The 55,872-nt window shown below is 68.7% G+C and carries 53 protein-coding genes (2 of these 53 running past the window's edge); 25 read left to right on the top strand and 28 right to left on the bottom strand.

Annotated elements, in window-relative coordinates; all coding sequences use genetic code 11:
- Positions 1–500 carry the 5' portion of a TetR/AcrR family transcriptional regulator gene (locus ACZ5BU_RS05245; RefSeq protein ID WP_465695705.1) on the bottom strand. It extends 49 nt beyond the left edge of the window, so 500 of the gene's 549 nt are visible here — the first part of the coding sequence; it begins with the start codon at positions 498–500; the stop codon falls past the left edge of the window.
- A 127-nt stretch (positions 501–627) separates the two neighbouring features.
- Between ACZ5BU_RS05245 and ACZ5BU_RS05240 the strand changes: the two genes are divergently transcribed.
- Positions 628–1,083 (top strand): nuclear transport factor 2 family protein, encoded by a 456-nt coding sequence (locus tag ACZ5BU_RS05240; RefSeq protein WP_465695703.1) that lies wholly within the window; start codon positions 628–630, stop codon positions 1,081–1,083.
- A gap of 327 nt (positions 1,084–1,410) precedes the next feature.
- Here ACZ5BU_RS05240 and ACZ5BU_RS05235 read toward each other — a convergent pair whose 3' ends face one another.
- Positions 1,411–2,724 (bottom strand): citrate synthase, encoded by a 1,314-nt coding sequence (locus ACZ5BU_RS05235; protein ID WP_465695702.1) that lies wholly within the window; start codon positions 2,722–2,724, stop codon positions 1,411–1,413.
- Between the two features lie 260 nt (positions 2,725–2,984).
- Here ACZ5BU_RS05235 and rplM point away from each other — a divergent pair, with 260 nt between their 5' ends.
- From rplM to glmM, 3 genes are read left to right on the top strand one after another with little or no spacing between them, the layout of a single operon-like run.
- Positions 2,985–3,428: a 50S ribosomal protein L13 gene (gene rplM / locus ACZ5BU_RS05230; RefSeq protein ID WP_131286311.1), complete on the top strand. Its 444-nt coding sequence runs from the start codon at positions 2,985–2,987 to the stop codon at positions 3,426–3,428.
- A 35-nt stretch (positions 3,429–3,463) separates the two neighbouring features.
- Entirely contained in the window at positions 3,464–3,985 is a 522-nt protein-coding gene (gene rpsI / locus ACZ5BU_RS05225; protein ID WP_141854750.1) for a 30S ribosomal protein S9, read from the top strand.
- A gap of 7 nt (positions 3,986–3,992) precedes the next feature.
- The gene (gene glmM / locus ACZ5BU_RS05220; protein WP_465695700.1) at positions 3,993–5,339 is read left to right on the top strand and encodes a phosphoglucosamine mutase; all 1,347 of its coding nucleotides are present in this window, start codon (positions 3,993–3,995) and stop codon (positions 5,337–5,339) included.
- A 37-nt stretch (positions 5,340–5,376) separates the two neighbouring features.
- On the opposite strand, the gene ACZ5BU_RS05215 is transcribed toward glmM, so the two are convergent.
- The 9 genes from ACZ5BU_RS05215 to ACZ5BU_RS05175 all read right to left on the bottom strand — a co-directional run bounded on the left by ACZ5BU_RS05215 (position 5,377) and on the right by ACZ5BU_RS05175 (position 14,496).
- A complete protein-coding gene (locus ACZ5BU_RS05215; RefSeq protein WP_465695699.1) occupies positions 5,377–5,919 on the bottom strand; it encodes a dihydrofolate reductase family protein in 543 nt (180 codons plus the stop codon).
- A gap of 5 nt (positions 5,920–5,924) precedes the next feature.
- Entirely contained in the window at positions 5,925–6,962 is a 1,038-nt protein-coding gene (locus ACZ5BU_RS05210) for an RNA polymerase subunit sigma-70 (protein WP_465695697.1), read from the bottom strand.
- A gap of 68 nt (positions 6,963–7,030) precedes the next feature.
- On the bottom strand, positions 7,031–7,732 hold the full coding sequence (locus tag ACZ5BU_RS05205; RefSeq protein WP_465695696.1) for an alpha/beta fold hydrolase: 702 nt from the start codon (positions 7,730–7,732) through the stop codon (positions 7,031–7,033).
- Between the two features lie 103 nt (positions 7,733–7,835).
- Positions 7,836–8,636: an ABC transporter ATP-binding protein gene (locus tag ACZ5BU_RS05200; protein ID WP_465695695.1), complete on the bottom strand. Its 801-nt coding sequence runs from the start codon at positions 8,634–8,636 to the stop codon at positions 7,836–7,838.
- Positions 8,633–9,505 carry an ABC transporter ATP-binding protein gene (locus ACZ5BU_RS05195; protein WP_465695693.1) on the bottom strand — a complete coding sequence of 291 codons (873 nt, stop codon included), beginning with the start codon at positions 9,503–9,505 and terminating at the stop codon, positions 8,633–8,635. The genes ACZ5BU_RS05200 and ACZ5BU_RS05195 overlap by 4 nt, the downstream gene beginning before the upstream one ends.
- Positions 9,502–10,434, bottom strand: a complete 933-nt coding sequence (locus ACZ5BU_RS05190) for an ABC transporter permease (protein WP_465695692.1) — start codon at positions 10,432–10,434, stop codon at positions 9,502–9,504. The genes ACZ5BU_RS05195 and ACZ5BU_RS05190 overlap by 4 nt, the downstream gene beginning before the upstream one ends.
- A gap of 11 nt (positions 10,435–10,445) precedes the next feature.
- Complete coding sequence (locus tag ACZ5BU_RS05185) at positions 10,446–11,435, bottom strand: ABC transporter permease (protein WP_465695691.1); 990 nt, start codon at positions 11,433–11,435, stop codon at positions 10,446–10,448.
- The gene (locus tag ACZ5BU_RS05180; protein WP_465695689.1) at positions 11,435–13,099 is read right to left on the bottom strand and encodes an ABC transporter substrate-binding protein; all 1,665 of its coding nucleotides are present in this window, start codon (positions 13,097–13,099) and stop codon (positions 11,435–11,437) included. The genes ACZ5BU_RS05185 and ACZ5BU_RS05180 overlap by 1 nt, the downstream gene beginning before the upstream one ends.
- A gap of 188 nt (positions 13,100–13,287) precedes the next feature.
- Positions 13,288–14,496: an ROK family transcriptional regulator gene (locus tag ACZ5BU_RS05175; RefSeq protein WP_465695688.1), complete on the bottom strand. Its 1,209-nt coding sequence runs from the start codon at positions 14,494–14,496 to the stop codon at positions 13,288–13,290.
- Positions 14,497–14,568: 72 nt separating this feature from the next.
- On the opposite strand from ACZ5BU_RS05175, the gene ACZ5BU_RS05170 reads away from it, so the two are divergent.
- The gene (locus tag ACZ5BU_RS05170; protein WP_465695687.1) at positions 14,569–15,483 is read left to right on the top strand and encodes a substrate-binding domain-containing protein; all 915 of its coding nucleotides are present in this window, start codon (positions 14,569–14,571) and stop codon (positions 15,481–15,483) included.
- A gap of 72 nt (positions 15,484–15,555) precedes the next feature.
- Here ACZ5BU_RS05170 and ACZ5BU_RS05165 read toward each other — a convergent pair whose 3' ends face one another.
- From ACZ5BU_RS05165 to ACZ5BU_RS05145, 5 genes are read right to left on the bottom strand one after another with little or no spacing between them, the layout of a single operon-like run.
- Entirely contained in the window at positions 15,556–16,632 is a 1,077-nt protein-coding gene (locus tag ACZ5BU_RS05165) for a Gfo/Idh/MocA family protein (RefSeq protein WP_465695686.1), read from the bottom strand.
- Positions 16,625–17,392: a ThuA domain-containing protein gene (locus tag ACZ5BU_RS05160; protein WP_141854728.1), complete on the bottom strand. Its 768-nt coding sequence runs from the start codon at positions 17,390–17,392 to the stop codon at positions 16,625–16,627. Before ACZ5BU_RS05160 ends, ACZ5BU_RS05165 begins: the two co-directional genes overlap by 8 nt.
- A gap of 19 nt (positions 17,393–17,411) precedes the next feature.
- Positions 17,412–18,212: a carbohydrate ABC transporter permease gene (locus ACZ5BU_RS05155; protein WP_465695684.1), complete on the bottom strand. Its 801-nt coding sequence runs from the start codon at positions 18,210–18,212 to the stop codon at positions 17,412–17,414.
- 9 nt (positions 18,213–18,221) lie between these two features.
- Positions 18,222–19,160, bottom strand: coding sequence for a carbohydrate ABC transporter permease (locus ACZ5BU_RS05150; RefSeq protein WP_465695683.1), 939 nt, complete (start codon positions 19,158–19,160; stop codon positions 18,222–18,224).
- Positions 19,161–19,166: 6 nt separating this feature from the next.
- On the bottom strand, positions 19,167–20,396 hold the full coding sequence (locus ACZ5BU_RS05145; protein ID WP_465695682.1) for an ABC transporter substrate-binding protein: 1,230 nt from the start codon (positions 20,394–20,396) through the stop codon (positions 19,167–19,169).
- Between the two features lie 148 nt (positions 20,397–20,544).
- Here ACZ5BU_RS05145 and ACZ5BU_RS05140 point away from each other — a divergent pair, with 148 nt between their 5' ends.
- Positions 20,545–21,609: a LacI family DNA-binding transcriptional regulator gene (locus ACZ5BU_RS05140; protein ID WP_465695680.1), complete on the top strand. Its 1,065-nt coding sequence runs from the start codon at positions 20,545–20,547 to the stop codon at positions 21,607–21,609.
- On the opposite strand, the gene ilvY is transcribed toward ACZ5BU_RS05140, so the two are convergent.
- Positions 21,533–22,360, bottom strand: coding sequence for an HTH-type transcriptional activator IlvY (ilvY, locus tag ACZ5BU_RS05135; protein WP_465695679.1), 828 nt, complete (start codon positions 22,358–22,360; stop codon positions 21,533–21,535). The two genes, ACZ5BU_RS05140 and ilvY, sit on opposite strands and share 77 nt — an antisense overlap.
- 180 nt (positions 22,361–22,540) lie before the next feature.
- On the opposite strand from ilvY, the gene ACZ5BU_RS05130 reads away from it, so the two are divergent.
- Positions 22,541–23,983: a ketol-acid reductoisomerase gene (locus ACZ5BU_RS05130; RefSeq protein WP_465695678.1), complete on the top strand. Its 1,443-nt coding sequence runs from the start codon at positions 22,541–22,543 to the stop codon at positions 23,981–23,983.
- A gap of 10 nt (positions 23,984–23,993) precedes the next feature.
- Positions 23,994–25,166: a low temperature requirement protein A gene (locus tag ACZ5BU_RS05125; protein ID WP_465695677.1), complete on the top strand. Its 1,173-nt coding sequence runs from the start codon at positions 23,994–23,996 to the stop codon at positions 25,164–25,166.
- On the opposite strand, the gene murQ is transcribed toward ACZ5BU_RS05125, so the two are convergent.
- The 6 genes from murQ to ACZ5BU_RS05095 form a co-directional block, all read right to left on the bottom strand.
- Positions 25,149–26,033 (bottom strand): N-acetylmuramic acid 6-phosphate etherase, encoded by an 885-nt coding sequence (murQ, locus tag ACZ5BU_RS05120; protein ID WP_465695675.1) that lies wholly within the window; start codon positions 26,031–26,033, stop codon positions 25,149–25,151. The genes ACZ5BU_RS05125 and murQ overlap by 18 nt on opposite strands.
- 66 nt (positions 26,034–26,099) lie before the next feature.
- Positions 26,100–26,987, bottom strand: a complete 888-nt coding sequence (locus ACZ5BU_RS05115; RefSeq protein ID WP_465695673.1) for a MurR/RpiR family transcriptional regulator — start codon at positions 26,985–26,987, stop codon at positions 26,100–26,102.
- A 36-nt stretch (positions 26,988–27,023) separates the two neighbouring features.
- The gene (locus tag ACZ5BU_RS05110; protein WP_465695672.1) at positions 27,024–28,700 is read right to left on the bottom strand and encodes a serine hydrolase domain-containing protein; all 1,677 of its coding nucleotides are present in this window, start codon (positions 28,698–28,700) and stop codon (positions 27,024–27,026) included.
- Between the two features lie 59 nt (positions 28,701–28,759).
- Positions 28,760–30,034, bottom strand: a complete 1,275-nt coding sequence (locus tag ACZ5BU_RS05105; RefSeq protein ID WP_465695671.1) for an exo-beta-N-acetylmuramidase NamZ family protein — start codon at positions 30,032–30,034, stop codon at positions 28,760–28,762.
- Positions 30,035–30,044: 10 nt separating this feature from the next.
- Positions 30,045–31,847 (bottom strand): glycoside hydrolase family 3 protein, encoded by a 1,803-nt coding sequence (locus ACZ5BU_RS05100; protein WP_465695670.1) that lies wholly within the window; start codon positions 31,845–31,847, stop codon positions 30,045–30,047.
- Positions 31,848–31,950: 103 nt separating this feature from the next.
- Positions 31,951–32,484 carry a 4'-phosphopantetheinyl transferase family protein gene (locus ACZ5BU_RS05095; RefSeq protein ID WP_465695668.1) on the bottom strand — a complete coding sequence of 178 codons (534 nt, stop codon included), beginning with the start codon at positions 32,482–32,484 and terminating at the stop codon, positions 31,951–31,953.
- A gap of 100 nt (positions 32,485–32,584) precedes the next feature.
- Between ACZ5BU_RS05095 and ACZ5BU_RS05090 the strand changes: the two genes are divergently transcribed.
- Positions 32,585–33,748 carry an MFS transporter gene (locus ACZ5BU_RS05090; RefSeq protein WP_465695667.1) on the top strand — a complete coding sequence of 388 codons (1,164 nt, stop codon included), beginning with the start codon at positions 32,585–32,587 and terminating at the stop codon, positions 33,746–33,748.
- Positions 33,749–33,841: 93 nt separating this feature from the next.
- On the opposite strand, the gene coaA is transcribed toward ACZ5BU_RS05090, so the two are convergent.
- Complete coding sequence (gene coaA, locus ACZ5BU_RS05085) at positions 33,842–34,795, bottom strand: type I pantothenate kinase (RefSeq protein WP_465695666.1); 954 nt, start codon at positions 34,793–34,795, stop codon at positions 33,842–33,844.
- 152 nt (positions 34,796–34,947) lie between these two features.
- On the opposite strand from coaA, the gene ACZ5BU_RS05080 reads away from it, so the two are divergent.
- Together ACZ5BU_RS05080 and ACZ5BU_RS05075 are read left to right on the top strand one after the other, a co-directional pair.
- Positions 34,948–36,786: an alpha-glucuronidase gene (locus ACZ5BU_RS05080; protein ID WP_465695664.1), complete on the top strand. Its 1,839-nt coding sequence runs from the start codon at positions 34,948–34,950 to the stop codon at positions 36,784–36,786.
- 32 nt (positions 36,787–36,818) lie between these two features.
- Positions 36,819–37,826, top strand: a complete 1,008-nt coding sequence (locus ACZ5BU_RS05075; RefSeq protein WP_465695663.1) for a LacI family DNA-binding transcriptional regulator — start codon at positions 36,819–36,821, stop codon at positions 37,824–37,826.
- On the opposite strand, the gene ACZ5BU_RS05070 is transcribed toward ACZ5BU_RS05075, so the two are convergent.
- Entirely contained in the window at positions 37,815–38,603 is a 789-nt protein-coding gene (locus ACZ5BU_RS05070) for a COG4705 family protein (RefSeq protein ID WP_465695662.1), read from the bottom strand. The genes ACZ5BU_RS05075 and ACZ5BU_RS05070 overlap by 12 nt on opposite strands.
- 65 nt (positions 38,604–38,668) lie before the next feature.
- Here ACZ5BU_RS05070 and ACZ5BU_RS05065 point away from each other — a divergent pair, with 65 nt between their 5' ends.
- The 3 genes from ACZ5BU_RS05065 (at position 38,669) to ACZ5BU_RS05055 (ending at position 43,530) form a co-directional block, all read left to right on the top strand.
- Positions 38,669–39,019: a holo-ACP synthase gene (locus ACZ5BU_RS05065; RefSeq protein ID WP_130384581.1), complete on the top strand. Its 351-nt coding sequence runs from the start codon at positions 38,669–38,671 to the stop codon at positions 39,017–39,019.
- A gap of 3 nt (positions 39,020–39,022) precedes the next feature.
- Positions 39,023–40,414, top strand: coding sequence for an NAD(P)H-hydrate dehydratase (locus ACZ5BU_RS05060; protein ID WP_465695660.1), 1,392 nt, complete (start codon positions 39,023–39,025; stop codon positions 40,412–40,414).
- Between the two features lie 176 nt (positions 40,415–40,590).
- A complete protein-coding gene (locus ACZ5BU_RS05055) occupies positions 40,591–43,530 on the top strand; it encodes a PIG-L family deacetylase (protein WP_465695658.1) in 2,940 nt (979 codons plus the stop codon).
- A 6-nt stretch (positions 43,531–43,536) separates the two neighbouring features.
- Here the strand turns inward: ACZ5BU_RS05055 and ACZ5BU_RS05050 are convergent, their stop codons facing one another.
- Complete coding sequence (locus tag ACZ5BU_RS05050; protein WP_465695657.1) at positions 43,537–44,310, bottom strand: META domain-containing protein; 774 nt, start codon at positions 44,308–44,310, stop codon at positions 43,537–43,539.
- A gap of 203 nt (positions 44,311–44,513) precedes the next feature.
- Here ACZ5BU_RS05050 and ACZ5BU_RS05045 point away from each other — a divergent pair, with 203 nt between their 5' ends.
- The 10 genes from ACZ5BU_RS05045 to ACZ5BU_RS05000 are packed head-to-tail and all read left to right on the top strand — an operon-like array spanning position 44,514 to position 52,893.
- Positions 44,514–45,680, top strand: coding sequence for a GH12 family glycosyl hydrolase domain-containing protein (locus ACZ5BU_RS05045; RefSeq protein ID WP_465695655.1), 1,167 nt, complete (start codon positions 44,514–44,516; stop codon positions 45,678–45,680).
- Positions 45,681–45,736: 56 nt separating this feature from the next.
- Positions 45,737–46,378, top strand: coding sequence for an HAD family hydrolase (locus ACZ5BU_RS05040; RefSeq protein WP_465695654.1), 642 nt, complete (start codon positions 45,737–45,739; stop codon positions 46,376–46,378).
- 15 nt (positions 46,379–46,393) lie between these two features.
- A complete protein-coding gene (gene alr, locus ACZ5BU_RS05035; protein ID WP_465695652.1) occupies positions 46,394–47,539 on the top strand; it encodes an alanine racemase in 1,146 nt (381 codons plus the stop codon).
- A 6-nt stretch (positions 47,540–47,545) separates the two neighbouring features.
- Positions 47,546–48,664: an alpha/beta fold hydrolase gene (locus ACZ5BU_RS05030; RefSeq protein WP_465695651.1), complete on the top strand. Its 1,119-nt coding sequence runs from the start codon at positions 47,546–47,548 to the stop codon at positions 48,662–48,664.
- Entirely contained in the window at positions 48,661–49,587 is a 927-nt protein-coding gene (tsaE, locus tag ACZ5BU_RS05025; protein WP_465695649.1) for a tRNA (adenosine(37)-N6)-threonylcarbamoyltransferase complex ATPase subunit type 1 TsaE, read from the top strand. The genes ACZ5BU_RS05030 and tsaE overlap by 4 nt, the downstream gene beginning before the upstream one ends.
- A 1-nt stretch (position 49,588) precedes the next feature.
- Positions 49,589–50,248: a tRNA (adenosine(37)-N6)-threonylcarbamoyltransferase complex dimerization subunit type 1 TsaB gene (gene tsaB, locus ACZ5BU_RS05020; RefSeq protein ID WP_465695647.1), complete on the top strand. Its 660-nt coding sequence runs from the start codon at positions 49,589–49,591 to the stop codon at positions 50,246–50,248.
- Positions 50,245–50,697 carry a GNAT family N-acetyltransferase gene (locus tag ACZ5BU_RS05015; RefSeq protein WP_465695645.1) on the top strand — a complete coding sequence of 151 codons (453 nt, stop codon included), beginning with the start codon at positions 50,245–50,247 and terminating at the stop codon, positions 50,695–50,697. The genes tsaB and ACZ5BU_RS05015 overlap by 4 nt, the downstream gene beginning before the upstream one ends.
- Positions 50,694–51,746 carry a tRNA (adenosine(37)-N6)-threonylcarbamoyltransferase complex transferase subunit TsaD gene (tsaD, locus tag ACZ5BU_RS05010; protein ID WP_465695643.1) on the top strand — a complete coding sequence of 351 codons (1,053 nt, stop codon included), beginning with the start codon at positions 50,694–50,696 and terminating at the stop codon, positions 51,744–51,746. The genes ACZ5BU_RS05015 and tsaD overlap by 4 nt, the downstream gene beginning before the upstream one ends.
- On the top strand, positions 51,743–52,189 hold the full coding sequence (locus ACZ5BU_RS05005; protein ID WP_465695642.1) for a GNAT family N-acetyltransferase: 447 nt from the start codon (positions 51,743–51,745) through the stop codon (positions 52,187–52,189). The genes tsaD and ACZ5BU_RS05005 overlap by 4 nt, the downstream gene beginning before the upstream one ends.
- Positions 52,186–52,893 carry a dienelactone hydrolase family protein gene (locus ACZ5BU_RS05000; RefSeq protein WP_465695641.1) on the top strand — a complete coding sequence of 236 codons (708 nt, stop codon included), beginning with the start codon at positions 52,186–52,188 and terminating at the stop codon, positions 52,891–52,893. Before ACZ5BU_RS05005 ends, ACZ5BU_RS05000 begins: the two co-directional genes overlap by 4 nt.
- A 175-nt stretch (positions 52,894–53,068) precedes the next feature.
- Here the strand turns inward: ACZ5BU_RS05000 and ACZ5BU_RS04995 are convergent, their stop codons facing one another.
- Positions 53,069–53,845: an AraC family transcriptional regulator gene (locus tag ACZ5BU_RS04995; protein WP_465695639.1), complete on the bottom strand. Its 777-nt coding sequence runs from the start codon at positions 53,843–53,845 to the stop codon at positions 53,069–53,071.
- Positions 53,846–53,899: 54 nt separating this feature from the next.
- Here ACZ5BU_RS04995 and ACZ5BU_RS04990 point away from each other — a divergent pair, with 54 nt between their 5' ends.
- Positions 53,900–54,856, top strand: a complete 957-nt coding sequence (locus ACZ5BU_RS04990) for a zinc-binding dehydrogenase (protein WP_465695637.1) — start codon at positions 53,900–53,902, stop codon at positions 54,854–54,856.
- Here ACZ5BU_RS04990 and ACZ5BU_RS04985 read toward each other — a convergent pair.
- Positions 54,814–55,872 carry the 3' portion of a class I SAM-dependent methyltransferase gene (locus ACZ5BU_RS04985; protein WP_465695636.1) on the bottom strand. It continues 111 nt past the right edge of the window, so 1,059 of the gene's 1,170 nt are visible here — the last part of the coding sequence; its start codon lies off the right edge, out of view; it ends in the stop codon at positions 54,814–54,816. The genes ACZ5BU_RS04990 and ACZ5BU_RS04985 overlap by 43 nt on opposite strands.

Here is a 55,872-nt window from a genome sequence, read left to right as displayed (position 1 = left end):
CGGGTCTCGGGGGTCAGGTTCGCCGCGGTCGCGCCGCGGGACGCGCCGATCAGCAGCGCGTACACCTCGGGGAACTCCGCGTCGGTCCGGACCGCGCCGGCCTTCTGTGCCGCGATGAGCAGCCCGTCGAACGCCTCCCGCATCCCGCGACCGGCCGCGCGTGCCTCCTCACCGGCGGCCGCACCGGACGCCGTCAGCGCCTCGGCGATCGCCAGCTTCGACGCCGACTCGGACACCACCTGCGTGAAGAACACGTAGAACGCCGCCCCCGGATCGGCGCTGCCGGCGAGCTCGCGGGCCCGGTCCCGCAGCCGTTCGAGCCGCAGCGTCAGCACCGCCTCGAGCAGCTCGGTCTTGGTCGCGAAGTGCCGGAACACCGTCGCGATCCCCACCCCGGCCAGCTTCGCCACGTCGTCGGTGGACGCACCCGGCGACCGCCCGAAGACGTCGTCCGCGGCCGTCATGATCCTGGCCCGGTTGTCCCGTGCGTCTGCTCGCACCCCAGCTCCCCTCCGTCGCCCCGCTCTCAGCCTAGAAGACGCCCCGACCAGGCGTCCGGTTGTAAACGAAGTCGCAACTCCATATATTTGATAGTCATCACTCCGTTTATCTCCTGTGAGGAATCCGATGACTCCTGAAGAGGTCTTCCTGAAGCTGGTGCACGGCGTCGCCGACCGCGACTTCGCCGTACTGCCGGACCTGTACGCCGAGCAGACCGACGTACGGCACCCGATGAGCCCGTACGGCGACCACCCGCTGCTCACCCGGGACGCGCTCCGCGAACACTTCGGCGGCGTCGGCCCGCGGGTCACCGAGGTGGTCCGCTTCCAGCCGGACAACATCCGGGTGCACCGGACCGCCGACCCGGAAGTGATCGTCGCCGAGTTCGAGTACGCCGGCACGATCCTCGCGACCGGCGAGTCGTTCCGGGTGCCGGCGATCTTCGTACTGCGCGTCCGCGACGGCCTGATCGTCGAGTCCCGCGACTACATCCACCACCTGGCGATGATCCGCGCCCGCGGCCAGCTCGACGAACTCGTCGCGTACCTCAAGGAACCGGAAGGCACACCAGCCGCGTCCTAGTCCGCAGAGGCGCCGGATGGCCCCGGACCGAGGCAACAAGCCCGCCCGGGGCCATCTCCAATTGGCCGCCTTCGGCGGGGTGCGCGGCCCGCGGAGACGCGCGCAGGTGGTCGGCGCCGGGTGCTGCCGTGGTCGGGGTGCTGGCGTTCGGGGTGTGGAGACACCTCGTGGGGACTGACGATAGGCAATTACCTGTGCCCAGTCCCCAGGAGGTCTTCCCAGTCCAAAGGTGGCGCCCCGACTGTCGCCGCGAAGTGGCGTGCGCAAACGGACAGCCGCCGCGAAACGGGTTGTTTCGCGGCGGCTGGTGTCGAGGCTACGTGCGGGTCAGCGGTCGCCCATTGGGACGTACTGGACGCCGCGGGCGCCGGTGTAGATCTGTTTGGGGCGGGCGATCTTCTGGTCGGTGTCGCCGAGCATCTCGAGCCACTGGGCGAGCCAGCCGGAGGTGCGCGGGATCGCGAACAGGACGGTGAACATCTCCGGCGGGAACTGCAGCGCCTCGTAGATCAGGCCGGAGTAGAAGTCGACGTTCGGGTAGAGCTTGCGGGAGACGAAGTACTCGTCCTCGAGCGCGATCTTCTCCAGCTCGACGGCGATCTTCAGCAGCGGGTTGATGCCGGTGACCTCGAAGACATCGTCCGCGGCCCGCTTGATGATCTTCGCGCGCGGGTCGTAGTTCTTGTAGACCCGGTGGCCGAAGCCCATCAGCCGCTCTTCGCCGTTCTTCACGCCCTCGATGAAGGCCGGCACGTTGTCGACGGTGCCGATCCGGCGGAGCATCTTCAGCACCGCCTCGTTGGCGCCGCCGTGCAGCGGGCCGTACAGCGCCGCGATGCCACCGGTGACCGCGCTGTACGGGTCGACCTGGGTGGAACCGATCGCCCGGACCGCGTTGGTGGAGGCGTTCTGCTCGTGGTCGGCGTGCAGGATGAAGAGGATCTCCAGCGCCCGCACCAGCCGGTCGTCGGCGGCGTACTTCGGCTCGCTCATCTTGAACAGCATCGACAGGAAGTTCGCCGCGTAGCTGAGCTCGTTGTCCGGGTAGACGTACGGCTTGCCTTGAGCGTGGCGGAAGGCGAACGCGCCCAGCGTCGGCATCTTCGCGATCAGCCGGCGGATCTGCAGCGCCCGCGACTCCTCGTTGAAGATCTCCCGCGACTCCGGGTAGAAGGTGGACAGCGCGCCGACCGACGCGAGCAGCATGCCCATCGGGTGGGCGTCGTACCGGAAGCCCTGCATGAAGGTCTTCAGGTTCTCGTGCACGAACGTGTGATACGTCACGTCGTGCGCCCAGGCCTCGTACTCCGCCTTGTTCGGCAGCGAGCCGTTCACCAGCAGGTACGCGACCTCGAGGTAGTTCGACTGCTCGGCGAGCTGCTCGATCGGGTACCCGCGGTACTCGAGGATGCCCTTGTCGCCGTCGATGAAGGTGACGGAGGACCGGGTGGACGCGGTGTTGACGAAGCCCGGGTCGTAGGTGGCCAGGCCACCGTCGCCGTCGGTTGCACTGATCTGCTTGAGATCTGCGGCACGGATGGTGCCATCGGTGATGGCAAGGTCGTAGTCCTTGCCGGTCCGGTTGTCCCGGACGGTGAGCGACTGTTCGGTCACGATGCCCTCTTCGGAAGCTGGCGTCATCGCCTGGATGAATGAGGGTAGATCAGCCGGCGGGACGCGGGTCTGGACTGCAATCTTCACCGCTAAACTAGTGCGGTCCTCAGCTCGTTCCAAGCCGGGGTGGGTTCGGCGGGTCAGCTCACTTTGACCCGCGCCCGCCGTCGCCGGTATTCTGGGCTGCTGTTGTGCGTATCAGGTCCAGTACAGACGTCTGTCTTGTCGGCTGACCGCTCGCCGACGTCCAGTTCTAGTCAATCTCTGAGAAACGAAGGTCAACGACCGTGCGCACGTACAGCCCGAAGCCTGCTGACGTCACTCGCGAGTGGCACGTGATCGACGCCACCGACGTCACGCTCGGTCGGCTCGCCGTCCAGATCGCAACCCTGCTGCGCGGCAAGCACAAGCCGACGTTCGCCCCGCACGTTGACGGTGGCGACTTCGTCGTCGTCGTCAACGCCTCCAAGGTGGCCCTGTCCGGCACCAAGCGGACCGACAAGCTGGCCTACCGCCACTCGGGGCACCCGGGTGGTCTGACCGCGACGCCGATCGGCGAGATCCTCGACAAGGACCCGCGCAAGGCCGTCGAGAAGGCCGTCTGGGGCATGCTGCCGAAGAACCGCCTGAGCCGGAAGCTGCTCACCAAGCTGAAGGTGTACGCCGGTCCGGAGCACCCGCACACGGCCCAGCAGCCGAAGCCGTTCGAGATCACCCAGATCGCCCAGTAAGCGATCGACGAACCAGGTAAACGAGGATTCACAGCGTGAGCGACATCACCACCGAGACCGAAGAGTTCGACCCCGAGGTCCCCATCGACAGCGAGGGCCCGGTCGCCTACACCTCCGAGACCAACCCGGCTCCGGAGCAGCGCGCCGAGACGGGTCGCGTCGCGGTCATCAACCCGGCCGGCGCCACTGGTCGCCGCAAGGAGGCCGTCGCCCGCGTGCGGATCGTCCCGGGCACCGGCAAGTGGAAGATCAACGGGAAGGACCTCGACGTCTACTTCCCGAACAAGGTCCACCAGCAGCACGTGAACGAGCCGTTCGTCGTCGCGGGCCTCGAGGGCTCGTACGACGTGATCGCCCGGATCAACGGCGGCGGCATCACCGGCCAGGCCGGTGCGCTGCAGCTCGGCGTGGCCCGCTGCCTGAACGCGGCGGACCTCGAGGCGAACCGCCCGGGTCTGAAGAAGGCCGGTCTGCTCACCCGCGACGCGCGGATCAAGGAGCGGAAGAAGGCCGGTCTCAAGAAGGCCCGTAAGGCGCCTCAGTACAGCAAGCGCTGATCACCTGATGGGGCGTTTGTTCGGCACGGACGGAGTCCGTGGCCTGGCGAACGTGGACCTGACCGCGGAGCTGGCGCTCGACCTCTCGGTCGCGGCAGCTCACGTACTCGGCGAGGCCGGTGCCTTCGAAGGGCACCGGCCGCGCGCCGTTGTGGGCCGGGATCCTCGTGCCAGTGGTGAGTTCCTGGAAGCGGCGGTGGTGGCCGGTCTGGCCAGCGCCGGCGTGGACGTCGTCCGGCTCGGCGTACTGCCGACCCCGGCCGTCGCGTACCTGACCGGTTCGACCGGTGCCGACCTCGGTGTGATGCTGTCCGCCAGCCACAACCCGATGCCGGACAACGGCATCAAGTTCCTGGCCCGCGGCGGGATCAAGCTCGACGACGTGATCGAGGACGCCATCGAGGCCCGGATGGGCGAGGAGTGGCAGCGTCCGACCGGTGCGGTCGTCGGCCGGGTGACCGACGACGGGCAGGGCTTCGAGACGTACGTCTCGCACCTGGTCCGCTCGGCGCCGAACCGGTTCGACGGGCTCAAGGTCGTCATCGACTGCGCGAACGGCGCCGCCTCGGAGACCGCTCCGGAGGCGCTCCGCCGGCTGGGCGCCGAGGTGATCACGGTCGCCGCCGCCCCGGACGGCCTGAACATCAACCTGAACTGCGGATCCACCCACATCGAGGGTCTGCAGCGTGAGGTGGTCGGGCACCGCGCCGACGTCGGCATCGCGCTCGACGGCGACGCGGACCGCTGCCTGGCGGTGGACGCGAACGGCGAGCTCGTCGACGGCGACCAGATCCTCGCGATCCTGGCACTGGCGATGCGGGACAGCGGCCGGTTGTCGAACGACACCGTCGTCGCAACCGTGATGAGCAACCTGGGCTTCGTCCAGGCGATGGTGCGGGAGCGGATCGCGGTCGAGCAGACCAAGGTCGGCGACCGGTACGTGCTCGAGGCGATGAAGGCCGGCGGCCACAAGCTCGGCGGCGAGCAGTCCGGCCATGTCATCCTCTCCGACCACGCCACCACCGGCGACGGCACGCTCACGGCGGTCAACCTGCTGGCTCGGGTAGCCCAGACCGGCAAGACCCTGGCCGACCTGGCCGGCGCCATGACCCGCCTCCCGCAGGTCCTCGTCAACGTGAAGAACGTCGACAAGAGCCGCGCCGGCACCGACCCGGCCGTCCAGTCAGCCGTCTCCGAAGCAACCACCCGCCTGGGCGACACCGGCCGAGTCCTCCTCCGCCCCTCGGGCACCGAGCCCCTCGTCCGGGTGATGGTCGAAGCGGAGTCCTCCGACACAGCCCACGAAATAGCCCACTCGCTAGCCGAAGTGGTCGCCACCTCCCTGAAGCTCTGAAACCAAGTGCGCCGGAGAAATCCGGCGCACTTGCCGTTTACGGCAGGATCGCGTACGTCAGCTTCACGATCTTCGAGAAGGTCTTTGCGGCTGTGAGTGTCAGCTTGGCGCTTTGGCCTTCTTGAAAGTACTGCTTTCCGTGGCCCACCAGCAGCGGGTAGATGGTGAGGTCGATCAGATCGATCAGCCCCGCCCGCAGTAGCGTCTCTCCGAACTGGCCGTGGCCCAGGATCAGTAGGTTCCCGCCGTTCTGCTGCTTGAGGCGGGTCACCTCGGCGACGACGTCGCCTCGGACGATGGTCGGATTGCCCCAGTCGGCCTTTTCCAGGGTGGAGCTGAAGACGTATTTCGGGATTGCGGTGAGCCGGTCGGACCACATCGGCTTGTGGGTCCCGCGGCCGTAGAGGTTCGCGAACGCCTCGTAGGTGTTCCGGCCGAACAGGATCGCGTCGCACGCCGTCAGCAATCCCAAACCGTCGCGCAGGTATGCGTCGTCCTGGTATTCGCCGACACCCATACCGACCGGGTCTTCGTAGACGCCGTCCGCCGAAACCAGGACGTACTCGATCACCTTTCGCACAGCGCCTACCTTCCGTGCCGTCGTCTGTCGTCGGGGAGCGTACGGGCTAGGCCGAAGCTGGCCAGGATGCTGTTGTCGAAGCGGGTCAGGGCAGTGATGCGGTCTGCGGCAAGGGTGAGAACCATCAGACCGGTCGCGTGCCAGGCGTCCGTGGTGGGATCGAGGAGGTAAACGCCGAAAGCGGGTTGGCCGTTCGCTCGCGTCGCGACCAGACGGTAGCCAGGGGCCTGGGCGAAAACGGCGGCCTGGAAGCGGGTGACCGCCTCACGGCCGAGGTACTCGACCGGCAGCGGTGGCATCGTCAGGCGGACGTCGTCGGCGAGTAACGCGACGACCCCGTCGACGTCGCAGGCTTCGAAGGCCCGGGTGATGCGGTCGACGAGCCGGCGCTCGGCCGGCGAATCGGGCGGCGGAGGTGGTTCGTGGGCGCCGAGCCGCGGCGCCCGGTCCTGCATGCCGGCGCGGGCGCGTTTGAGAGCGCTGGTGACCGATTCCACCGTGGCGTCGAGGAATTCGGCGACATCCGTGGCGCGGTAGCCGAGGACGTCGCGCAGGATCAGTACAGCGCGCTGGCGGGGCGGCAGAAGCTGGACGGCGGTCACGAAGGCCAGCGAGATCGCCTGTTTGGACTCGTAGCGCGCCTCCGGGCCGGGAGCGGGGTCGTCGAGGCCCTCGAGCAGGACGTCGGGATACGGCTCGAGCCACACCACTTCGCCACCGGCGGACGGTTCGGGCAGGTCGAACCTCGCCGAGCCTTCACCGGGAACGGCCGTCCGAGGCCTCCTACTTGCAGACCTCAAGATCTTGAGGCAGCGGTTGGTCGCGACGCGGTAGAGCCACGTCCGGACCGAGGACCGGGCCTCGAACGCGTCGAGTCCCTTCCAGGCGTCGAGCAAGGTCTCCTGCAGGGCGTCCTCGGCGTCGTGCATCGAGCCGAGGAATCGGTAGCAATGCACCATCAGCTCTCGCCGGTAGGGCTCGACGAGTTCGCGAAACGCCTCGGCGTCGCCGGCCAGGCACCTGGCGATCAACTCTGCTGTCACCGCATCGTCCCCTCAGTCCCGGCCGGCCGCGACGAGGGTATCGGCCAGCTCTGCAGGCCGGCTGAACATCACGTAGTGGGAGCCCGGAATCTGCAGGATCCGGGCCAACGGACCCAACGCTCGGCGAACCGCGGAAAGGCGGCGTATTCGCCGGGCGGCAGCGCGAAGTCGCTGATCGGATTGACGTAACTGACCTGCAGCCGTGCGGAAGCCACCAGTTCGTAGAACGCTTCGAGGTCCAGTTCGTCCGTGAAGTACCTGACCGGAATGGGCGACATCTCGGCATAGATCGCTGTTGCTGCGGCGTAATCGAGGTCGGTGCACGCACGTTCGCGGACGACCGGGAACGGCAGCAGGAATCCCTGAGCCGGATCGGTCAGGTCGAAGAAGGCGGCGTCTCCCGGCGGGAATTCGTCAGCCAGTGCGTGGCCGCGTGCGGGGACGAATGCACTCAGGAACACCAGTCGCTTGATCCGCGTCGTCGCCTGTTCGGCCGCTTGGGCGATGTACGCGCCGCCGATCGAGTGGCCGACCAGCACAACGTCGGAAAGGTCGTTGTCGTAGAGGTACGCGGTCAGCGAGGCGACAGCGTCGGCGGGTGCGAGCGTCATCCGATCGCCCGCACGGTGCCCCGCCAGGGTCGGCGTGTGTACGGTGTGGCCGTTGCCGCGCAGGCCGGCAGCAGTCTGCTCCCACATCGCACCGGTCTGAAATGCTCCATGGACCAGCACGAACGTCAAGGCTTCCGTGGTCGGTGATGCGGGGGTCATGCGAACTCCTGTCGCTCGGTGACGCCGGCGCGTACGGCCGGACGACTCGTCACCTGGACAGATCCCCCGCGCCGAGAAAACTGGGCGGTCTGACGAGAGGCCGCTACCTCTTCAGTTCGGCGAGGCGGCGTTCTGGGGCGGGGGCGGCTTCGGCCAGGAGTTGGGTGTACTCGTGCTGGGGGTTGAGGATCACGTCGTCGGAAGGGCCTTGTTCTACTACCTGGCCGTGGTACAGGACCATGATTTCGTCGCTGAAGTGGCGGGCGGTGGCCAGGTCGTGGGTGATGTAGAGGACTCCTAGGTTTTCCTCTCGTTGGAGGGTGGCCAGGAGGTTGAGGACGCCCAGGCGGATAGAGACGTCGAGCATCGAGACCGGTTCGTCGGCGACCAGGATGGCTGGTTCGGGGGCGAGGGCTCTGGCGATGGCGACCCGCTGGCGTTGGCCGCCGGAGAGTTCGTGGGGTTTGCGGTGGGCGTAGTCCTCGCCGAGGCGGACTCGGCGGAGGAGTTCCAGGACACGCTCGCTGACCTGGTCTTGGGTGAAGCCGGGGTGGTGGAGTTTCACCGGGCGGGCCAGGTGGTGGGCGATCGAGTGGTACGGGTTCAGCGACGCGAACGGGTCCTGGAAGACCATCTGGACGGCTTTGCGGTACGTCGCCGCGGCCGCGCCGCGGTACTGCATCGGCTTGCCGTCCACCAGGATCTCGCCGGACGTCGGGCGCTCCAGCTGGAGGAGGAGCTTGGCGATAGTCGACTTACCCGAGCCGGACTGGCCGACGAGTGCGATCGTCCGGCCGGGCTGCAGTTCGAAGCTGACCTGGTCGACCGCGCGCAGCCGCGTGCTCCGCAGCCCGTTGCGCAGCCGGTACTCCTTCACGACCTCGCGCATCTCCAGCACGCTCATACTGCCTCCTGATCGGTCTCGTCCAGTGCGAGCTCGTCGCCCACGAAGCCGCTGCGCACGAACCCGCCGCGCTCACCGGTCAGACTCGGGAACGACGAGAGCAAGCGCTTGGTGTACGGGTGCTTCGGCTTCGTGTAGAGCGTCAGCGCGTCGTCCAGTTCGACGATCAGGCCGGCCCGCATCACCGCGATCCGGTCGCTGATCTCCAGCAGCAACGGCAGGTCATGGGTGATGAACACGACCGCGAACCCGAGCTCGGACCGCAGCCGGGTGATCTCGCGGAGGATCTCCCGCTGTACGACGACATCCAGCGCGGTCGTCGGTTCGTCCATGATGAGTACCTGCGGTTCGAGCGCGAGCGCCATCGCGATCATCACCCGTTGCCGCATCCCGCCGGACAGCTCGTGCGGGTACGCGCGCAGCCGGTCGCGATCCACACCGACCCGTTCGAGCAGTTCGGCACACCGCAGCCGGCGTTCCGCCTTGCCGATCTCGGGGCGGTGCGTGAGGTACACGTCCTCGAGCTGCTCGGAGATCCGCAGGACCGGGTTCAGCGAGTTCATCGCGCCCTGGAAGACCATCGCGATCTTGTCCCAGCGGAACGCGCGCAGGTCGTCGCCGCTCAACGACGACAGGTCAACGTCGTACCCCTCGCGGGACGAGAACACCACCCGGCCGCCGGTGATCAGCGCCGGCGGCTTCAGCAGCCGGGTGATCGCGTACGCCAGGGTGGATTTTCCGCAGCCGCTTTCCCCCGCGAGGCCGAGGATCTCGCCTCGTTCCAGGGTGAGCGAAACCTCGCGGACGGCGTGCACCGTGTTCTCGGCGAGGTAGTCGATGCTGAGGTTCTCGATGCTGAGCACACTCATGCCTTCACGCTCCATTTGTTGCGCTCGGCCCGGGTCTGCGAGCGCAGCTTCGGGTTGATGATCTCGTCGATCGAGAAGTTGATCAGCGACAGCGCCGCGCCGAACAACGCGATCGCCAAGCCGGGCGGTGCGAACCACCACCAGGCGCCGAGCCGGAGTGCCAGCCCGTTCTGGGCGTAGAACAGCATCGTGCCCCAGGTGAACGAACCGGACGCGCCGAGCCCGAGGAACGACAGCCCGGCCTCGCCGAGGATCGCGAAGATCACCGCGAATACCACCTGCGACGCGAGCAGCGGGACCAGGTTCGGCAAGATCTCCACGGTCAGGATCCGCCACCGTTTCTCGCCGCCGATCCTTGCCGCGAGCACGTAATCGCGGTTGCGTACGCTCAGCGTGAACCCGCGCAGTACCCGCGCCGACCCGGCCCAGCTGGTGATCGCGAGTACGGCGGCCACCAGCCAGATCGACTTGTTCGGTACGTAGCTGGAGATCACGATCACCAGCGGCAGCCCGGGAATCACCAGCATGATGTTGGTGAACAGCGAGAACGCCTCGTCCGCCCAGCCGCCGACGAACGCGCCGACGACGCCGAAGAACGACGACAGCAGCAGCGTGATCGCACCGACCACGACGCCGATGATCAGCGAGCCGCGGGTGGCGTACGCGAGCTGGGCGAACACGTCCTGCCCGCTCTGCGTCGTACCGAGCAGGAAACCGTTGCCCGGACCGGTCAGCCCGATGTCCCGGACCGTCGACGGGTTGCCGACCAGCAGCGGTCCGAGCACGCCGAACAGCACGATCAGCCCGGCCAGGCTCAGGCCGACCGCGAGCTTGAGGGTCATCGGTGGGAGCCGGCGCCGGACCTGCGCGACCGGCGACGGGCCGTCCGCCGCCGCGGTCCGTGCGGCCCCTTCAGTGGTGATAGCCATGAAGCCCTTCCTCAGGACCGCGCACGTGTGCGGGGGTCGATGACGCCGTACAGGAGGTCGACGAGCAGGTTCGCGCCGAGCACCGCCAGCGTGATGATCAGGAAGACGCCCTGCATCAGCGCGTAGTCGTTGTTGCCGACGGCAAGCAATAGCGCGGAGCCGATCCCCGGGTACGAGAACACCGCCTCGGTCACGATCGACCCGGCGACCACGAACCCGAGCGAGATCGCGAATCCGGAAACCGAGGGCAGGATCGCGTTCCGGGCCACGTACCGGGACCGGATCCGGCGCGGCGTCAGGCCCTTCGCCTCCGCGGTCACGACGAAGTCCTCGGAAAGCGTCGACACCATCATGTTCCGCATCCCGAGCATCCAGCCGCCGATCGACGAGATCACGATCGTCAGCGCCGGCAGCGCGCCGTGGTACAGCACCGACTGCGCGAACGGCAGGCTCCAGCCCGGCGTCACGGAGTACACGTCGTAGCCGCCGTTCAGCGGGAACACCGGCCAGGTGCTGCCGAGCAGGAAGAGCAGCAGCAGCGCGAGCCAGAAGTACGGCACCGACTGCAGCATCGTGGTGAACGGGATCAGGTTGTCGATCCAGGAGCCGCGCCGCCAGCCGGCCGCGCGGCCGAGCAGGATCCCGACCGCGAACGAGATCACGGTCGCGATCCCGATCAGCCCGACCGTCCAGGGCAGCGTCTGCCCGATCACCTGCGACACCGGCGCCGGGAAGTACGCGATCGACGTACCGAGGTCGCCGGTGAGCAGGTGGTGCAGATACCGCCAGTACTGCGTCCAGAGCGACGAGCTGGTGTCGGTCCCGAGCAGTGCCTCGATCGCGTTCCGGGTCGTCGGCGTGACCGGGCCTTTCGTGGCGAGCTTCGACAGCATGAGGTCGACCGGGTTCCCCGGCATCAGCCGGGGGATCAGGAAGTTCAGCGTCAGCGCCGCCCAGAGCGCGACCACGTAGAAGGTGAGTTTCCGGAGCAGGTAGCGCATCAGCTGGCGGGCTTGATCGTCTTGAGCACGATCCCGGCGTCCCACGCCTTCCAGGCCGCGGGCAGCACGTACAGGTTGTCCTTGGTCGGCCAGCCGGTCGCCCGCGAGGTGTTGAACTCGGTGAGCATCGAGTTCACGTAGACCGGGATGTACGGGAGCTGGTCCGCGATGATGCCCTGGATCTTCGCGTACTCCGCCTTCTGCGCTGCCTGGTCCGTGGTCCCCGCGGCTGCCGTGAGAGCGGCGTCGACGGCCGGGTTGGAGAAGCGGGACTGGTTACCGGCCGAGGCGCTCTTGCCGACCGGCGCGGTGTTCGTGCTGGCGAGCTTGCTGTCGTAGGTGAAGTACGGGTTCGTGGACGCGCCGAGGCCGACCGAGTCCAGCGACAGCTGGAACTTGCCGTTGGTCTGCGCGGCGTTCCATTCGTTCCACGAGACCTGGCTGGGCTTGAGCTCGATGCCGACGGTGGCCAGCTGCTGCTTGAGGGTGTCGTTGATCAGGATGTAGTCGCTCCACCCGGTGACGGTCTGTACGGTCAGCGAGAGCCGCTTGCCGTCCTTCGTCCGAACGCCGTCACTGCCCTTGACCCAGCCGGCCGCGTCGAGGGCCTTGTTCGCCGCGTCGGTGTCGGCGCTCTGCGGAAGCTTCGCCGTACCGGCGTCCGCGATCCAGTTGTCGTCGCGGCCCGGCAGCAGCATCGTCGGAGAGCCCACACCCGCGACGCCACCGCCGGCCAGCTTCGCGAGCTGCTCGCGGTTCATCGCCAGGTAGATCGCCTTGCGTACGGCGGGATCCGTCTGCGGACCGGTGCACCCGAGTGCCGCGTTGGAGCACGTCACGATCACGGTCGTCATCACGGGGGTGTTGACGTACGTCAGGTTCTTGCCGGACTTCATGATGTTGTCGATGCCCGGCAGGTAGGCGCTGGCCCAGTCGACCTTGCCGGCGACCAGGGCCGCGCTGGCTGCGTCCGCAGACGTCACCGGGAGGTAGCGGACCTCCTTGATGGTCGGTTTGCCCGCCTCCCAGTACAGGTCGTTCTTGGTCAGTACGAAGCTCTGCGGCGTGTAGGACTTCACCTTGAACGGACCGGTACCGACCGGGTTCTTGTTCAGGTTCGTGGTCGGGTCCTTGATGTCCTTCCAGATGTGCTCGGGCACGATCGCCTGGTTGGCGAGTACGGCCGGCTCTTGCATCAGGGACTTCGTCTTGAAGGTCAGTACGGCGGTGTCGTCGGACGTGGCCTTCGCGGTGGCGGCGAGCCCGGACGGGTTCAGCGCGGGCGTCTTCGCGACCAGGTTGAACGTGAAAGCGACATCCTTGGCGGTGAACGGCTGGCCGTCGTTCCACTTCACGTTGTGGCGGATCTTGATCGTGAGCTCGGTACCGGCGGCGTTCCAGGAGAAGCCGGAGGCCAGCACGGGCGTGGGCTCGGACTGCTTCGCGAAGTTGTACCAGTACAGCGGCTCGTAGATGACGCCCAGCGTCGGCTGCAGCGCCGTACTGCTGAACGGGTTGAAGTTCTCGGTGGTGATGTCGCCGGCCGCGACGGTGATCGACGCGTCCTTGTTGGCGGTCTGGTTGCCTGCCGCGGCGCCGTTGCAGGCGGCGAGCAGGAGCGCTGCGGCGGTCGCGACGGCCGCGGCGCTCACCAGGCGCCGCACACGTGGCCGTTTCGTCGGGTTCCGGAGCATAGGTCGATTCCTTTCCAACGCGGTCTTCGAACGCGTCACCCGGCACCCGCCAGGGAAGCTGGCCGTAACTTAGTTCGCCTAACAAAGAAGGCGCAAGAGGTCAGCGTGGTAACGATTTCGACAGACGTCGTGCGGGGAAAGGGTTTGCTGGACCCGTTCTAGGCGGAGATCGCGCGCTCGGAGCGCAGCATCATCAGCGCGGCGCCGATCGCGGCCGCGTCGTGCCCGCGCTCGTCCAGCACCACCTCGGTGTTCACGGCCCGCCCGAACGCGGAGCTCATGATCCGGTCCTGGATGACCGGCAGGTAGATCGTCCCGGCCACGGCGAACGCCGGACCGGTCAGCACCAGCAGCTGGACGTCGTACATGTTGGTGATCGTCTGCGCGCCGAGCGCGAGCCAGGACGCGGAGTCGCGCAGGATCGCCTCGGCCCGCGAGTCCCCGGTCAGCGCGAGCCGGGCGATGGCCGCGAACGCCGCGACCCCGGTACGCCGCTGGGACCCGAGGTCGAGGCCTGCGGCCCGGGCCTTCGCGACCACCGTCGCGGGACCGGCGATCGCCTCGAGGCACCCCGTACTGCCACACCAGCACTGCGGGCCGCCGATCTGCACGCAGATATGCCCGACCTCGCCGGCGTTGCCGTGCGCGCCCTGGTAGACATGACCGTTCAGCCGCAGGCCGGAGCCGATGCCTTCGCTCATGAACAGCCCGGCCATCACCGACACGTCGTGCCTGGTGGTGAGCCTGGTACCCGCGGCGGCCGCGGTCGCGTCGTTCTCCAGCAGCGCGGGCAGCCCGAGCCGCTCCTCCAGGCGCTGGTGGATCGGGAAGTCGACCCAGTTCGCCATGCTCGGCGGGGCGGAGGTGACGCCGCGGTTGCGGATCAGCGGCCCTGGGCAGACGAACCCGAGCCCGAGGATCAGCCGCGGGTCGATGCCGGCCCGCTCGATCAGCTCGGTGGTCTCGGTCGCGATCCGCGCCACCACCTGCTCCGGATCGCTCTCGTCGCCCGGCCCGTCGCGCCGCCAGCGCGCCACCACCCCGCCGGCGTAGTCGACCAGCACGTACGTCAGGCTGTCGGGGCTCAGGTGGACGCCGACGACGTACCGGGCGGCGGCGCGGATCCGCAGCATCGTGCGCGGCTTGCCGCCGGTGGACGAGCCACGGCCGGCCTCGTCGACCAGGCCGTCGTCGATCAGCCGGCGGACCAGCGTGGTCACCGAGGGGGCAGTGAGACCGGTGATCTGGGTGAGTTCCACCCGGCTGACCGTGCCCGCGGAGCGGATGCTGTCCACAATGAGGGCGCGGCTGTTCGTCGGCGCCGGGTCGTAACCCGGCGCGTACGACGCGTCGCTGACCTGCTGCATCGGACGTCCGCAATCTGTCGAGTTTGTTAGGTCTGTGAATATAGTGGCTTCGACCGCCTTGGAGGGCAGTGTATGCAGGAGCGCGAGCGGATCGCGGGGTTGGTACTGGCGCGTCCCGGGCGGCTGCTCGGGATGGAGCCGTTCATGGCCGACGTCGTCCAGGGGATCGAGGAGGTGTTCGCCGGGCGCGGCTGCAGCCTGCTGATCGAGTTCGCCGCGGACATCGCCGGCGAGATCGAGATCTGGCAGCGCTGGGTGGCGAACCAGTACGTCGACGGCATCGTGATGGTCGACCTGCGGACCAAGGACCCGCGGCTGGACGAGCTGCAGCGGCTCGGCGTGCCCGCCGTACTGCTGGGTGGTCCGGAGCTGAAGGTGCCGATCACGAACGTACTGGTCGACAACGCCGAGGGTGCCCGCGCAGCGGTGCGGGCGCTCGCGCAGCTCGGGCATCGCGACATCGCGCGGGTCAGTGGCCCGCGGGACATGCTGCACTGCCAGGCGCGGGACGTCGCTTTCATGGAGACCTGCGCGGAGCGGGATGTGCAGGGCCGGGTGATCGAGGGTGACTACTCGGAGGACTCCGGCCGGGACGCGACGCGGCAGTTGCTCACCGGAAGCCAGGTGCCGACGGCGGTTGTCTACGACAACGACCTGATGGCGATCGGTGGTCTGGCCGCGGCGCGCGAGCTGGGCGTCGCGATCCCGGACCAGCTGTCCGTGATCGCCTGGGACGACACTGCGGTGGCGCGGCTGGCCACGCCACCGCTCAGCGTCGTCACGGTCGACGTCCACGGGCTGGGCACGATCGTCGGCGAGGCAATCCTCACCGTCATGCAGGGCGGGGCCCCCACGACCTACCAGGTCCCCCAACCCACGATCCGCCTGGCCAGATCCACAGCCCCACCCTCCCCGTCGCCCCGGCCGTCGCCCTCCCCGTCGCCCTCCCCGTCGCCCCGGCCGTCGCCGTCGCCGAGTCGTGGATAACGGCTGTAAAACTCGACCACAATCCACGACTCGGCGAAGGGGCGCGAGCCGATCGCCACGAATCGGCGCGGGTCAGGCCAGGCCGACCGCGGCCAGCGGGCTGGGCCAGGACTTGAGGACGGCGAGCAGGTCGGGGCTCTGCGTCGTCGACAGCGCCTCGGTGTACGCGTCGGTGACGATGTCAGCGATCCGGACCGGTACGCCGGTGTTCGCCGACCGTACGGCGGCCTCGACCATCGCGATGCTGACGACGTTCGAGTGCACCTCGGACTGCGGCGTCTTCGACGTACGGACCGCGTCGACGAACTCCACCAGCGAACCGGCGATCTCCTCGGGTTCGTCCCCGAGCGGTGCGGGTACGTCCGGCTCCGCGACCGGGGCGTTGTCGCCGTCCCAGGTCGCCGTACCGCCGGGAGTGCTGGCCCGCCAGAAGCCGTTCCAGGACGTCTCGAGCCCCGGGGCGCACCAGCTTCCGGCAAAGGTGAAACGGGTTCCGTCGGCGTACGTGAAGATCGCGGACGCCGCCGCGTTGCCGTCGAACCAGCTCCAGGACGGGTTGTACGAGTCGCAGTACACCGAGACCGGCTCCGACCCGATCAGCTTGCGGGACAGGTCGAACTGGTGGATCGCCATGTCGACCAGCAACGGCTCCGCCATCCGCTCGCGGAAACCGCTGAAGTGCGGGGCCTTGTAGAACTCACAGCTCAGCGTCCCGATCGGCCCGAGTCCGGCGAGCTGCCGCTGGAACGCGTCGACCGCGCGGAAGTACCTCCGGGACTGCGAGACCATCAGCAGCTTGCCGCTGACCTCAGATGCGGCAGCCATCTGCAGACACTCGCGGACAGTCTCCGCCAGCGGTTTCTCGCACAGTACGGGGACGCCGCGCAGCAACGCTTCCACGCTGACCTTCGGATGCGCGACCGGCACAGTCACGTCGATGAGCGCGTCGAACTCCACCTCGAGCTGGTCGATCGAGGCGGCGACCGGTACGTCGTGGTAGCCGTGTTCGTCTGCTGCCGCACGTGCTACGTCGACGTCCAGGTCGATCAGGCCTGCCAAGGTGACGTCCGGGTTGGCGGCGATGGTACGCAGCCAGGCGCGGCCCATGCCGCCGGCTCCGGCCTGCAGCAGGCGCAGGGGTTCAGGCATCGGCAGGCTCCTCGATGGGTCCGGTGTACCCGTGTCCGTTGAAGAAATCGTCCGTCTCGTAGCGCAGCAGCGTCGGCAGTGCGCGCTTCGGCAGGTCCGTACGCGCCCACTGGACACCGTTCGCGATCACCTTACGGACATCCTTGTGGTGGTACACCGGGTAGTCCTGGTCGCCGGGGGAGAAGTAGAAGATCTTCCCGTGCCCGCGGCGGAACGTACAGCCGGAGCGGAACACCTCGCCGCCGGAGAACGAGGAGACGAAGATCAGCTCGTCCGGTACCGGGATGTCGAAGAACTCGCCGTACATCTCCTGCTGCTCGATCACGATCGGGTGCGGCACGCCCTGCGCGATCGGGTGCGTGGGGTTCACCGTCCAGACCAGTTCGCGGTCGCGCTCGCTGCGCCAGCGCAGCGTGCAGGTGGTGCCCATCAGCTTGCCGAAGATCTTCGACCAGTGGCCGGAGTGCAGGACGACGAGTCCCATACCGGACAGCACGTGCTGGTACACGCGGTCGACCACCTTGTCGTCGACCTCACCGTGCGCGGCGTGGCCCCACCAGACCAGGACGTCGGTCTGCGCCAGCACCTCCTCGGTGAGTCCGTGCTCGGGTTCGTCGAGCGTCGTGGTGGAGATCTTCGCGTCCGGCAGGTTCTCGGCGATGCCGGCGGCGATGGTCTCGTGCATGCCGTCGGGATAGATCTCCCGGACGTGCGGCTCGACCTGCTCGTGCCGGTTCTCGCCCCAGACAAGTACGTTCATAGTTGGTATCCCCAATGGTTTATTTGACGGCTCCGCCGATGGCGCCGGCGGCGATGTACTTCTGCGCGGCGACCAGCAGCACGATGGCCGGGACCGCCGAGAGCACCGCGGTCGCCATCACCGCGTTCCAGTTCTGCACCTGGGTGCCGAGGTACTGGTAGATCCCGAGCGTCACCGGCCGCACGCCGCCCTTGGTGGTCAGCGTCAGCGCGAACAGGAAATCGCTCCAGGAAAACAGGAAACTGAACAGTCCGGCGGTGATCAGCGAGTTCTTGCTGATCGGCAGCACGATCGCCACGAACGCGCGGAACAGCCCGGCGCCGTCCACCCGGGCCGCCTCGACCAGCGAGGGCGGCAGCGAGAGCATGAACGAGCGCAGGATCAGGATCGCGAACGGGATCCCGCTCGCGCAGTTCGCGATGATCAGGCCCGGGATCGAGTTCAGCAGGCCGATCTTCTCGTACGCCGTGTAGAGCGCGTTCGCGATCACGATGCCGGGGATCATCTGCGAGATCAGGATCGCCAGCAGCCCGATCGACACCCAGCGGGACCGGAACTGCGAGAGTGCGTACGCACACGGCGTCGCGATCGCCAGGCTCAGGACAACGGTCCCGGACGCGATGATCATGCTCGTGACCAGGTTTCCGCCCTGCTCGTCGAGCGCGCGTTTGTACCCGGAAAACGTTGGATGCAACGGCAGGAAGCCGGCCGTCAGGGTGTTTCCGGACGGCTGCAGTGAGGCGTTCAGCATCCAGTAGACCGGGAACAGCATCACGCACAGGATCAGCACGCCGATGATGGTGTACGCCGTACGTCGCATCGTGCCCTCCTATTCGTCGACGGCGCGACGGGTGCCGCGCAGGTAGAAGATCGCGAACACGAACGAGATCGCGATCAGGATGTTGGACAGCGCCGCACCTTGGCCGAACCGGAAGTCCACGAACGACTTCTGGTAGGACTGGGTCGCCAGCGTCTGCGTCGCGTTCGCCGGGCCGCCGCCGGTCAGGCCGAGGATGATGTCCAGGACCTTGATCGTGTAGACGACGCCGAGCATCAGCAGCACGCTCGCGACCGAGCGCAGGTTCGGCCAGGTGATGTACCAGAACGAGCGCCACCCGGTCGCCCCGTCCAGCTGGCCGGCCTCGTACAGCTCGTCCGGGATCTCGGCCAGACCGGAGTACAGCAGGGTCACGTTGAACGGGATGCCGATCCAGATGTTCACGCCGATCACCGCGATCAGCGCGACCGACGGCGAGTTCAGCCACGGCACCGGATCACCGATCAGGTGCAACCCCATCAGCGTCCGGTTCAGGATCCCGCTGTCCTGCTCGAGGATCGACCGCCAGGTCGCGCTGGACACGATCAGCGGCAGCAACCAGGGCAGCAACAGCAACGACCGGAGTACGGCGCTGAGCGGGAAACGGTTCCGGAAGAACAGTGCGAGTCCGAGACCGATCGCGAACTGGAAGGCGATCGAGCCGACCGTGAACAGCGCGGTGTTCAGCATCGCGTCCGAGAACAGCTTGTCGGTCACGACCGTCTTGTAGTTCTGCAGTCCGACCCACGGCGCGACGCCGGTGAAGAACGTCTTCAGCCCGTAGTCCTGCAGGCTCATCAGCAGGTTCTTCACCACCGGGTAGCCGAACAGCGCCACCATCGCGATCGCCGCCGGCAGCACGAACAGCAGCTTGGTCAGGCTCTCGCCCCGGTGGTGCCGGCCGCGCACCTTCGCGCGGCCGGTCACCCTCGTACGTGTGAGCGTCACCATCGCCGATCAGCCGCCGGAGGCCTGCTTGAAGGCGTCCTGGGGCGAGGCCTTACCGGTCAGTGCCAGCTGGATCGCCTGGTAGATCACCTTCGCGGCGTCCGGCCACTTGTCGCCCAGCTTGCCGGTCCGCGAGCGGGCGGTCTTGACCTGCTCGGTGAAGGCCTTCATCGACGGCACTTCCTTGACGTACTCGTCGAGCAACGAGAGCTTGGTCGGGATGGTGTACCGGGCCTTGGCCCAGGCCAGCTCGTTCTCGTCGGAGTTGAGGCACTTCACGAAGTCGGCGGCCTTCTGCTGCTTGGCCTGGTCCTTGTTCAGCGGGACCGTCCAGGCCTCACCACCCAGCGGCGCGACCGGCTTCTGGTCCGGCTTGTTCAGCGGGAACGTGACCACGTCCCACTTGATCTTCGGGTTCTTGTTCAGCGCCGGGATCTGCCACGGCCCGTTGACCATCATCGCGGTCTTGCCGGCGATGAACTGGTCGTTGACGTCGCCCTGGGTCCAGTTGATCACGCTCTTCGACGCGGACCCCGACTTCACCAGGTCGACCCACAGCTGCAGCGCCTCGGCCACCTGCGGACTCTTCAGGTCGGTCTCGTCGCCGCCGTTGGTCCACATCGCCGGCAGGAACTGCCAGGATCCTTCGTACGTGGCGTTCGCGTTGAAGGCCATCCCGTAGCGCCCGGGCTTGGTGAGCTTCTTCGCCGCGGCCTTCAGTTCGTCCCAGGTCTTCGGCGGTTGGACGCCGGCCTCGGCCAGCATGTCCTTGTTGTAGAACAGCGCGATCGTGTTCGTCACCGGCGCGAGTCCGTAGAGCTTGCCCTGGTACGACGTCGCGTCGACCATGCCCTGGATGACGCCGTCGCCGCTCAGACCCATGTCGTTCAAGGGCGCAAGCGCACCGGTCGCGGCGATCTGCTGGACGTCGGGGTTGTCGAGCATCAGCACATCGGGCAGCGTCTTCGACGACGCCTGCTGCAGCACCTTCTGGATCAAGGTGTCACCAGGCACCGTCTCCCGCTGAATGGTGATGCCGAGCTGCGACGCGCAGTTGTCGAGGCCCTTCTGGACCAGGGACTTGTCCGGGTCATTGTTGTAGTAGTCCAGGACGGTGAGGCTCTTGACGCTGTCGCCCGAGCCGGACGACTGCCCGCCGCCGTTACCGCCGCAGGCACCGAGCAGGAGCGACACCGTCGTCGCACCCGCCAGCGCGGCGGCGATCCGCTTGCTGATCATGAGATCGGACTCCTTCAAAGCGTTTAACCGAGGGACGAAAGAAAGTGCAGCGCGCTTGTGGATTGGGCGGTAAACCGCTTAACTGAGGTGTTGAAGGACTATGTTCCCTAGGTCACATCGGTGTCAAGAGGTCAGAGGGGGTCGATCGATGGTCACGATGAAGGACGTCGCTCAGCGCGCCGGTGTCTCGATCGCGACTGTTTCGTTCCTGCTGAACGACACCAAGCCGGTGACGGCCGCGACCCGGGCCCGGATCGAGCAGGCGATGCTCGACCTCGGGTACCGGCGGAACCTGGTCGCCCGGGCGCTGGCGTCCCGGCGGACGCACATCATCGCGATGGCGTACCCGGCGCTCGAGCACCGGTTCGGGATGTCCACGTCGGAGTTCTTCACCAGCGCGGCGGAAGCGGCCCGCAAGGAGGACTACCACCTCGTGCTGTGGCCGGTCGGCAACGACGGCGTCGAGTTGCAGGAGCTGCTCGCGCAGGGCCTGGTCGACGGCGTCGTACTGATGGAAGTGCAGCTCGACGACCCGCGCGTCGACGTACTGCGCAAGTCCAAGACGCCGTTCGCGCTGATCGGGCGGACGACCGAGCTGGACGGGTTGTCGCACGTGGACATCGACTTCGACACCACCGTCGAGGACGCGGTCCGGCACCTGTACGAGCACGGGCATCGGCAGCTCGCCTTGATTTCGGGCGATCTGGACGACCCGCGGTTCTATGCGTACGGCCCGTGGGTCCGGACGGAGGCGGCGTACCGGCGGGTCGCGGCGTCGTACGACCTGCCGGCCGTGGTCCTGCCGTGTTCGGACACGGCCGAGGCGGGGAAGGCGGCCACGCAGCGGTTGCTGAAGGAGCACCCGGAGACGACGGCGGTGCTCGTGCTGAACGAGTACGCCGCACTCGGGGTGGTGTCGGAGCTCAAGCGGTCCGGGTACGACGTACCGCGGGACATGTCGGTGTTGTCGCTGCTGATGGTGCCGGAGACCGCCGCGATGACGGATCCCGAACTCACGATGATGCGGACGCCCGGTCCGGAGCTGGGGCAGCTCGGGACCGAGTCGTTGATCCGCGAGCTCGAGGGCGACGACCCGCTGCCGCCGCAGCTCGTCGCCGCGAAACTGTCGCCGGGCGCTACGGTCGCAGCGCCCAGAGCGCCGCAACCAAAGGCCGCTGCAGGTCGGCGCGCCGTACGCAAAGCCCGATCGTGAGCGGTTCCAGCTCGGCCGGCAGTTCCTCCAGCTGATCGCGAACCGCGGAGGATTCGAGTACCAGTCGCGGCACGACACCGACGCCACAACCCAGCGCCACCAGAGCGAGCAGCGCCTCGTGACCGTCCGGCTCCGCGGCGATCGTTGGCTTCACCCCCGTTCTCCGGAACCACCGGAACGCACTCTCCCGAACAAGCCCGCGAGCGGGTACGACGTACGGACCGTCCGGCGCGCTGTTGTGGGCCCGGACCAGGACGATGTCGGTGACGGCGACGGTGCGGGTGACCATGGATTGCGGCAGGCGGTTCGGGATGCCGGCGACTGCGGCGTCGACCTCGCCCTCGTCGAGTCGGGCGAGTGCGGTGGGCGCGTCGCCGGTGCGGATGTCAAGGCGGATCTGCGGATGCTGTGCTCGCAACGGCCGGAGCAGTTCCGGGAGCAACGTCTGGCACGCGGTCACGGTCGCGAAGATCCGCAGCTCACCCGACAGATCGGCCGGCTCCGCCAAGGCGGACCGGTACTCGCCCCACAGCTCCAGCGCCCGCTCCGCGTACGCCGTGAACCGCCGGCCCTCCGCAGTCAGCACCACGCCCCGCGGCCCCCGGTCGAGCAACCGCGCACCGACCCGCGCCTCGAGCCGTTGGATCGTCCGCGTCAACGTCGCCGCACTGACGTGACACTCCAGGCTGGTCCGCCCGTAGTTCAACGACCGCTCCAGGTGCAGAAACAGCTCCAGTTCCCGCTGCTCCACCTGAGCCCTCCGCCCGACTCGACATACCCCCTGGGGTCTTGCGACAGGCAATACCTTGTTCCCAGACCCCGGCGCCTGTCGTCAGTTCCCAGTCTTGCAGATTGTGGAACGGTGCGGTGCGGAGGTTGCGCTTGCTGCAACAGGGCGGCGGACCGTTGACTGGTGGGCATGGAGAGTTCGGTGTTTCGGGTTGAAGCGATGGACGTGCCGGGCGGGACCGAGGCGATCGTGCGGGGTGGGCGGGATCTGTTCCCGTTGCTGCCGGCCGCGTTGCGCGGGGTCGAGCGGATCGGCGTACTGGGGTGGGGTCCGCAGGGCAGGGCGCAAGCGCTGAACCTTCGGGACTCGCTCGCCGGGACCACCATCAGCGTCGCGGTGGGGCTGCGGCCGGGGTCGCGGTCCGTGGAGGACGCCCGTGCGAACGGGTTCAGCGAGGCCGACGGGACGCTCGGGGATTGGCTCGAGGTAGCAGCGGGCGCGGACCTGGTGATCCTGTTGATCGCGGACGCGGCGCTGGCGGCGCACCACGAGGAGATCTTCGCGGTCCTCAAGCCGGACGCAACCATTGGCCTGTCCCACGGTTTCCTGCTCGGCCACCTGCGCGAGCTCGGCAGCGACTTCCCGGACGGGCACGCGGTGATCGCGGTCTGCCCGAAGGGGATGGGGGATTCGGTACGGCGCCTGTACCAGCAGGGCGCGACCGTCAACGGCGCCGGGATCAACGCGAGCATCGCCGTCCACGCGGACCCGGACGGGCACGCGTGGGACCGGGCGCTGGCGTGGTCGATCGCGCTCGGGTCGCCGTACACGTTCGCGACCACGCTGTCCGACGAGTACCACTCCGACATCGTCGGTGAGCGGGCGATCCTGCTCGGCGCGGTGCACGGTCTGGTCGAGGCGCTGTACCGGTACTTCCGGATCGAGGGCGCGGACCCGGTGACGGCGTACGAGCGTTCGACCGAGACGATCACCGGTCCGATCGCGCGGACCATCTCGAACGACGGTCTCGCGGCGGTACGGGCCGCCGCGCACGACGAGGAACTGTTCGATCGCGCGTACTGCGCCGCGTACGGGCCGGCCCGGGACCTGGTCGCGGAGATCTACGACGAAGTTGCCGACGGCACCGAACTGCGCAGCGTGATCCTCGCCGAGCAACGACTCGCGAACCGGCCGATGACAGAGATCGGCGGCAGCCCGATGTGGTCCCACAGCGCCGAGGTCCACGCCCGCCGCGGCGGGCGCGGTGCGCGGGTGGGTGGGGTTGATGCGGTAACGGCCGGGTTGTTCGTGGGGACGATGATGGCGCAGGTGGACGAGTTCGCGGTCCGTGGGCACGCGTGGTCGGAGATCGTGAATGAGTCGGTGATCGAGGCGGTCGACTCGCTGCTCCCGTACATGCACGCCCGCGACGTCGCGTACATGGTCGACAACTGTTCCCGGACGGCGCGGCTCGGGACCCGGCGTTGGGGCCCGCGCTTCCAGGCGGCGTACGAACAGATCGCCCTCCCGCACCTCGACCGGCCGGCCGACGGGCAACTGATCAAGGACTTCCTCGCCAACCCGGCCCACGAAGCCCTCGCCGCCGCCGCGAAGCTCCGCCCATCGGTGGACATCTCCGTTTAGCCTAAGGGCCATGGCACCTCCCACGACGCGCTCCCGGTTGGTTCCGATGCGGCCGCGGGATCCGCACGAGCCGGGGCGGGTCGCGTCGTCGCTGGAGCTGTTCTTCGACCTGGTGTTCGTGATCGCGGTCAGCGTCGCCGGCGCGCAGTTGCATCACGCGCTGTCCGAGAAGCACATCGCGGGTGGCGTGCTCTCGTACGTGATGGTGTTCTTCGCGATCTGGTGGGCCTGGATGAACTTCACCTGGTTCGCCACCTCGTTCGCGACCGACGACTGGCTGTACCGGCTGCTCACGATCGTGCAGATGAGCGGCGTGCTGGTGCTCGCCGCGGGGATCGAGAAGGTCTTCGCCGACCACGACTTCACCGTCGTCGTGATCGGGTACGTCGTGATGCGGGTGGCGATGATCGCGCAGTGGCTGCGGGCGGCGCGCGCCGCGGGGGACAGCCGGCGGACGGCGCAGTACTACGCCGGTGGGATCGCGATCGTCCAGGTGCTCTGGCTGACACTGCTCGTGATGCCGGGATCGATGCAGGTGATCGCCTGGGTGGTGTTCGTGATCGCCGAGCTCGCGGTACCGGTGGTCGCCGAGCAGCGTGGGATGACGCCGTGGCACCCGCATCACATCACCGAGCGGTACGGGCTGTTCACGCTGATCCTGCTCGGTGAGAGCCTGCTCGCCTCGGCGAACGCGATCATCGAGGCGGTGCACGACCACGAGTCCCTGGGCCCGCTCATCGCGCTCTCGGTGCTCACCTTGGTGGTCACGGCCGCGATGTGGTGGATCTACTTCTGGCCGCCGCACCACACCGCGATCACGTCGTTCGGGCGCTCACTGCGGTACGGGTACGTGCACTACTTCGTGTTCGCCGGGGCCGGTGCGTTCTCGGCCGGGATCGAGGTGGAGATCGACAGCATCACGCACCACACCGAGCTGAGCGAGGTGGCCGCGTCCTACACGGTGACGGTCCCGATCGCGATCTTCGTCCTCGGCATCTGGTGGATCGCGCTCCGCGACAACGCCGACCGGGTCGTGAACGTCGTCGTACCGCTGGGCGCGGTCCTCGTACTGCTGGATCCGCTGATCCCGGTCCCGTTCGCGCTCACCGCGGTGTTCATGGCCGGCGTCGTCACGACGCTGGTCCTCCGCCCGCCGGTGGAGCGGTCAGCCGAGCTCGGCTAAGGCGGTCGCGACCCGGCCGTGGGCGGCTTCGAGCGCGGCCTTGGCGGCGGGGATCGGCGTGCCGGTCAGAAGGTGGACGAGGGCGGGCTTGAGTTCGCCGTCGGCGGCGGCCAGAGCGGTTTCGCAGGCGGCCTCGTCGGCGCCGGTGGCCTCGCCGAGGATCCGGATCATCCGGCCGCGGAGCTTCTTGTTGGTCGCGACCAGGTCGACCATCAGGTTCGACCAGGTGCGGCCGAGCTTGATCATCAGCGTGGTGGAAAACGCGTTCAGAATCATCTTCTGCGCGGTTCCGGCCTTCAGCCGGGTCGAGCCGGCAATCACCTCGGGCCCGGTGTCCGCGGCCACCACGATGTCGGCCAGCGGCGCCAGCGGGGCGTCCGGGTTCGAGGTCACCAGTACGGTCGTCGCCCCCACCGCGCGGGCCGCCTTCAGCGCGCCGGCGACGTACGGCGTACTCCCGGAAGCAGCGAGGCCGACGACGAGGTCCTGACCGGTGACGGCGGCCGCGTCGGACGCGCCGCCCGCCTCGGAGTCCTCGACGTTCTCGACCGCGCGGAGCAGCGCCTGCAGACCGCCGGCGTGGTGGGCGACCACCAGACCGTCGGGGACGTGGAACGTGGGCAGCAGTTCGGCCGCGTCCAGGACCGCCAGGCGGCCCGACGTACCGGCGCCGAAGTAGTGCACCCGGCCGCCACCGCGGACCGCCTCGACGGCGGCGTCCACGGCCTTCGTCAGCTCCGGGATCACCGCGCTGACGGCCGTCGCGACCAGGGCGTCTTCGTTGTTGACGAGTTGGAGGATCTCGGACGTGCCCGCCGCGTCGATGGCCAGCGTCCGGGGATTGCGCTGCTCGGTCGGTGAGGTCACAGGATCGATGTTAGTTTTCTACTGAAGGATTTTCAATTCCGTTCATAGTTGACGGAACTGTTGACGTCACTCGGAACCTTTGAGCCGGTGCCCGCGGACCGAGGAAGCGGTCTCCTCGAGCGCCTTCCGGGCGTCCGGCAGCACCTGCTGCGCGACCCCGATGAACAGGCAGTCGATGACGGTCAGCTGCGCGATCCGGCTGGACATCGCGCCCGAGCGGTACGTCGTCTCCCGGGCGGCGGTCGTCAGCACCAGGTCGGCGGTCTTCGCCAGCGGCGAGCGCGGGAAGTTGGTCACCGCGACCGTGGTGGCGCCGTGCTTCGCCGCCTCTTCGAGGGCCTCGACGACCTCGACCGTCGTACCGGTGTGCGAGATGCCGATCGCGACGTCGCCGTCGCCGAGCAGCGCGGCGCTGGGCAGCGCGACGTGTACGTCGTTCCAGGCGAAGGCGACCCGGCGGATCCGGTGCAGCTTCTGCTGCAGGTCCATCGCGACGAACGCGCTGGCCCCGAAACCGTACAGATCGACGCGCGAGGCCTTCACCACCGCGTCGACGACCTTGGCCAGTGCGTCCACGTCGACCTGCTGCGCGGTCTCGCGGACCGCGCGCTCGTCGGCGAACGCGACCTTCCTGACCACGTCCGCGAGCGAGTCACCGGGCTCGATGTCGCCGCCGATCTCCGGACGGATGCTCTCCTGCGCCGACTGGGCCGCCAACTGCAGGCGGAGCTGCGGATAGCCGGGGACGCCGATCTGCTTGCAGAACCGGATGACCGTGGTCTCCGAGGTGGACGCCACCTCGGCCAGTTCGGAGATCGTCATCGCCGCCACTCCGCCCGGGTCCGCGAGGACCGCGTTCGCCACCCGCTGCTCGGCCGGCGCCAGCGCGGGCATCACCGCGCGGACCCGGACCAGCAGCGGCCCCGTGGGTTCTGGAGAGGTCGTTGAATTCATGACAGCCACGGTACGGCGACTATGCACGAGATGGGGTCACCGACGCGAAAGTCTCCAACCTGTGGCCGTAAATGACTCAGGCGTTCGTTCGCCATCGAGAATTTCACCATCCCTGCTCGTGATCTTCACACCGTCGACGTACACCCCGCGGCCCTGGTACAGCGGGTCGCTGGTGTAGCGCCAGCGGATCGTCTGCTTGCCCGGATCCAGGTCGGCGGTGACCTGGTGCCAGTGCCGGTCGCCGGAGCCGCTGATCGAGCCGTCGGTGTCGATCACCGAGCCGCGGTCCCTGATGCTGAAGGGAAGCATGGTCCAGGTCTTGGCGTCCTTCGACGTCTCCAGGTACAGCAGGTCGGAGTCCTCGGTGTCGACGAACAGGTCGAACGCGAGCTTCGCGCCGCCTGCCGGTACGTCGACCGTGGTGGCGAGCGTGGTCGTCGCGTCGTCGGTCGTACCGGAGAACCAGGCGTCCTTGCCGTGCCGCGGGCCGACGCCGAGCGCCAGCGCGAGACCTTGCGCGACCGCGCGCCGGGCCGGGTTGTTGCTGCCCCAGTCGCGGCTGGGGTGTACCCGGTTGGTGAGCAGGATCGCGAACGAGCGGGAGTCGAAGTCGATCACGATCGACGTACCCGTGTAGCCGGTGTGGCCGGCCGTGCGCGGTCCGGACAGGCCGCCCATGTACCAGCGCTGGTCGAGCTCGAAGCCGAGGCCGTGGTCGTTGCCGGGGAAGGCCTGGTTGAAGTTCGTGATCATCGCGGTGACCGAGGATTCCTTGAGGATCCGGGCGCCGCGGTAGCTGCCGCCGTTCAGGAACGTCTGTGCCAGTACTGCCAGGTCGTCCGCAGTACTGAAAACGCCTGCGTGGCCGGCGACGCCGCCGAGGGACCAGGCGTTCTCGTCGTGCACCTCGCCCCACACCATGCCGCGCGGCGGGGAGGACTGGAACTCCGTCGCAGCGATCCTCGGCTTCTTGCGAGGGTCCGGGTTGTAGCCGGTGTCGCGCATCTGTAGCGGCTTGGTGATCCCGTCGGCGACGAGCTTGTCGAGGGTCTTGCCGGTGACGCGGTGCGCGAGTTCGCCGAGCGCGATCAGGTTCAGGTCGCTGTAGAGGTACTTCGTACCGGGCGGGTCCTGAAGCTTCGCCGTGAGCGCCATGTGCAGCCGGGACGCGGGGTCGGGCTGCGAGCTCCACAACGGCAGCCAGGACGGGAAACCGCTGGTGTGCGTGAGCGCCATCCGGACGGTCACGCCCTCCTTGCCGTTCTCCGCGAACTCCGGGATATACGTCGCGATCGGCGCGTCCAGGTCGACCTTGCCCTTCTCGACCAGCTGCATGACCACGATCGACGTGAACAGCTTCGACACCGATGCCAGGTCGAAGATCGTGTCGGTGCGCATCGGGAGCTGCTGGTCCGCGGGCAGCTCGGTACCGGCGCCGTCGGCGTACTTCAGCGCGAGACCGGTGGCGGTCCGGGTGACGATCTTCCCGTTGTGGCCGAGCAGCGTGACCGCGCCGGCGTACAACGGTTTCGCCGTACCGTTCGGCTTGGTCCAGGCGGCGACCTGGGCGAGCGCGGCGTCGATCGGCGCCGGGTCCAGGCCGGCCTTCGCCGGGGTCTCGTCGCGCAGCAGCGTCGACTTCGGCGCGTAACCGTCGTACGGACGGTCGAACCGGCCGGAGTTGTTGCCGCCAGCAACAGCAGGGGTTGCCATCGTGAGTATCACCGCTGAGATCGTCGTGATCGTGCATATTTTCAGGGAAGCCCACCGTCTCATCGGTGAGCTCCCTGGTAGAGCAGGTACTTCGCGCGCCGGGCCGTCCAGGCGTCGGTCTCGGACTGCCAGGCTGCCACGATCTCCTCGGCGGTCGCATCCGCCGAAAGCATGGTCCGGAACCGATCGGATCCGGTCAGCAGGTCGATCCAGCGGCCGGGTGGGGTCTCCGCCCGCCAGCTGAAGTCGGGGTAGAGCTTACGGGCCTCGACGATCAGGTGGGTCGCGGCCGTGATCGCCTCCACCCGGTGCGGGTCGGTGATCTGTACCTGTACGCCGCCACAGAGGACGTTCGCGTTCTTGCTGATCGACGGCGTGAAGTACGCCTCGCGGAACGCGACGCCCGGGATGTCCTTGGTCTGCAGCGCCTGCGCCCACCGGTAGTCGACGTACGGTGCGCCGATCAGCTCGAACGGGCGCGTCGTCCCGCGGCCCTCGGACAGGTTGGTCGCCTCGAACAGGCACAGGCCCGGGTAGAGCAGGGCGGTGTCCGGGGTCGGCATGTTCGGGCTCGGCATCACCCAGCCCAAGCCGGTGTCGGCGAAGAGCTGGTCGCGTTTCCAGTTCTTCGCCTCGATGACAGTGAGCTGCTTCAGCCGGCCGCCGTTCGGCTCGAGCGGGAGGTACTCGGCGTCGAACATCCGGGCCAGTTCGCCGACCGTCATCCCGTGCTGCTGGAGGATCTCCTTCTTGCCGACGCCGGACGTGTACCCAGGCTTCAGCATCGGGCCACGGGCGTACCCGCCGACCGGGTTCGGGCGGTCGAGGACGACGAACCGCGCGCCGGTGCGGACCGCGGCCAGCATCGCCTCGAACATCGTCCAGATGTAGGTGTAGAACCGGGCGCCGACGTCCTGGATGTCGAAGACAACGGTCTCCACGCCGGACTTCGTGTACAGGCCGGCGAGCTTGTCGGCGGTCGCGCCGTACGCGTCGTACACCATGATCCCGGTCCGCGGGTCGACGTGGTCGCCCTCCGACCCGCCTGCCTGTGCGGTGCCGCGGAACCCGTGTTCGGGACCGAACACCGCGACCACGTCGACCGCACCGGACGCGTGCATGGTGTCGACGATGTGCTGCAGGTCCGGCAGGATCCCGGTCGGGTTGCTGATCACGCCGACCTTCTGCCCGGCCAGGGCCCGCCAGCCGTCGTTCGCCAGTACCTCGGCGCCGGTCAGCACCTTCCGGCTGGAAACAGCTTGTGCGGAAGGTGCGTCGAGCAACGGTGCGGCGGCCACCGCACCGGCCCCGGCGAGAAGGTTGCGTCGCTTCATGTCGGTCTCCTCAGGAACGGAACGAGAGGTCGAAGGTCAGCCCGTGCCCGAACGGGAACAAGGTTTCCGTAGTTTCCGGATGCGCGGGGATCGACACCGGAAGCTTTCCGGTCGGTGCGATCTCGCCGTACAAGACCTTGGCCAGCGCCTCCATCGACACCGCCGTGCTGCCGTAGGTGACGAGCGAGGTCGGCGGTGCGTCGAAGTACGCGACGTCGTACGGATCCCGGACCGGGACCACGATCATCGGGCCTCCGGTGCCGAGCAGGCCGTTGACCAGCTTCTGCTGCTTGGCCAGTTTGTCGGTGACCTCGGTGTCCCACGCTTTGTTGGTCAGCACAACGGTCAGGTCGGCGGCTGCCGCTGCGGTCAGCGCGTCGGTGATCTTCGCGTCCGTCGGCGTCGTACCGGTGTCCTTCACGACCGTGGTCGCGCCGCGCCTCTGGAGTGCGCTCGCCAGCGCGGCCGGGCCGTACCCGGTGACGAGCACTTTCCGCGGCGCGGGCGAGAGCGGCAGCAAGCCGGCGTCGTTGCGGAGGAGCGTCGTACTGCGGTCCGCGATCCGCTGGGCCTCCGCGGCGGCGGCCGGCGTACCGACGACTGTCAGCACGCGGGACACGTCGACGTACGGGTGCTCGACGAGTCCGGTGTCGTACTTCAGGTTCAGAACACGGGTGACGCTTTCGTCGATCCGGGACTCGCTGATCCGGCCGGCGCGCACGGCGTTCAGGACCGAGTTGTACGCCAGCCCGGGATCGACCGGCATCAGCAGCTGGTCGACGCCCGCCTCGATGACGCGCAGCGGGATCTCCGCGTCGCCGTACTTGTCCCGGACGCCCTTCATGCCGAGCGAGTCGGTGATCACCACGCCGTCGAACCCGAGCTGCTGCCGCAGGATGCCGGTCAGGATCGGCCGGCTCAGCGTTGCCGGATCGCCGGACGGGTCGAGTGCCGGGACCACGATGTGCGCGGTCATGATCGAGTGGATGCCGGCCCGGATCGCGGCCTGGAAGGGCGGCAGGTCGATCCGGGTCCACTCGTCGCGGGTGTGACCGATCACCGGGATGCCGGTGTGGCTGTCGGTGGCGGTGTCGCCGTGGCCGGGGAAGTGCTTCGCGGTGGCGACGATCCGGCCGTCGCGCTGGTATCCCTTCACCTGGGCGGCGACGAGCTGTGCGACCAGCGCCGGGTCCGAGGAGATCGACCGGACGCCGATCACCGGGTTCAGCGGGTTGACGTTCACGTCCGCATCGGGCGCGAAGTCGGTGGTGATGCCGAGCGCCTTCAACTCCCGGCCCGCGATCGCGCCGGCCGCCCGGGCGAACGCGGGGGAGCGGGTCGCGCCGAGCGCCATCCCGCCGGGGAACTGGGTGGCGGGCGGCCCGACCCTGACCACCGAGCCGTACTCCTGGTCGGTGCCGATCTGCAGCGGGATCCCGGCGTCCGCGAGCGCCGCCGCCTGCAGACCGTTCGACAGCCCGGCGATCTGCTCCGGGTCGCGGACCGAGTCGGTCCAGGTGAAGTAGATGACGCCGCCGAGGTGGTACTTCGCGACCACCTCGGCCGGTGTCGCGACGCCGTACAGGCTGGTGTTGCGGGCGTCGGCGGTGCCGGCCGTCGGGCCGTACGCGTAGCAGACGAACAGCTGGCCGACCTTCTGCTCCAGCGTCATCCGGCGGAGCGTGTCGCGGACCCAGCGGTCCGGCTGGCCGGATGCGGCGGAGGCTGTTGCTGCAGTGGCGGTGCCGGCGACCGTCGATCCGGCGACGGTGGCCGCCGCGAGTCCGAGGGTCTGGCGTCGGGTCAGTTCCATCGGTGTCACCAACCGGGTCCGGGCGGGCAGGGGCGAACACCATCGTAATTGAATTACGGACACTTCCCCGCGTCGCGAAAGTTACCCACGTGCGCACGGTGGGTCAAGAGTCGGTGACGCACAGGATCGCACCGGTGGGGCACGCGACCGCCAGCACCGCGTTCGTCAGCTCCTTGTGGACCACGGCGAGGCCGGCCACACCGGGCACCGCTCCGGTGTCACCACAGGGCATTCGGCGACGGAGGCCGGCGTTCTCCAGCCCGTGCCCAAGAGCCTTTCCGACTGCTTCCTTCGCCGTCCACAGGCGGAGAAATGCCTGCAGTTGATCGGGTTGCCGGTCCACCCAGTCGAGCTCTCGTGGGTCGAACCAACGACTGGCCAGCGCGCCGACGTCGCGCGGCCGGAACTCCTCGAGATCGATCCCGAGCGGGCCGTCGTACGACGCCGCCACCGCGAGCCGGTGGTGGCTGTAGCTGATGCTCACCGCCAGCCCAGGGATCTGCGGACGGCCGGCTTCGTCGTGGTCGAGAACCGGATCGTCGACCAGCGTGCCCGCGAGGTCGAGCAGGAGTGCGTGAGCCGCCAACCGAGGCTCGCGCCCGGACGGCGCCAGTCGGACGTACACCGGGCTTCCCACGGCAAGAAGATAACTTGTCGACATGTTGCTACAACTGGTCCTCCCCGCGGGTCCGCAACTGGATCTGTAGGCCGTACCGGTGTCTCCCTACCTTCGAGACATGACCACCGCGTGCGAGATCCCCACCGTCCAGGTAGCCGACCGTCTGCTCGACGCCCGGTTCGCCAAGCTGCTGGCGATGGTGTTCGGCTCGGGGCTCAGCATGTACCTGCTGACCTCCGTCGTCCCGCTCTACCTCGCGGCGAACGGCGCCGGCGGGATCGGCGCGGGGCTGTCCACCGCCGCGATGATGTTCGCCGCGGTCGGCGTCGAGCTGCTCGTACCGCGGATGCTCGCCCGTTGGGGCTACCAGGTCGTCCTCGGCCTCGGGCTGGTTCTCCTCGGCGCACCGGCACTCGTCCTGCTCGCGACCGCCGCGCTGCCGGTCGTCCTCACCGTCTGCATCGTCCGCGGCGCCGGCCTCGCGATCCTGGTCGTCGGCGCGGTCGCGCTGGTCGCGGACCTCACCCCGTCGGCCCGGCGCGGCGAGGCGCTCGGGGTGTACGGCGTGGCGGTCGGCGTTCCCGCGGTGATCGGGCTCCCGCTCGGCGTGTACCTGACCCACGTGATCGGGTTCGGCGCGTTGTTCGTCCTCGCCGCGGTCACCTCGCTCGCCGGACTCGTGACGCTGATCGGTGTGCCGGCCAAGGTCGGCGCCGGAGAGCAGCACGTTCAGGTGCTCGGCGGAGTACGGCGAAGCGGTCTGCTGATGCCGTCGCTCGTCTTTGCCGCGGTCACCGTTGCCGCGGGCATCAGCGTGACCTTCCTTCCGTTGGCCGTTGCTGCCGGCAAGCAGCCGATGGTCGCGACAGCCCTGCTGCTGCAGGCGATCGCGGCTCCGCTCGCCCGGTGGCTGGCCGGCCGGTACGCGGACCGGATCGGTGCGGCGAAGCTGCTCGCTCTTGCGATCGGGTTCGCCGCGGTCGGTGCGGGCTCGCTCGTCTTCCTCCCCAGCCCGGTCGCGATCCTGGTCGGCTCGACGTGCTTCGGCGCCGGCTTCGGCGCTGCGCAGAACCTGACGCTGACCCTGATGTACAACCGCGTCGACCGCAGCCGCTACGGCCAGGTCAGCGCGCTCTGGAACCTGGCGTACGACGGCGGCTGGGGCCTCGGCGCCCTGACCTTCGGAGCGATCGTCTCCGGCATCGGCTACCCGACCGCCTTCGCCTTGACCGCCGCCGTCGTCGCCCTCGCCGTCCTGCCGACCCTCCGCCTCCGCCCCTGACGAACCGAGCCCCGGCCGGCGAGTCGTGGATTCTGGTCGGCGTTGTCGGCGTTGTCGGCGTGTCGGCAGCCGAATTCCACGACTCGGCGGGGGTCAGAGTTTGCGGAGGCGGACCCAGCGGACGGCGTGGTCGGGGCCTTTGCGGAGGACCAGGGTGGCGCGGGAACGGGTGGGGAGGATGTTCTCGCGCAGGTTCGGGCCGTTGATGCCGTCCCAGAGCGACTCGGCTTTCTTGATCGCCTCGGCGCGGCTGAGTTCGCCGTACCGGACGAAGTACGACTCGGGGTTGCGGAACGCTGTTTCCCACAGTTTCAGAAAACGTGTGACGTACCAGGACCGGATGTCGTCGGCGGCCGCGTCGACGTACACCGAGAAGTCGAAGAAGTCGCTGACCGCGAGCCCGCTCTTGCCGTCCGCGTGCCGGGGTGCCGGCTGCAGCACGTTCAGACCTTCGAGGAGCAGGATGTCGGGCTGCTCGACCGTGGTCCGGACGCCGCTCATCCGGTCGTAGTGCAGGTGCGAGTAGACCGGCGCCTCGACCGTGTCGATCCCGGACTTCACCTCGACCACGAAGCGCAGCAGCGACTTGCGGTCGTAGGACTCCGGGAAGCCCTTGCGCTGCATCAGGTTGCGGCGCTCGAGTTCGGCGTTCGGCCAGAGGAAGCCGTCGGTGGTGACGAGCGCGACCCGCGGGTGCTCGGGCCAGCGGGCCAGCAGTTCGCGGAGCAGCCGGGCCGTCGTCGACTTGCCGACGGCAACGGATCCGCCGATCCCGATCACGAACGGGGTCCGGGTGGCGACCGGTTTGCCGAGGAAACTCTCGGTGTCGGCATGCAGTGCGCGGGCGTGCCGGACGTACAGCGACAGGATCCGGGACAGCGGCAGGTACACCTCGCGGACCTCGTCCATGTCGATCTCGTCGCCGAGGCCGCGCAGCCGTTCCACCTCGCCGGCCGTCAGCGGGGAGATCGTGGTCTCGGCCAACTGGGCCCACGTGGCCCGGTCGAGCTCGGTGTAGGGAGTCACCTCCCGCGACGGCTGCAGCATGTGGCCCATTGTTCCCACCGGCGCCGGATGCACCCACATCGGGCGAGCGTGGCCTTGGTCTCAGCTGTGCCACGGTGCGTCTCAGCTACGGTACGGTCTCGAAACTTTCGGTCACCGCCCGGTGACCGGCTGGTATGTAAGCATCACCCGCGATGAGTGCAGATCAAGCCTGGCTGGCCACCCAGCGGCTGCCCGAGGTGACCGTGCACGCGTCCGGGGTGCTGGCCCAGACGATCCGAGCCGAGGTGCGGCAGACCCGCCGGTTCCGGACCGACGTGCAAGTGGCGGTCTGCACGCTGAGCCGGATCCGCGAGACACCGCTCTGGCAGCAGGTCGAGGCCGCGCTACCCGAGCACGGGCTGGGGGTCGAGGGTTTCCTGGTGCTGCGACGAGGCAACGATCTCGTCGTCGCGGCGGAGGGCGGGCACGGTCTCCTGTACGGCTACTTCTACCTGCTGCGGTACTTCGAGTGGATGAGCGGCGACTTCACCGTCGTCGAGCGACCCGCCGTGCCGATCCGGATGCTGGACCACTGGGACGAACTGTCCGGTGCCGTACGCCGGGGTTACTCCGGAGGCTCGATCTTCTTCGCCGACGGCGCGGTGGTGCCGGACCTGTCCCGGGTCCGGGCGTACGCACGGTTGCTGGCGTCGATCGGGATCAACGCGGTCGCCCTCGCGAACGCGGAACTCCCCGATGTCGCGCGGCTGGCCGGCGTGTTCCGCGAGTACGGGATCGCGGTCAGCCTGGCGATCGACTTCGTCGACGACCCGCACGACGAACGGGTCGTCCGCTGGTGGGCGGCGGCGGTTTCCCGCGTCTACGACATGGTGCCCGACCTCGGCGGTCTGGTGGTCCGGTCGGGTCGCGACGTCGAGAGTGCGAACCTGCTCGCGCGGACGGTCGCGCCGTACGGCGGAACCGTTTTCTGGCGGGTTCCCGGCGCGGAGCAGTCCCACGACTGGCGAGACCGACGGGCGGACCGGGCGCGGGCGGCGTACGACGAGTTCGTGCCGCTGGACGGGCGGTTCGAGGAGAACGTGGTCCTGCAGGTCAAGCACGGACCGCTGGACTTCCAGGTCCGGGAACCGGTCTCGCCGCTCTTCGGGGAACTGCAGGAAACCGGGTTCGGAATCGAGCTGCAGGTCACCCAGGAGTTCTCCGGGCAGCAGCAGGACCTCTGCTACCTCGGGCCGTGGTGGCGGGAGATCCTGCAGTTCGGCACCACCGGTGTGGAAGGGGCAACCGTTGCCGACCGCATCGGTGCGATCGTTGCCGTCTCGAATGTCGGTGCCGACGGCAACTGGACCGGACACAAGCTTGCGCAGAGCAACTTGTACGCCTTCGGCCGGCTGGCATGGGACCCCGCCGCGGACCCGGTCAGCCTGCTGCACGAGTGGGCCGCGGCAACCTTCGCGATGGACGACCGGACGCGGAGCGAGCTGGTCGCGATCATGGCCGGCTCGTGGCGGACGTACGAGCGGTACACCGCGCCGCTCGGCGTCGGGTACATGGTCACCCCGGTCACGCACTACGGACCCAACGTCAACGGGTACGAGTACTCCGGGCGCGGGTCGTACCACTACGCGGACCGGAACGGCGTCGGCGCGGACCGGACGGTGAAGACCGGCTCGGGTTTCACCGGGCAGTACCCGGAACCGCTCGCGAGCCTGTACGAGGACGTCTACACGTGTCCGGACGAGCTGCTGCTGTTCTTCCACCACGTCCCTTACGACCACGTGCTGCAGAGCGGGAGCACGGTGCTGCAGCACATCTACGACACGCACTTCCAGGGGTACGCCGAGGTGGAGGCGATCGTCGCACGCTGGCGGGCGGTCGCCGAGCGCTTCGAACCCGTCGTACGGGAGAACGTGACCGCGCGCTTCGACCGGCAACTCGCCAACGCGCGCGAGTGGCGTGACCAGGTCAACACCTACTTCTACCGCCTCAGCGGCGTTCCGGACGCCCACGGCCGCACGATCCACCGGTAGTCTGGTCCGAAAGTTTCGGACCCGGAGGTGTCGTGGACGAGCGGCCGACGATTGCGAAAATTGCGGAGCAGGCCGGGGTCTCGGTGCCGACCGTGTCCAAGGTGCTGAACGGGCGGTCCGACGTCGCCGCGGCGACCCGGGCCCGGATCGAGAGCCTGATCCAGGAGCACGGGTACCGGCGGCGCAGCGCGAGTACGGCGGCCGGGCCGATGATCGACCTGGTGTTCAGCCAGCTCGGCGGCGAGTGGGCGATGGAGCTGATCCGCGGCGTCGAGCAGGTCGCCCGGGCCGAGGGCGTCGAACTCGTGCTGTCCGAGTGTGGCGGGGCGTCGCGCCCGCGGCAGGAGTGGATCGAGTCGGTCCTCAACCGGCGGCCGCTCGGCGTGATCATGGTGTTCTCGGACCTGGACGCCGACCAGCGCGCGCAGCTCGAGACCCGGCGGATCCCGTTCGTGGTGGTCGATCCGGTCGGCGACGTCGGCGACGACGTACCGTCGATCGGCTCCGCCAACTGGAACGGCGGCCGGATGGCGACCACCCACCTGCGGAACCTCGGCCACCGGCGGATCGCGATGATCGGCGGCCCGACGGACACGCTGTGCTCGCGGCAGCGCGTCGACGGCTACACCGACGCGATGCGCTCGACCGGAGCCGACCTCGACCCGGCGCTCATCCGGTGGGCCGACTTCTCGGTCGACGGCGCCTACCGCGAGGCGCTCGTACTGCTGCGCCGACCCACCCCGCCGACCGCGATCTTCGCCGGCAGCGACATGCAGGCGCTCGGCGTGTACCAGGCCGCCCGCGAGCTCGGCCTCGACGTCCCGCGCGACCTGTCCGTGGTCGGGTACGACGACCTCCCGGTCGCGCAGTGGGTCACGCCCGCGCTGACTACGGTCCACCAACCTCTCCACCAGATGGCCGAGCTCGCGGCACGCGTCGTACTCGACCTCTCCCGTGGCAAGACGCCGCCGGCGCTCCGGCTGGACCTGGCCGTCGACATGAAGGTCCGTCAGTCCACCGGGCCGCTCCTAGGAGCGTGAGTCGAGGACCGGTTCACGGTCAACGGAGCGGGCGGCGTGGTCGACGTCGCTGTGGGTCACGGTCAGATAGACGACGAGTACGGCGAAGAGCAGTAGTCCGACCACGGTCACGGGTCCGATGCCCCAGCCGACTCCGCCGTCGTGGGTGCCTTTGCCGAGCCAGTCGGCGATCGACGCTCCGAGCGGACGGGTCAGTACGTACGACGACCAGAACGCGACCGTGACGTTCAGGCCGAGCTTCCACAGGCCGAGCGGTAGCACGATGAGTACGGCGAAGAGCACGATCGACCAGGTGAAGCCGAGGCCGAAGTCGATCGCGGTCGCGTCGCCGACAGCGGTACCGAGGCCGAAGGTCAGCAGGACGACGCCCCAGTAGAACCGTTCGCGCCGCGCGGTGGTGATCGAGTGCACCGAGATCGTGCCTTCGCTGCGGCGCCACCACGTCAGCAGGGTGCACAGCAGTACGAGGTAGACGATCGAGTCGAACCAGTACGGCGTACCGAGCGCGACGTGCGGTCCGTCCGCGATCATCGTGCCGAAGAGCGCGACGCCGAGGACCGTGATCCAGTAACGCACCGGGTGGTAGGTGTTGGCCTTCAGTTGCAAATAGAGGGCAGTGCCGAAGGTACCGACCCCGATGACGGCGGCCAGCGGGATGCTGACGCTGCCGAGGTAGTCGGAGGCGGTCTCGCCGATGCCGGTGGTCAGCAGCTTGACCACCCAGAACATGACGAAGACCGCGGGCACCTTCGGGGCCGGGAAGACTCGTGATCGCATGGTCGGCGAGCGTAGAGGTCAGAAGCTGAGAGGTGGCTGATCGGCGGTCGGCTAGGGTGAGGAACATGATCGTCGGCGTAGGCATCGATGTGGTCGACGTGGATCGGTTCATGCGGACGCTCGAACGGACGCCGGGGTTGCGGGACCGCGTGTTCACCGCGGTCGAGGCGGTCAAGCCGCCCGCGTCGCTGGCGGCCCGGTTCGCGGCCAAGGAGGCGCTGGCGAAGGCGCTCGGCGCGCCCGCCGGGATGCACTGGCACGACGCCGAGGTCCAGACCGACGAGACCGGGCGGCCCTGGCTGGAGATCACGGGTACGGTCGCGGCGCAGGCGGCGAAGCTCGGCGTACAGAGTCTGCATCTGTCCCTGAGCCACGACGCCGGTATCGCGTCCGCGGTCGTCGTACTGGAGGGCTGAACGATGCGCCACGCGCACACGGTCGAGCAGGTCCGGGCGGCTGAGGCCGAACTGATGGCCAAGCTCCCGGACGGCACGTTGATGCAGCGCGCTGCGGCCGGGCTGGCTGTTGCTGTTGGCAACTTCTTGGGCGGTACGTACGGCGCTCGCGTGGTGCTGCTGATCGGGTCGGGCGACAACGGCGGGGACGCGCTGTACGCCGGGGCCCGGCTGGCGCGGCGTGGCGCGCAGGTGACCGCCGTACTGCTGTCGTCCCACGCGCATGCGGGCGGGCTCGCGGCGTTGCAGTCTGCTGGTGGACGGGTCGGGCCGGCCGACGACATCGTGGGCGCGGACGTCGTGCTCGACGGGATCGTGGGCATCGGCGGACGGCCGGGGTTGCGGCCGGACGCGTTGGCCGCGGTGCGGCTGGCCGAGCAGTACGGCGTACCGATCGTCGCTGTGGACACGCCGTCCGGAGTCGACGTCGACACGGGGGAGACGCCGGAGCCACACGTACGCGCGGCCCTGACCGTTACCTTCGGCACCCACAAGATCTGTCACTTGATCGACCCCGCCGCGTCGGCCTGCGGCCCGGTCCACCTCGTCAACATCGGCCTGACCCCGCCGCCCGCCGACGTACAGTCCCTCCAGGCGTCCGACGTACGGGCGTTGTACCCGGTCCCACACGGCGAATCCGACAAGTATTCTCGCGGCGTACTGGGCCTGATCGTCGGCTCTGCCCAATACCCAGGCGCTGCCGTAATCGCCACCACCGGAGCCCTCGCGGCCCCGGTCGGCATGGTCCGCTACGTGGGTCCGGACGCGGTCGCCGCGGCGGTCCGGGAAGCGCACCCGGAGGTCGTCGGCGACGGGCGCGCGCAGGCGTGGACGATCGGCTCCGGGCTCGGCGACGACCTCGACGTACCCCGGATCCGCGAACTGCTCGACGCCGACGAACCGGTTGTGCTCGACGCCGACGGGTTGAAGGCGCTCGACGACTCCGGCGACCACGTCGACGTACTGGCCACACCGCACGCGGGTGAGCTCGCGCGGCTGCTCGGTGTCGAGCGCGCGACGGTGGAAGCCGAGCGCTTGAAGTACGCGCGAATGGCAGCCGAGCGCTTCGACGTGACTGTTCTTCTCAAGGGCGCTACGACCGTGATCGCGAGCCCCGACGGCGAGGTCCGCGTCAACACCAACGCAACGCCGTGGCTGGCCACGGCCGGCGCAGGCGACGTACTGGCCGGCCTTTGCGGCGGACTACTCGCCGCGGGCCTCTCACCCTTGGACGCGGCAGCCGTAGGCGCCTACCTCCACGCTGCCGCCGCCAACCTGGCCTCCAGCGGCGGCCCCACCACAGCAATCGCCGTCGCCCACGCTCTCCCCGAGGCCACCCGCCTACTCCTCACCTGAGGCCCCGCGCGGGACTGGGAAGAGGTCCCGGGGACTCGGCATGGGCTATTACCTATCGTCAGTCCCCGCGAGGGGTGCTCGGTTCGGCGTGGCGCGCGGTTTGGTGTTGCGGGGTGGGTGGGGGAGACGTAGGACTGGAGAGTTGCTGGTGCCTCCGCCGCCTTTGGAGTGTGCTCGTGAAGCGAATTGTGGGGCTTCTGGTTCTCGGATTGCTGGCCGTGTTGCCGGTGCCTGCTCAGGCGCAGGGGCAGCACGTGAAGCAGTACGTCGCCGACGCGAAGACGAAGATCGACGTGATGGGGGAGTGGGCCCATCCGGACGACGACACGAGCTTCATCGGGCCGTGTGGCGTCTGGCATCAGCTGTACGGCGTGAAGTGCGGCGTGATCATGGTGACCCGGGGCGAAGGCGGCGGGAACGCGGCCGGCACCGAACTGGGTCCGGACCTCGGCCTCCGCCGGGAGAACGAGGACCGGGTCGCGCACTACCGGTCCGGGACGATCGACATCTTCAACCTCGACCCGATCGACTTCTTCTACAACCAGAGTGCGCCGTTGACGCAGTACTTCTGGGACGAGCAGGAGACGCTCCGGCGGGTTACGCGGGTGATCCGCGAGACCCAGCCTGAGGTATACATCGGCTTCACGCCGACGCTCGCCGCCGGGCACGGGAACCACCAGCAGGCAGGCCGCCTGATCTGGGAAGGAGTCCTCGCGGCAGCCGACCCGAACATGTTCCCGGAGCAGTTGACGGGTCCGCACGCGCTCAGCACCTGGCAGGTGAAGAAGGTCTTCTCCGGCGGGTCGACGGCGGGCACGGGCGGTACGACAACCTCCGCGAACTGCACCACCGGGTTCACCCCGTCCGGACTCGATCCGGTCGCGGGTGTTTGGACCGGGTACGACTCGCCGTACACCTGGCCGAGCGGCAATTCGCAGGGACAGACCGCCGGTACGCCGAAGATCTGGCAGCAGGTGTCCGACGAGGGACGTGCGGCGTACCCGACGCAGAGTCGGGTGATGTACAAGGGCGTGTCGGCGCCGGCCTGTCCGCGGTTCGGAATGACCGAGTCGTTCGTACCGTTCCAGCCGAACAGCAGTCCGCCGGCCGGCCGGGACGACGCGATCCTGTTCGGCGCGACGAAGCCCGACCCGGGCGGGCTCCCGCTCGGCACGCTCGAGTACCTGACGTTCAGCCGGTTCTACAACGTCGCCGGTGAGCCGTTCCAGGCGACGCTGCACCTTCGCGGAACGCTTGCCAAGGGCAACGTACAGCTGACGGTGCCACCTGGCTGGACGACCGACGGGCCGAAGCCGGTGAGTGAAGGATCCAGTGCGGACGTCACGTTCACCGTCACCCCGGCCACCACGGCGACCGTCGACCAGAACGCGAAGATCTCCGCGCTCTACACGACCAAGCATGCGACCGGCTACACGGACAACGTGGTCCGGATCGTTTCCGCCGCGGAAGGACGTTTCCAGCGGTGGGGAAACTGGCAGGAGTACGACCAGTGGCTGCAGGCGACCGCACCGCAGGCCGATCGGCTCGGACGCTCGCAGGCGATCCAGTCGATGGGCATCGGGCAGACGATCGACGTACCGGTCGTCGTGCACAACTGGTCGACCAAGCAACAGACCGGCGCCGTTTCCCTCGACCTCCCGAACAATTTCTCGGTGGACGCCAACAACAAGCCGTACGACGTGGCGCCCGGCGCCGACGTCACCGTCACCTTCAAGCTGACGAACACGGACGCGACGTTGCCGGCACAGCAGAACGTCAGCATCCCGATCAGAACGTCGTACGCAGGTGGCGCAGGGGCAGAGACCCTCACCCTGACACTTGTGCCGACGACGGTAATTCCGCAGGCGACTCCGGTCGTCGACGGTCAGGCCGAGCCGGGCGAGTACCCGGGGCCGGCGCTCGATCTCGGCCGGATCTGGCAGGGGGCGAGCACCTGCACCGGCGTCGACGACTGCGGTGTTTCCGCAACCGGTGAAGGCAGTACGGCGAAGGTCAGCTGGTCCGGTGACGCGCTGTACTTCTTCATCCACGTCCGTGACGACTACCAGTCGTACGCCGTCACTCCGGCCGAATGCGTCGGGCACTGGCAGGCGGACTCCGTCGAGATCCTGCTCGACCCGCGCGGCAACGCGTCGCAGAGCCTCAAGGACACCGCGAACACGTTCAAGCTCGGCATTTTCCCGTTCACCCAGAGCGGGGGCCCCTGCTGGGAGCGCGATGCCGACAACCACCAGGGCTACTCGAGCGGCGCCCTCGACACCGGCAACGCGCCGGGCGTCCAGGTCGCGTCGACGGCGCAGTGGGTCGGCAGCAACGACACGACCGTGCCGCACGCTTATGCCGGTGGTGGGTACGACGTCGAGGTGAAGATCCCGATGGCGGATCTGCCCGCCGCCGTCGACCCGTCGCACCTCGGTCTGAACATCACGCCGTACGACAACGACGACACCTCGGCACCCGGTACGACGACGCTGCGGCACATCGACATGAGTACGCGACTCGGCTGGTCGGCGCTCGGGTCCGTGCAGTCCGACCCGTACCGCTGGGGGATCGCCACGCTGCCCGGGTACACCCCGCCGGCGGGCCGACCGACCACACCGGCACCGCCGGACGTGTCCAACCCGAACCTGAACGGAGCCCTCTCGCCGCAAACGATTGCGCAGTCCGCGCGGAACGGCGTACCGATCTCCGGACGGGTTCCGACCGACGACCTGAAGATCCTGTCCGCCGGACTCAGCGGCAACGCCGTACAACTGGTCACGTCGTCGAAGGGGACCGGTACCGCCCGGGCGTTCCTGACGGCCGGCGAGCTCGCGGCGATCCCGGTCTGGACGACATCGTGCACGGCGGACCCGGCGCCGGATTACGGGTTCACGCCGTGTGCGATCACCGACGGCGCTACGCCGCCGTGGTCACCGGACATGAGCGGGCACCTGGTGAAACAGGTCACACAGCAGCTGACGAGTGGTGTCCAGCACTGGACGATCCCGTTGACCGCGGCCCAGCGTCAGCGGCTGCAGGACCGCGGCCACCTGCTCGTTTCCTACGAGACGACGAAGAACGAGGTCCAGGCCTTCGACATCCGGATCGCGTAACCGGGGTCAGCGGACGGCGGTGAAATCCAGGCCGCCGTTCGACGACCGCAGGCTGAGGGTCGAGCCGTCGATGCTGTAGGTCAGGTCGCCCTGCAAACCCTTCAGGAGCAGGGATTCCAGCTTCGCCGCGTCGCCGGTGCAGGCGCGTCTGGTGGTGGCGAGCTCGCCGAAGGTGAGCTTGCCGGTGGAGGTCGCGACCATCCCCTGGAACTCGTTGCAGCCGGTCGAACCGGTGACCCGGTCACCGTTCAGCGTCAGCCACGCCTTTTCGGACCCGACCGGATGTGAGGCGGTCTGGCCGTCGATAATTGTCGACAATCCCCACTTGGTGCCGTCGAGGGCGAGGTCCGGCTCGGCGGCTTCCTTGTCGAGCAGCGAGATGGTCGTACTGCTCGTCGTCAGCACGAGTTTGCTGCCGTCGAGCTTCCACGTCGGCTTCGCACCCAGCACGCCGCCGATCCAGCTGTCGAGGCCGGCGGCGGGACCGAGGCAGCCCATTGCCGTCGAGGTGATCTCCTTGCCCAGGACGAGTTGGTTGCCGGCTGTCGAGACCGAGGTCTCGGACGTGTTGCAGCCGGCGTTCCACGACATCCGCCCGTTGGTGGTGAACTGCAGCCGCACCGATGGCTGTGGCGTCCGCGGCTTCCCGTTCTCGACCACCGAGGTGGACAGGAACGTCCGCCCGGCCAGTGTGGCATCAGGTCCGGCGGCGGCGTCGTTGCCACAGCCGGCGAGGGCCAGCAGACCTGTCGCGGCGAGCGCGATCATCCGTTTGTTCACACCTTCAGGACGCCGCGGAATGCATACTCGTTGCAGGTGAAGCCTTTGTAAATTCAGGACCCGGACTTGACATGCGCTGGTCACGGTTCGATAACGTCAGCGCCCGTACACAAAACTTCCTGGGGGATCGCCCGTAACAGACAGGAAGGTTTGGAATGTCCCCGATCCGAATTTCTCGGACTCGTCTCCTCGTCCCAGCGGCCGTGCTCGCGGTCAGTGCTCTCGTCGCGGTCCCGATCGTCGTGCACGCCAGCAAGCAGTCACCGGTTGCGACGGCGGACGCTGCCGACAGCGCTACCGCTGCGCTGCCGAACGTCGGCCGGGTCGAGACCTGCGTGCTGGACAAGTACTCCGGCTGTACGGTCCTGCACGGTTTCGGTCAGAAGCCGGTCGCGATCACCGCGACCGCGTCCGGTCCGTCGCTGGTGTCGATCGACACCAGCCGTACGACGGACAAGAGCTACCGGCTGCGCGCGCTCCGGTACGACGGCAAGCCGTACCTGGCCGGCACGAAGCTGACCTACACGGTGCACTACGACTTCGCCCCCGTAGCAGGCCAGCCGGGCACCCCGCCGCCCACGACAGCGCCGACGACAACCCCGCCCACCACGCCGCCGGCGACCACCGCCCCGCCGACGCAAACGACAACCCCGCCGCCGGCGACCACTCCGCCCCCGACCACGCAGCCGCCGACGACCCCGCCGCCGACGACGCCCACGAGTACGGGCGGCGGCACCTGTACCAACCCGTCATGGACCACCACCTCGACCGACAACCAGGGCGAGGGCCGCGACTTCGGTCCGTACTACGTGCACAACAACATGTGGAACAACAACAACGGCACCTACACGATGTCCGTCTGCAACTACAACAGCTGGTACGAGGACGCGACGCAGCCGCTTCCGGGTGACAAGGGTGTGCAGACGTACCCGAACGTGCACAAGGACTACAGCAACGTGCCGCTGAGCACGATCAAGTCGGCGAACTTCGCCGCCACGACGCCGGCGAACTGCAGCGCCTGCATCTACGACGTGGCGTTCGACGTGTGGATCGGCGACGGCCTGAACAACGAGCTGATGATCTGGACCGACAACAAGGGCCAGGTCCCGTCCGGCGACAAGGTGGGCACGGTGACGTTCGGCGGGTTCACGTACGACGTCTGGCACCAGAACGGCTACACCGCGTACGTCTCGCAGGTGACGCAGAAGTCCGGGACGATGCCGCTGGCGAGCTTCTTCAACGACATGGCGAACCGCGGCTGGACGCCGAAGCAGACGACCTGGCAGGTCGACTACGGCGTCGAGATCGTCTCCACCGGCGGTACGAAGCAGCGCTTCAACTTCAACGACTTCTCCATCCAGGAGAACTGACCCCCACACCCGAGGCGGCCATCGCGTTCACGCGGTGGCCGCTTAGGGTTTCTGCTGTGACTCGACTGGTGATCTTCGACAACGACGGTGTGCTGGTGGATTCCGAGCGGCTGGCGAACACGATTCTTTCGGAGTTGCTGACCGAGGCCGGGTTGCCGTACACGTTCGAGGAGACGGTGCGGGACTTCATGGGCGGGTCGATGGAGTCGATGCGGCGCACGACCGAGGCGCGGCTCGGACGGCCGTTGCCGGCGGATCTCGAGGACCGGTACCACCAGCGGTTGTTCGAGGGGTTCGCGCACCTCCAGGCGATCGAAGGCGTCGAGGCTGTCCTCGACCACCTGGACGCGCGCGGCATCCTGTACTGCCTGGCCTCGTCCGGCACACATCGCAGGATCCGTACGGCGCTGACCGCCGTCGGCTTCCTCGACCGGTTCGAGGGACGGATCTTCAGCGCGGAGGACGTCGAACACGGCAAACCCGCGCCGGACCTGTTCCTGCACGCGGCCGCGACGATGGAGGTCAAGCCGGCCGACTGCCTGGTGATCGAGGACAGCCCGCTCGGCGTCGCCGCGGCGGTCGCCGCCGGGATGAAGGTCTTCGGGTACGCCGGGATGACCGACCCCGCGAAACTTTCCGATGCAGACACGGTTTTCCACAACATGACGGCCCTGCCCGCCCTCATCGACGCAGCCTGAGACACTGGACTGACCATGTCTACTCTCCAGTCACCCCCGGTCCGTGCTGAGGCGGTCGTCGATCTGGCGGCGATTCGTCACAACGTCAGCACGTTGCGTGCACGCGCCGCCGGGGCGCAGCTGATGACCGTGGTGAAGGCCGACGGGTACGGGCACGGCATGATCCCGGTCGCGAAGGCGGCCCGGGAGGCGGGCGCCGACTGGATCGGGGCCGCGGTGCTCGAGGAGGCGCTCGGACTGCGGGCCGCCGGTGACACCGGGCCGATCTTCTGCTGGCTGACCACGCCGGGTGAGCCGCTGGCCGACGCGATCGAGGCCGGCATCGACCTGTCCGCGGGCGCACCGTGGGAGATCGACGAGCTGGCGGCCGCGGCACAGGACCGCCCGGCGCGGGTGCACCTCAAGATCGACACCGGGATGTCGCGCGGCGGCGCCGTACCGGAGGAGTGGCCGGCGTTGATCCGGGCCGCGGTCCGCGAGCAGGCGACCGGGCGGATCGAGATCAAGGGCATTTGGTCGCACCTGGCCTCGTCGGACGAGCCGAAGAGCCCGGTCAACGAGACCCAGCTGGCCACGTTCACCGAGGCGATCGAGGTGGCCGAGTCGTTCGGGATCGACGCCGAGTTCAAGCATCTCGCGAACTCCGGCGCCACCCTCGCGCTGCCCGAGACGCACTTCGACCTGGTCCGGCCCGGCGTCGCGACGTACGGGCTCTCGCCGTTCGGGCATGCGTTGCCGTCGGCCGAGCTCGGGCTGATCCCGGCGATGACGCTGAAGGCCCGGCTCGCGATGGTGAAGCGGGTGCCCGCGGGCGCCGGCGTCTCGTACGGGCTGACCTGGACCGCGCCGCGTCCGTCGACGCTCGGCCTGATCCCGCTCGGGTACGGTGACGGCCTGCCCCGGCACGCCTCGAACGGCGGACCGGTCCAAGCCGGCGGACGCCGCCGTACGATCGTCGGCCGGATCTGCATGGACCAGTGCGTGCTGAACCTGGAGGACGACGAGGCCGCCGCGGGTGACGAGGTCGTGCTGTTCGGCCCGGGTACGGCGGGCGAACCGACCGCTGACGACTGGGCCGACGCGGCCGGCACCATCAACTACGAGATCGTCACCCGCCTGGGCGTACGGATTCCGCGCAGGTACATCGACAGCGAAAGGTAGATCGGCATGTCCAAGGCAGGGCGGACTGCCGGTCTGATCGGGGCCGCGGTCGGAGTGCTGGCCGCGGGAGCAGCGGCCGGCGTGGCGGTCGAGCGTACGGTCATCGGCCGCCGGTCGGGTCAGCGCAAGCAGCTCGAGGCGGAGCCGTTCGGTTCCGAGCGCGGTACGCCGTACATCTTCACCGCCGACGACGGTGTCGAGCTGTACGTCGAGGTCGACGAGCTGAAGCGTTCGCGCCGCCCGGCACCACCGCCGAGGCGCCGGCTCGGCCGGAAGCTGCCCCTGCCGCCCGAAGACCTGACCGTCGTCTTCACGCATGGGTACGGGCTGAACCTCGACCTCTGGCACTTCGAACGCCGCGACCTGGCAGGTATCGGGAAGATGGTGTTCTACGACCACCGCTCGCACGGACGGTCCGGCCGTTCACCGAAGGAACACGTCAGCATCGACCAGCTCGGCAGGGACCTGTACGGGATCGTCGAGCGGTTCGCGCCGACCGGCCCGGTGATCCTGATCGGGCACTCGATGGGCGGTATGACGATCATGGCGCTGGCCGAGCAGCACCCGGAACTGTTCGGCGACCGGATCATCGGCGTCGGCCTGTGTTCGACCAGTGCGGGTGGGCTGGACGACGTACCGATCCTGTTCCCGGGCAGGCTCGGGATGCTGGCACGGGCGCTGGCGACGCCGACCGTCGCCGCGCTGGCCCGGATCCCGGAGGTGGTCGAGCGCAGCCGGAAGGCGGGTTCCGACCTCAGCTACCTGCTGACCCGGAAGTACTCGTTCGGCTCCGAGGTGCCGCCGGCGTTCACCGAGTTCGTCAACGAGATGATCGCGGCGACGCCGATCGAGGTGATCGCGGAGTTCTACCCGATCTTCGCGCTGCACGACAAGTACGACGCCCTGGAGCCGCTGCAGAAGGTCGAGTGCGTGGTGATCGGCGGCGACAAGGACGCGCTGACCCCGTTCGACCATGCCGAGGAGATCGTCCGCCGGGTCCCCGGCGCCGAACTCGTCGAGGTGAAGAACTGCGGCCACCTCGGCCTGATCGAGCACCACCGTGAGTTCACCGCCGCCCTCCTTGGGATGATCGAGCGAGCCGAACAATCCCTAGGACCCCAATGACCGACCTGCACGTCGTCGACGCCACTCAGGAGCACGTCGACGACATCGTGAACGTGATCCACCACGCCTTCTCGGCGCGGCGGGTGCTCGACCCGCCGTCCGACCAGCTGTCCGAGAACGCGGCGACCGTCGGCGCCGCGATCGCCGAGCACGGCGGGCTGCTGGTGCTCAGCGACGGCGTCCCGCTCGGCGCGATGCTGTTCGAGCAGGACGGGGACGTACTGCACCTGCGCCGCGTCTCGGTGGACCCGCGGCACCAGACCCGTGGCGTCGCGTCCGCGATGGTCGGCTGCGCCGAGGAGGTCGCCGTACGGCGTGGGTTCAACCGGGTGAACCTGATCGCGCGGGTCGAGCTGCCGGACACCGTCGAGTTCTGGCGGCGCCGTGGGTACTCCGTCGTCGACCGGCAGGCGCACAACCTGATCTACGCGAAGGCGCTCCCGATCGAGCTGACGGTGCCGACCGCGGACGACATGCAGGCGATCGGCGAGGAACTGGCGGGCCAGTTGCGCGCCGGCGACGTACTGGTCCTGTCGGGCGATCTCGGTGCCGGGAAGACCACGTTCACGCAGGGCCTCGGCGCGGGGCTGAAGGTGCGGGGCGCGATCACCTCGCCGACGTTCGTGATCTCACGGGTGCATCCGTCGCTGGCCGGCGGTCCTGCGCTGGTGCACGTCGACGCGTACCGGATCGGTGGTTTCGCCGAGCTGGACGACCTCGACCTGGACGCGAGCCTGGAGGACGCCGTCACCGTGGTCGAGTGGGGTCACGGCCTGGCCGAGGGGCTCGCGCCGGACCGGCTCGACGTCGTCGTGACCCGGGGCGACGACGACACGGACGAGACGCGCGCGCTGCGGATCACGCCGGTCGGCCCGCGGTGGGCGGCGTCCGGCGTACGGGTTTCGGTACTGGAGAAGAACTGACATGTTGCTTGCCTTCGACACCTCCAGTGCTGCCGTCACTGTCGCGCTGGCCACGCCGACCGGGGAGATCCTCGCCTCGTCCACGACCGTGGACGCGCTCCGGCACGGCGAGCTGCTCGCGCCCGCGATCGCAGCGGCGCTGGAGACCGCGGGTGTAACGCCGCGGGACCTGACCGGGATCGCGGTCGGCGTCGGACCGGGTCCGTTCACCGGGCTGCGGGTCGGGTTGGTGACCGCGCGGACGATGGGCGAAGTACTCGGGATCGAGGTCTCCGGGGTCTGCAGCCTCGACATCCTCGCGCGGCAGTCGACCCTGACGCTGCCCGTCGCGGTCGCCACGGACGCGCGCCGCAAGGAGATCTACTGGGCCCTGTACGACGGCCCCGCCGCCGACGGCAGCCGTCGCCGCCTGGAAGGCCCCGCGGTCGACAAGCCGGCCGACGTCGCACACGTCCTCTCCGGCCTACCAGTCATCGGCCGAGGCGCAGTGCTGTACGGCGAGGCGCTGGGCGTGGCTGCTGACGACGTCACGGAGTACCCGTCGGCCGAGGTGCTGGCGACGGGGGTGGCGACGCGAACGCTCGAGGTCGTGGCGCCGGAGCCGTTGTATCTGCGGCGGCCGGACGTGACGATGTCCGCCGGGCCGAAGAGTGTGCTGTGAGACCTGCCATCCGGGCTGCTGTCGCCGACGACCTGCCGGCGCTGGTCGCGCTGGACGCGGTGTGCTTCGGGGCCGAGGCGTGGAGCGAGATCGCCTGGCTGGACGAGTTCGAGCGGTTGTCCGAGGACCGGGTGGTGCTGGTCGCGGACGAGGGTGGTGCCGTCGTTGGCTACGTCGTACTGCTGCTGCCTCCCGTCGCGCTTGATGTGGTCGAGGTGCTGCGGATCGCGGTGGCTCCGGACGAGCGCCGTACGGGGATCGGTGGGCAGCTGATGACGGTCGCCCTGGAACGTTGTGCCGGCCGGACAGTCCTCCTGGAAGTTGCCTCAGGCAATCAGTCTGCCCGCGCGCTGTACGCGGGCTTCGGCTTCGAGGAGATCAGCCGGCGGCGCGGGTACTACGCCGGCGGCGAGGATGCGGTGATCATGCGGTGGCGGGAGGACACGTGAAGGAAGAACCCCTGATTCTGGGGATCGAGACGTCGTGCGACGAGACCGGGGTCGGGATCGTCCGCGGGCAGACGTTGCTCGCGGACGCGATCGCGTCCAGCGTCGAGGAGCACGCACGGTTCGGTGGCGTGGTCCCCGAGGTGGCGAGCCGGGCGCATCTCGAGGCGATGGTGCCGACGATCCGCCGCGCCTGTGAGACCGCCGGGATCAAGCCGGCCGACGTGGACGCGGTCGCGGTCACCAGCGGTCCCGGTCTGGCCGGTGCCCTGCTCGTCGGTGTCGCCGCCGCGAAGGGCCTCGCGCTGTCGCTGGGCAAGCCGATCTACGGCGTGAACCACCTCGCCGCGCACGTCGCCGTCGACACCCTGGAGCACGGCGACCTGCCGAAGGGCTGTGTCGCGATGTTGGTGTCCGGCGGGCACTCGTCGCTGCTCGCCGTGGAGGACATCACCGACGGCGTCGTGCCGATGGGAAGCACTATCGACGACGCGGCGGGTGAGGCGTTCGACAAGGTCGCTCGGGTGCTCGGGCTGCCGTTCCCGGGCGGTCCGTGGATCGACAAGGCGGCCCGTGACGGCGGCGACCGGCTGTACGTGACGTTCCCGCGCGGGCTGACCTCGCAGCGGGACCTCGAGCGGCACCGGTTCGACTTCTCGTTCTCCGGGCTGAAGACCGCGGTCGCGCGCTGGGTCGAGGCCAAGCGGCGCGACGGCGAGGACGTACCGGTGAACCATGTCGCGGCCGCGTTCCAGGAGGCGGTCTGCGACGTACTGACCCGGAAGGCGATCGACGCCTGCAAGGACCGCGGCTTCGAGCACCTGCTGATCGGCGGCGGCGTCGCGGCGAACTCGCGGCTCCGGGCGATGGCCGAGGAGCGGGCGAACGCGGCGGGGATCGCCGTCCGGGTGCCGCGGCCGGGACTCTGTACGGACAACGGCGCGATGGTCGCCGCGCTCGGCTCGGAACTCGTCCGCGCCGGCCGCGCACCGTCGCCGCTGGATCTCCCCGCCGACTCCTCGATGCCGATCACGGAGGTACTCAACAAATGAAGTGGACCGGGCCGGACGGCTTCGAGGCGGACGACGACGCCGAGCGCATCGATGTCGCCGTGGTGCAAGGCTTCCTGAGTACGTCGTACTGGGCGGCCGGCATCCCGCGGGACGTCGTCGAGCGGGCGATCGCCGGTTCGCTGAACCTCGGGGTGTACGCCGCGGACGGTGCGATGGTCGCGTACGCGCGGATGGTGACGGACAGGGCCACGTTCGCGTGGCTGGCGGACGTGTTCGTGGTGGAGTCGCACCGCGGGCACGGCCTCGGGCGGTTCGTCGTATCGACGCTGCTGGAGCACCCGGATCTGAAGGGTCTGCGGCAGGTATTGCTGGCGACGGCCGACGCGCACGAGCTCTACCGTTCGTACGGTTTCACCGAGACGCCGCCGGGCCGGATGATGGCGATCCGCAAGGATCCGGCCGAGCTGTACGCACGGCGGTGAGACGTCCGGGTGTCGACCTCGTCCGGCACCCGGCGGGGGCCCGCACGTTGGTGCTGCTCGCGCACGGCGGCGAGGAACGTTCGCAGGCCGCGCCACACCTGTGGCGGCCGGCGCTGCTGCGGATGTGGCCGTTCGCGGCGGCCGCGCGTACGGCGGCACCGGAGGCCGCGATCGGGTTCGCCCGGTATCGCTTCCGCGGCTGGAACGACGAAAGCGACGCGGCCGTCGATCTTCGTACGGTGCTGAACCAGGTGCCGTTCGAGCGGGTGTTGCTGATCGGGCACTCGATGGGCGGGCGCGCGGTGGTGGCGGCCGGCGATCACCCGCTGGTGGCGGGCGTACTGGCGCTGGCGCCGTGGCTGCCGGCAGGCGAGCCGCTCGTTGCACTACGGCCGCCGGTGACGTTCGTGCACGGCGCCGACGACACGATCACGGATCCGGCTGGTACGACGGCGTACGCGGAGCGGCTGCGGGCGACCGGAGTGCCGGTGACGACGTACTCGCTGGCCGGGGAAGGGCACGCGATGCTGCGCCGGCCGAGGGAGTGGGATCGGCTGGTCGGGGAGTTCGTCCGCGGCGACGCTCCCCGTGGTGGTGAGTTGCCACCGGCCGGCGCTCAGGTGGCGCGCGCCGTGGGTGACATTGCTCTGGCACGGCTCCGACTGCCGGTGAAGGTACGGTGGCGTGCAGAGGCCTGGGGGTGATGCGCACCGCTTGCTCCCCAGGCGAACGGTCAGCGGCCAACCGGTTCCGGTTCCAGCTTGGCCGACGTACATGAACGAACGGTGACCGATTAGTGGCGGGCCTCCGGGGAGCGCGGCAACGAGCGCAGCACCTCGCTCGTCGGCAAGTCACCCGGAGACCCGCTCGCAAGATCGATCATATGTTCGAATGTAGGTCGAGCGCAAGTGCGCGGTGCCGGCCGGGGGTGGTGCCGACGATCGCGGCGAAGGCGGCGATGAAGCCGCTCGGGTTCGCCCAGCCGCACGCGTGCGCCACGTACGTCGTGTCGTGGCCGGCGGCGAGCAGGACCAGCGCGTGGTAGATCCGGAGCTGCGTACGCCATTCGTAGTACGTCATGCCGAGCTCGTTGCGGATCAGCCGGCTGAGGGTGCGGGCACCGGCTCCGGCCTGGCGGCCGAGGTCGGCGAGGGGCGTGTTGTCCGCCGGGTTCTCGTGCAGGTGCTGACCGATCGCGCGCAGGCGGTCGTCCTGCGGTTCGGGGAGTTGCAGCGGTTGCTCGGTCGCTTCGTCGAGCTCGTCGACGAGCACCCGGTGGAGGCGGGCGCGGGCCGTCGTCTCGAGCTCGCGGCTGGTCAGCGCGAGCAGGACCTCGCGGGCGAGACCGGACGCCAGGAAGACCGCCGGGCGATCGGGCAGGCGCCGGGACAGCGCGGATGACAGGAAGACGATCCGCATGTCGGTCTCGCCGTGCGCGCGGTGGTGGTGGGTGGTGCCGGCCGGCGTCCAGGCGACGCGGTTGGCCGGGACGATCGACGTACGCCGGCCGGTGTGGACGGACAGTACGCCGCGGGCGGCGTACACGAGATGTCCCTCGTCGTGGGTGTGGACCGGGCTGATGCCGCCGGAGTCCCACTGGTGGGCGCCCGCGGACGGGAAGAGCTTCGATCGGACAGGTTGGCGGCCAACGGGCATAGCTTGGCATTCTATCGGTGGTCGGCCAGCGCGTCCGGCGGCGAGAGTGGACGCATGACGACGATGCGTGCGGCGGTGTGTGTACGGGCGGGCGGCCCGGAGGTGCTGGAGATTCGGGAGTTGCCGGTGCCGGTGGTTCGGGACGGATGGAGCCTGGTCCGGGTGTACGGCGCCGGGCTGAACCGGTCGGAGCTGCGCACCCGGCAGGGGCATTCGCCGTCGGTGGTGTTTCCACGGGTGCTCGGGATCGAGTGTGTCGGCGTGGTCGAGGTCTCGACGGATCCCGCCGTACCGGAGGGGACGACAGTTGCGGCGGTGATGGGCGAGATGGGCCGCGCGTACGACGGTGGGTACGCGGAGTACGCGTTGTTGCCCAACGCAACGTTGATGCCGCTCGACTCGAAGTTGCCATGGGAGGTGCTGGCCGCGTTGCCCGAGACGTACCTGACCGCCCAGGGTTCGCTGGACGCCCTGGGGATCGAGCGCGGTGGGCGGTTGCTGATCCGCGGCGGTACGTCGTCCGTCGGGATGGCCGCGGCCGCGATCGCAGCCGGACACGGCGTGGAGACCGCGGTGACCACGCGACAGGCACGGAAGGCCGCGGGGCTCACGGCCGACCACGTGCTGGTCGACGGATCCGTGCTCGACGTCTGGCCAGACGGACCGGACTACGTACTCGATCTGGTCGGCGCGCGGACGGCGGTGGATTCGCTACAGGTCGTACGGCGCGGTGGAACGGTCTGCGTGGCGGGATCGCTCAGCGGCTGGCTGATCGAGGCGTTCGAGCCGATCGCGATGATCCCGACCGGGACCCGGCTGACCGCCTTCCACAGCGAGACGATGCGGGGACGGTCCGACGTACTGCAGCGGATCGTCGACGAGGTCGAGGCCGGCGTCTACCGGCCGAACGTCGATCGCGTGTTCAGGCTGGACGCGATCGCGGCGGCGCACAGCTACATGGAGGACGATCAGGCGACCGGCAAGGTGGTCGTCACCCTGCGGCAGGAGTAGGCGACCGCGTCCCGGCCGATCCGCGTGACGATCAAGGTCGCGTTCGCTGAGCCCTTCGGCGCGAGCTTCTTGCGTAGCTGCGCCGGGTCGAGGTCGACCCCACGCTTCTTGATCTCCAACGTCCCGATGCCTCGCGTACGCACCCAGGAACGCAACGCCTTCTCCTTGTAGGGCAGTTCTTCCAGCACCTCGTACGAAGACGCCAGTGGAGTCGGGACGTACGTCGCTGACGTCACATAAGCAATGCGTGGATCCAGCAGCCACCCGTCGACCGCCGCGGCGACCGCGGTGACGAGACCGGCCCTGACGACAGCGCCGTCCGGCTCGTAGATGTACTGCCCTACCGGCCCGCTGTCGGCTTCCGGTGCGTCCGTGACGCTGACTCCGCCCGGTAGCAGCGTGGCGCGACGAGAGACACCTGTGAAGAGCTGCCCCGACCAGAGGGCTGCCTCCTTCACCTCGCCGGCGTCGCTGATCCACTCTGCTTCCACGCCATCGGGGATCGCGTCGTGCGGGATGCCCGGCGCGACCTTCACACAGGCGGTCCGCTCGAGCAGACCCGTCACGAACGACCACGGTGGCGAGTAGGCGTTGTGGTCGAACACGCGTCGCCCGTCGGCACGACGAGCCGGGTCCGCGAACACGACGTCGTACGGCGTGAGGTCTGTCGACTCGGCCTCACCTACCAGTACGGCGCCTGGCAGCTCCAGCGCGGACAGGTTGGCGCGGGCGGTGGCTGCTGTCTCTGGATCGCGTTCTACGCCAGTGACCCGTAGTCCGGCGCGTGCTGCGGTGATGAGATCGCCGCCGATACCGCAGCCCAGGTCGACGACACTGGCGCCAGGCAGGGTCGTCGCGAGTCGGTTGGCACGATGGGTGGCGACGGTGGTGCGGGTGGCCTGCTCCAGACCGTCCGGTGTGAAGTACATGCGCTCCGCATCCGGTCCGAACTTGGCTACAGCCCGGTGGCGTAGTGCGGCCTGGGTGACCGCAGCCGTGACGAGCGTTGCGTCGTA

This window comes from Kribbella sp. NPDC031520 (assembly GCF_055580825.1).
Note: the sequence above shows the minus strand (reverse complement) of the source record. Positions and strands in the feature narration are given on the sequence as shown.

What these genes read in the sequence shown, in the direction of transcription:
- ACZ5BU_RS05240 (WP_465695703.1), top strand. Translation starts at nt 628, where the DNA reads ATGACTCCTGAAGAGGTCTTCCTGAAGCTGGTGCACGGCGTCGCCGAC.
- ACZ5BU_RS05235 (WP_465695702.1), bottom strand. Translation starts at nt 2,724, where the DNA reads ATGACGCCAGCTTCCGAAGAGGGCATCGTGACCGAACAGTCGCTCACC.
- glmM (WP_465695700.1), top strand. Translation starts at nt 3,993, where the DNA reads ATGGGGCGTTTGTTCGGCACGGACGGAGTCCGTGGCCTGGCGAACGTG.
- ACZ5BU_RS05205 (WP_465695696.1), bottom strand. Translation starts at nt 7,732, where the DNA reads ATGACCCCCGCATCACCGACCACGGAAGCCTTGACGTTCGTGCTGGTC.
- ACZ5BU_RS05200 (WP_465695695.1), bottom strand. Translation starts at nt 8,636, where the DNA reads ATGAGCGTGCTGGAGATGCGCGAGGTCGTGAAGGAGTACCGGCTGCGC.
- ACZ5BU_RS05195 (WP_465695693.1), bottom strand. Translation starts at nt 9,505, where the DNA reads ATGAGTGTGCTCAGCATCGAGAACCTCAGCATCGACTACCTCGCCGAG.
- ACZ5BU_RS05190 (WP_465695692.1), bottom strand. Translation starts at nt 10,434, where the DNA reads ATGGCTATCACCACTGAAGGGGCCGCACGGACCGCGGCGGCGGACGGC.
- ACZ5BU_RS05185 (WP_465695691.1), bottom strand. Translation starts at nt 11,435, where the DNA reads ATGCGCTACCTGCTCCGGAAACTCACCTTCTACGTGGTCGCGCTCTGG.
- ACZ5BU_RS05175 (WP_465695688.1), bottom strand. Translation starts at nt 14,496, where the DNA reads ATGCAGCAGGTCAGCGACGCGTCGTACGCGCCGGGTTACGACCCGGCG.
- ACZ5BU_RS05170 (WP_465695687.1), top strand. Translation starts at nt 14,569, where the DNA reads ATGCAGGAGCGCGAGCGGATCGCGGGGTTGGTACTGGCGCGTCCCGGG.
- ACZ5BU_RS05165 (WP_465695686.1), bottom strand. Translation starts at nt 16,632, where the DNA reads ATGCCTGAACCCCTGCGCCTGCTGCAGGCCGGAGCCGGCGGCATGGGC.
- ACZ5BU_RS05160 (WP_141854728.1), bottom strand. Translation starts at nt 17,392, where the DNA reads ATGAACGTACTTGTCTGGGGCGAGAACCGGCACGAGCAGGTCGAGCCG.
- ACZ5BU_RS05155 (WP_465695684.1), bottom strand. Translation starts at nt 18,212, where the DNA reads ATGCGACGTACGGCGTACACCATCATCGGCGTGCTGATCCTGTGCGTG.
- ACZ5BU_RS05150 (WP_465695683.1), bottom strand. Translation starts at nt 19,160, where the DNA reads ATGGTGACGCTCACACGTACGAGGGTGACCGGCCGCGCGAAGGTGCGC.
- ACZ5BU_RS05145 (WP_465695682.1), bottom strand. Translation starts at nt 20,396, where the DNA reads ATGATCAGCAAGCGGATCGCCGCCGCGCTGGCGGGTGCGACGACGGTG.
- ACZ5BU_RS05140 (WP_465695680.1), top strand. Translation starts at nt 20,545, where the DNA reads ATGGTCACGATGAAGGACGTCGCTCAGCGCGCCGGTGTCTCGATCGCG.
- ACZ5BU_RS05125 (WP_465695677.1), top strand. Translation starts at nt 23,994, where the DNA reads ATGGCACCTCCCACGACGCGCTCCCGGTTGGTTCCGATGCGGCCGCGG.
- ACZ5BU_RS05115 (WP_465695673.1), bottom strand. Translation starts at nt 26,987, where the DNA reads ATGAATTCAACGACCTCTCCAGAACCCACGGGGCCGCTGCTGGTCCGG.
- ACZ5BU_RS05110 (WP_465695672.1), bottom strand. Translation starts at nt 28,700, where the DNA reads ATGGCAACCCCTGCTGTTGCTGGCGGCAACAACTCCGGCCGGTTCGAC.
- ACZ5BU_RS05105 (WP_465695671.1), bottom strand. Translation starts at nt 30,034, where the DNA reads ATGAAGCGACGCAACCTTCTCGCCGGGGCCGGTGCGGTGGCCGCCGCA.
- ACZ5BU_RS05100 (WP_465695670.1), bottom strand. Translation starts at nt 31,847, where the DNA reads ATGGAACTGACCCGACGCCAGACCCTCGGACTCGCGGCGGCCACCGTC.
- ACZ5BU_RS05090 (WP_465695667.1), top strand. Translation starts at nt 32,585, where the DNA reads ATGACCACCGCGTGCGAGATCCCCACCGTCCAGGTAGCCGACCGTCTG.
- coaA (WP_465695666.1), bottom strand. Translation starts at nt 34,795, where the DNA reads ATGCTGCAGCCGTCGCGGGAGGTGACTCCCTACACCGAGCTCGACCGG.
- ACZ5BU_RS05080 (WP_465695664.1), top strand. Translation starts at nt 34,948, where the DNA reads ATGAGTGCAGATCAAGCCTGGCTGGCCACCCAGCGGCTGCCCGAGGTG.
- ACZ5BU_RS05070 (WP_465695662.1), bottom strand. Translation starts at nt 38,603, where the DNA reads ATGCGATCACGAGTCTTCCCGGCCCCGAAGGTGCCCGCGGTCTTCGTC.
- ACZ5BU_RS05065 (WP_130384581.1), top strand. Translation starts at nt 38,669, where the DNA reads ATGATCGTCGGCGTAGGCATCGATGTGGTCGACGTGGATCGGTTCATG.
- ACZ5BU_RS05060 (WP_465695660.1), top strand. Translation starts at nt 39,023, where the DNA reads ATGCGCCACGCGCACACGGTCGAGCAGGTCCGGGCGGCTGAGGCCGAA.
- alr (WP_465695652.1), top strand. Translation starts at nt 46,394, where the DNA reads ATGTCTACTCTCCAGTCACCCCCGGTCCGTGCTGAGGCGGTCGTCGAT.
- ACZ5BU_RS05030 (WP_465695651.1), top strand. Translation starts at nt 47,546, where the DNA reads ATGTCCAAGGCAGGGCGGACTGCCGGTCTGATCGGGGCCGCGGTCGGA.
- tsaE (WP_465695649.1), top strand. Translation starts at nt 48,661, where the DNA reads ATGACCGACCTGCACGTCGTCGACGCCACTCAGGAGCACGTCGACGAC.
- tsaB (WP_465695647.1), top strand. Translation starts at nt 49,589, where the DNA reads ATGTTGCTTGCCTTCGACACCTCCAGTGCTGCCGTCACTGTCGCGCTG.
- ACZ5BU_RS05005 (WP_465695642.1), top strand. Translation starts at nt 51,743, where the DNA reads ATGAAGTGGACCGGGCCGGACGGCTTCGAGGCGGACGACGACGCCGAG.
- ACZ5BU_RS04995 (WP_465695639.1), bottom strand. Translation starts at nt 53,845, where the DNA reads ATGCCCGTTGGCCGCCAACCTGTCCGATCGAAGCTCTTCCCGTCCGCG.
- ACZ5BU_RS04990 (WP_465695637.1), top strand. Translation starts at nt 53,900, where the DNA reads ATGACGACGATGCGTGCGGCGGTGTGTGTACGGGCGGGCGGCCCGGAG.